Raw genomic sequence first — 56,244 nt, 5'->3', positions numbered from 1 at the left:
AGTCCCAGCAGCGGCAGCGGGAAGTCCCGTCCGCTCATCAGCCGCAGGGCCGACGGGAAGCCCAGCACATGCGGGTAGGTGAGCGGCAGGGCGTCCTCGCCGGTGGCGAAGCCGCACACCCGCTCGTAGGCGGCGAGCCGCGCGAGGTCGACGCGCACGCCCGGCAGGACCAGCCGGCCGCGCGGGAAGTCGGCGTCGGCGCGGGGCCGTTTGAAGGGCGAGCGCAGGGCACCGAGAACGACGGTCATGGCGGCTTCCACCTTGCTTCCCCTCGTGCGGGCTGCTTACTTCGGAGTAAGGTTACCGGAGGTAAGCACGTATGTACGCCCCGAACCGGAGTGACCCTCACGTAACCCCCGAGGATGCACAGCCCCGCCCCCGAGCCCTCCCCGAACCCGCACAGCCCCCACACGTCAGCCCCGTACGATCTCCTTCCTAACCGGCGGTAACCCCTTTCCGCACGCAGGGAGCCGTCCGCGAACGCCGTGCCAGGAGCCGCCCGTGTCCACGCCACTGCCTTCCTTCGCCGCGTCCGCCGCCTTCGACGACGCCCCCGCCCCCACCCTCGTGGAGCCGGAGACACGGCGGCTGGACGGAGTCGTCCGGGAGGCGTACGTACCGCCCTTCGCGCCGCCCGTCTCGCACGGCTCACTGGGTGACCTGCCGTTCGACAACGCCCTCGCGGTGCCGGACAAGGTGCTGCTCAGCCGCAAGACGGGGGACGGCAGTTGGGCCGACGTGACGGCGACGCGGTTCGCCGCGCAGGTGCTCGCCGTGGCCAAGGGGCTGATCGCCGAAGGGCTGATGCCGGGCGACCGGATCGCGGTCATGGCGCGCACGACGTACGAGTGGACACTGCTCGACTTCGCCGCCTGGGCCGCGGGCCTGGTGACCGTGCCCATCTATCCGACCTCCTCCGTCTTCCAGACCCGCTGGATCCTCCAGGACTCCGGCGCCGTCGCCCTGGTCACCGAGACCGTCGCACAGGCCGCCGCCCTCGGCCCCGAGCGCGAACGCCTCCCCGACCTGCAGCACTTGTGGGTGATGGAGAAGGGCCATGTCGAGCGGCTCGCGGAAGCCGGTGCCCCGATACCGGACCAGGAGGTCGAGGTGCGCCGGGGCATGCTCGGCCCGAGCACCCTGGCCACCCTGATCTACACCTCCGGCACCACCGGCCGCCCCAAGGGCTGCGCGCTCACCCACGGCAACTTCTTCGCCGAGGTCGACAACGCCATCGAACTGCTCTACCCCGTCTTCAAGTCCAGATCCACCGAGGACATCTCGGTCCTGCTCTTCCTGCCGATGTCCCATGTCTTCGGCCGCATGGTGGCGGTGGCCTGCGTCCGCGCCCGGGTACGCCTCGGCCACGCGCCGAGCCTCCAGTCCGAGGACCTGCTCGCGGACCTCGCCGCCTTCCGCCCGACCTGCCTGCTCGCCATCCCCTACATGCTGGAGAAGGTCTTCAACTCCGCCCGCGCCAAGGCGGAAGAGGGCGGCCGGCTCACCATGTTCGACCGGGCCGCCGCCGTCGCGGGCCGCTACGGCGAGGCCATGGAGGCCAAGCAGCACGGCACCGGCTCGGGTCCGGGCCGCGCCCTGAGCATGGCCCGCTCCTTCTACGACCCGCTCGTCTACCGCCGGATCCGCAACGCCATGGGCGGCCGGGTCCGCCACGCGATCTGCGGTGGCTCCCCGCTCGGGCGCCGCCTCGCCGCGTTCTACGCCGGTGCGGGCATCGAGATCTACGAGGGCTACGGCCTGACCGAGACGACCGCCGCCGCCACCGTCACCCCGCCCCTCAAGCCCCGCCTCGGCACGGTGGGCTGGCCGCTGCCCGGCACCCGGGTCCGGATCGCCGCCGACGGCGAGATCCTGATCTCCGGCGAGCAAGTGCTGCGCGGCTACTGGGACCCGGCCGCCGGGGGAGTGGTCCCGGCCGCGGTGGACGGCTGGCTCGCCACCGGTGACATCGGCGAACTGGACGACGAGGGCTATCTGACCATCACCGGCCGCAAGAAGGAGCTGCTGATCACGGCCGGCGGCAAGAGCGTGGCCCCGGCACCGCTGGAGAACTGGCTCCGCTCCCACCCGCTCATCTCGCAGGCCATGGTCCTCGGCGACCGCCGCCCCTACGTCACCGCCCTGATCACCCTCGACACCGACGGCGTCAACCACTGGCGCCGGATGAACGGCCGCCACCCGGTACCGGTCGAACTCCTCGTCGACGACCAGGAGTTGCGGGCCGTCGTGCAGCGGGCGGTGAACGAGGCGAACAAGCTGGTCTCGCGCCCCGAGTCGATCCGCCGGTTCGCGATCCTGCCCAGGGACTTCTCGGAGTTCACCGGCCACCTCACCCCGTCGATGAAGCTGCGCCGGGCGGCGGTCATGCGGGACTTCGCGGCCGAGATCGAGGCGCTGTACGAGCGCCCCTGATCATCGCGGGTTCCCTCCGGGGGAGGCGAGGAAGGCGGACCAGGCGGTGGGGGTGAGGGTCAGCCGGGGGCCGGAGGGGTTCTTGGAGTCGCGGAGGTGGATGGTGGAGGGGGTCACGGCGACCTCCAGGCACTGTCCACCTTCGCCGTCGCTGTAGCTCGACTTGAACCAGTTCAACTTCTCTATGGTCATCGCTCTTCCAGCATCTTCTCGATCAGGTCCAGGGACTCGTCCGGGGTGAGAGCCTGAGCCCGGATGATCCCATAACGGGCCGCGAGGATGCGCACCTCTTCTCGGTCGGTAATCAGACGCGGGTATCCCTGGACCTCCATGTACGCCACCTGTTCCCTCCCCTTGGGGATCAGCAGCGTGAACGAGCCTCCCAGGCTGGGGTGTTCGTGTCGGCCTGTCGGCATCACCTGAAGCTGCACGTTCCGCATGTGCCCGATGCGCAGCAACTGCCGAAGCTGCCCGGAGTGCACCGAGGACCCGCCGATCGGCCGTTCCAGCACGGCCTGTTCGATGACGAAGCTGCACTCCGGCGGTGGCCACTTTTCGAAGAGCTGCTGCCTGGAGAGCCGGTCGGCTACCCGCTTCTCGATCGTCTCCTCGTCCAGCGGCGGGTGCCGTTGCGTGAACACGGTCCGCGCGTAGTCCTCCGTCTGAAGCAGCCCCAGGACGCCCATCGTGCTGTAGTCGTACAGCGAGACGGCCTCCGCCTCCAGCCCGGCGTAGTTGCGATACCACTCCGGGTGCCGCGTCCGGACCCTCGACATCGCCTCCCTGACCTCAGGAATGACTTCCTTCAACAAGCCCCCGGCGTCCAGGATTTCGTCGGCCTTCTCCAGAAGATCCGGCTGTGGCGTCCGTACGCCCCGCTCGATCGCCGAGATCGCGTCCGGCCCGTACCCCACCAGCGCCCCGAACTCCTTCTGCGTCAGCCCTTTCCGCTCCCGCAGCAGTCGGAGCATCTTGCCAACGGCCGTGAACAACCCCGTCGTTCCGTCCGCCTCCGCCGGTGTCTCAGGACCCCGTTTGCTCACGTCCGCACCCTCTCTCACGACAACCCGCACACCGCACTCAGCGCAGTCGTACAGATACCCAGCGTCGTCCCGTTCCTCCTGGTCAGGGTAGAGAGAACCCGCCACTCTCGGTGACGTGAACGCCGAAATCACCACCCCCACTGCTGAACTGGCCCAGCGCATCAGCGCCACTCCGCGCGGCGCCCGGCTGGCCCGGCACCTGACCACCCAGCAACTGGCCCTGTGGGGTTACGCCCCGGACGGCGAGGTCAGCGACACCGCGCAGCACCTGGTCGCGGAGCTGGCCGCCAACGCCGTGACGCACGGCCGCGTGCCCGGCCGCGCCTTCGAACTGCGGCTGCTCCTGCTCCCGGAGGGCACTCTCCGTATCGAGGTGAGCGATGCGCGAGGCGACCGGAAACTGCGGTACGTGACGGAGGCCGACGGCGAGGGCGGCCGGGGCCTGATCCTGGTGACGCTGCTGGCGACGGCCTGGGGCGTGGCGGAACGGGACGTGGGAAAGACGGTGTGGGCGGAGATCGGTCCGGGCCCGAAGTAAGGCTCGCCTACTAGGAGTTGGCGTCGTCCGACGCCGGTGCGGGCGGCTCCGCATACAGTATGTCGCGGGCCTGTTCCGCGGCGCGGGCGATGCTCTCGCCGACGAAGTCGACGAAGCGGGCGATGTTCTCCAGGCGGACTGCGGCCGGGGTGTCGGCGCCGAGGATGCCGACACCCTGCCGTGCGGTCTTGGCGAGGTCGAAGCTGGCGCGGGCGCTGGCCATCATGGACTGGAACCAGACGTCGTTGTCGACGACGTAGCGCTCGCGGCGGCGTTCGTCGCGCTCCCGCCGGAGGAGCCCCTGGTTCTCCAGGAACGCCACCGACTTGGAGACGGACGCCGGGCTGACGTCGAGGCGCTGGACGAGTTCGGCGGCGGTGAGACTGCCCGCGTCGGTGGTGAAGAGGCAGGTCAGCACCCGGGACATCATCTTGGGCAGGCCCTGTGCCATGAGGAGGGTGGTGAACGCCTCCTCGTACTCCCGCACCGCCTCGGGATCGCGTCCGTAGGCCGGTGCGGGCGCCTTCGGGTCCCGGGGCGCGGCCTGCTTGCGGCGGTGGGCGCGCTGTTCGGTGGCGCGGTGGGCCAGGTCGGCGCGGTAGCCGGTGGGGCCGCCGTTGCGCATGACCTCGCGGGTGACGGTCGAGGTCGGGCGGTCCAGACGCCGGGCGATCTCCGCGTAGGCGAGGCCGTCGGCCAGTCCCAGCGCGATCTGCTGGCGTTCCTGCTGGGTGAGCCTGCCTCCGGGCATCGCTGTCTCCTTCGTGGGTCCTGATGCGGTCAGCATAGCGTTCATTTCCTAGCCATTGCAACGGTTGGGATGGCGGGTGTTGCGTTAGTTTCAGTTCCGTTGCAACGATTTCAAGTCTGTGGCCTGCTGTTACTGGGTTCATGTGCAACGAACGCGTTGCCAGAATCTCGAACGCAACGTAGCTTTCCATCAACAGAAACGACGGGCGGACGGAACGCCCGCCACCTGAACCAGGAGAGCCACCATGCAGACCTTCACCACCCCCGCCGCCATCACCGCCGTCCTGGACATCCCCGCCGGACGCATCCAGATCATCGCCAGCGACCGCACCGACACCACCGTCGACATCCGCCCCGCCGGCGCCACCAAGAAGCACGACATCAAGGCCGCCGAGCAGGTCCAAGTCGCCTACGAGGACGGCATCCTGCGCATCACCGCCCCCGAAACCACCCACCGGCTCCTGGGCAACACCGGCTCCGTCGAGGTCACCGTCCAGCTCCCGGCCGGCTCCCGCGTCCAGGCCAAGGCCGACGCCGCCGAACTGCGCGGCGTCGGACGCCTCGGAGACGTCGACTTCGACGGCGGCTACCGCTCGGTCAAGCTCGACGAGACCGCCGGCGCCCGCCTCACCGCCCACGACGCCACCATCACCGTCGGCCGCCTCACGGGCCCCGCCGACATCACCACCCAGCGCGGCGACATCCACATCACCGAAGCCACCCACGGCACCGTCACCCTGACCACCCAGCACGGCGACATCGAAGTCGGCGCCGCCCCCGGCGTATCCGCCTCCCTCGACGCGGGCACCGGCTACGGCCGCGTCCACAACTCCCTGAAGAACAGCGAGGGTTCCGCCGCGCCCCTCGCCCTCCACGCCACCACCAGCCACGGCGACATCACCGCCCGCAGCCTCTGAGCCACCGAGCCTTCGAAGGAGCCCTTCTCATGACCAACCTGGCGATCGCGGCGGACGGACTGCGGAAGTCCTACGGCGACAAGACGGTCCTCGACGGGATCGACCTGGCCGTACCGGAAGGCACGGTCTTCGCCCTGCTCGGGCCGAACGGTGCGGGCAAGACCACGGCCGTGAAGATCCTCTCCACCCTGATCTCGGCGGACGGCGGCCGGGCGAGCGTCGCCGGGCACGATCTCGCCACCGAGGCCCAGGCGGTACGGGCCGCCATCGGGGTCACCGGTCAGTTCTCCGCCGTGGACGGGCTGATCACCGGCGAGGAGAACATGCTCCTCATGGCGGACCTGCACCATCTGTCCCGCAGCGAGGGCAGGCGGGTGACGGCCGAACTGCTGGAGCGGTTCGACCTGGTGGAGGCCGCGAAGAAGCCGGCCTCGACCTACTCCGGCGGTATGAAGCGCCGCCTGGACATCGCGATGACGCTGGTCGGCAGCCCGCGGATCATCTTCCTGGACGAGCCGACCACGGGGCTGGACCCCCGTTCACGGCACACCATGTGGCAGATCATCCGGGAGTTGGTCACGGGCGGGGTCACGGTTTTCCTCACCACGCAGTACCTGGAGGAGGCGGACGAACTCGCCGACCGGATCGCGGTGCTGAACGACGGGGGGATCGCGGCGGAGGGAAGCGCCGACGAACTGAAGCGGCTGGTCCCCGGCGGGCACGTACGGCTCCGCTTCACCGACCCGGCCGCCTACCGGGCCGCAGCGTCCGCGCTGCACGAGACGACGCGGGACGACGAGGCGCTGGCGCTGCAGATCGCCAGCGGCGGAAGCCAGCGCGAACTGCGCGCCATCCTCGACTGGCTCGACGCGGCGGACGTGGAGGCCGACGAGCTGACCGTGCACACCCCTGACCTCGACGACGTGTTCTTCGCCCTGACCGGCGGCGCCGCGACCGTCCCCAACCAGCCGAAGGAGAACGTCCGATGAGCTCTGTGTCCCTCGCCGTGCGCGACTGCTCCACGATGCTGCGCCGCAACCTGCTGCACGCCCGGCGCTACCCGTCGATGACCCTGAACCTGCTGCTGACGCCGATCATGCTGTTGCTGCTCTTCGTGTACATCTTCGGCGACACGATGAGCGCGGGCATCGGGGGCGGGGGGCCGGACCGGGCCGCGTACATCGCCTTCGTGGTGCCGGGGCTGGTGCTGATGACCATCGGCAGCACCACGATCGGCACGGCGGTCTCCGTCTCCAACGACATGACCGAGGGCATCATCGCCCGCTTCCGGACCATGGCGATCCACCGGGGGTCGGTGATCATCGGCCATGTGATCGGCAGTGTGCTCCAGGCCGTGGCCAGCGTGGTCCTGGTCGGGTTGGTGGCGGTGGCGATCGGCTTCCGCTCCACCGACGCGACGGTGGTGGAGTGGCTGGCGGCGTTCGGACTCGTCGTCCTGTTCGCCACGGCACTGACCTGGATCGCGGTGGGCATGGGACTGGTCAGCCCGAACGCGGAGGCGGCGAGCAACAACGCCATGCCGCTGATCCTGCTGCCGCTGCTCTCCAGCACGTTCGTCCCGCTGGACGCGATGCCGGGCTGGTTCCAGCCGATCGCCGAGTACCAGCCCTTCACCCCGGCCATCGAAACCCTCCGAGGCCTCCTGCTGGGCACGGAAATCGGCATCAACGGCTGGCTGACCCTGGCCTGGTGCACAGCCCTGACGGCCCTCGGCTACCGCTGGTCCACGGCCCGCTTCAACGCGGACCCGAAGTAAGGGCACCCCATGCCCGCGTAGCTGCGGGCAGTCGTGCCGCTGGGGCGGCACGGGTGGGCGCAGCGGCCCCCCGCCAGCGCGGGGGAGCGTGCCCACCCCCACCTCGACCCCGACCGACGGTCACGGCACCCCCAGCCAGCGCAACCCCGCCGCCACGGCCGCCGCTCCCAGGACCACCACCGCGAACGGGGCCCGGCGCCAAGCCAGTACACCTCCGGCCAGCACCCCCGCCGGACGGGCCCAGCCCGCGAAGTCCCCGCCCTCCGTCAAGGCGCCCGTCGCCATCAGCGCCACCAACAGCACCACCGCCCCGCCCGCCAACAACTCCCGCACCCGCCCCGACAACTCCACCCGCCCATGCAGCACAGGCCCCGCCAGCCGAAACGCGTACGTCCCCACCGCCAGCACCAGGATCAAGCCCACCGTCGCACTCACGCCGAACCGACCTTCCGCCCACGCCCGTACAGTGCCAGCCCCACCAGCGCCAACAGCACCGGCACCCCCGCCGGAACCACCGACGACACCGCCAGAGCCACCCCCGCCCCCACCACCGCACACCGCCGCACCCGCGCATCCCCCCGCAGCACAGGCAGCACCAGAGCCACCAGCACCGCCGGGAACGCCGCGTCCAGCCCGTACACCGCCGTATCCCCGAGCGCCGTACCCGCCACCGCCCCCGCCAGCACCCCCACGTTCCACACCACGAACAACCCCACCCCGGAGACCCAGAAGGCCGCCCGCCGCCGCCCCGGATCCGGCTGCGCCAGCGCGAAGGCCACCGTCTCGTCGGTCACCAGATGCGCCCCGAGGAAGCGGGAGAACCGGCCGCCGCTCGCCAGGACGTCCGCCACCGCCAGACTGAAGGCCGCCGTACGGGTGTTCAGCAGCAACCCCGTCGCCGCCGCCGCGAGCGGCCCACCCCCCGCCAGCAACACCCCCACCGCACTGAACTGCGCGGACCCGGCGTACACCACCACCGACATCACCACCGGCACCCACACCGGAAGCCCGCCCGCCACGGAGATCGCCCCGAAGGACACCCCCACCACCCCACTGGCCACCCACACCAGCGAGGCGTCCCGGACCAACTCACGAGACCCACTCACCGTTCGCCAAACCGTACGCATGTTCACTACGATGGACAGCAGACCCCCCGTCCGTCAAGGCGAACGATCGTACCGATGGAGCGAACGCAGATGGCCGACACCCCGCCCCCACGGCTCCCCCTGGACTGGATCGCCGCCTCCCTGCGCAGGGAACGCACTCGCGCCGGCCTCTCCCTCTCCGAACTCGCCAAGCGCGCCGGCATCGCGAAATCCACGCTCTCCCAGCTGGAGGCGGGCAGCGGAAACCCGAGTGTGGAAACCCTGTGGGCGCTCGGCGTCGCACTCGGCGTGCCGTTCAGCGCCCTGGTGGAACCCCCGGCCCCGTCCGTCCAGGTCATCCGCGCCGGTCAGGGCCCGACCGTCGCCTCGGAGAAGGCCGCGTACGCCGCCACCCTGCTCTCCGCCAGCCCACCCGGCGCCCGCCGCGACATCTACCACCTGCGCGCCGAACCGGGCCCGCCCCGGGAGTCGGAGCCGCACATCCCGGGCTCGGTCGAACACCTGATCGTGAGCACCGGCAGGATGAAGGCGGGCCCCGCGGGCGAGGAGGTCGAACTGGCCCCCGGCGACTACATGTCGTACCGCGGAGACGTCCCCCACTCCTACGAGGCCCTCGCCCCCGGCACTACGTTCGTCCTGGTCATGCAGCACGTGTAGCGGGGCCCCGGAAAAAGGCAGGAGCCCCGACGCCTGACGGCGCGGGGCTCCTTGGGTACTGCTCTCAGGTCCGGATCAGAGGCGGGAATCGCCTCAGACGGGGGTGACGTTCTCCGCCTGCGGGCCCTTCGGGCCCTGGGTCACGTCGAAGGAGACCTGCTGGTTCTCCTCCAGCGAACGGAAGCCGCTCGCATTGATCGCGGAGTAGTGGACGAAGACGTCGGGGCCGCCGCCCTCCTGGGCGATGAAGCCAAAGCCCTTTTCGGCGTTGAACCACTTAACGGTTCCGGTAGCCATAAGCCCTCCTTGGGCCCAAAGGGTTGCCCTGCTCCAGAACCTGCAAGTGTGAGAGCAAATGCCTGCACTGCATACTTCTGAAAACGACTAGAGCCTGCGGTTACATGCTCCGCAGGCTCTGTACTGCAAGGGAAACCAAACTGCAACTTGCGGGCGAGCCTAGCACGCGGGCAGCCGAAAGCAATAGAGGTCAAGATCACGTCACTCGAACGTTTGAAGGGCCGAAAACCGCTTGACGTCGGGGCCGAAGCCTGGAGCGTACCCCGGAGGGTCTAGCCTCGCGATGTGGACAATTCTCGCACCCGGCCGCGCGTCGGCCACATCCAGTTCCTGAACTGCCTGCCCCTGTACTGGGGGCTCGCGAGAACGGGCACGCTCCTCGACTTCGAGCTCACGAAGGACACCCCGGAGAAGCTCAGCGAGCAGCTGGTGCGGGGAGACCTCGACATCGGGCCCATCACCCTGGTCGAGTTCCTCAAGAACGCCGACGACCTGGTCGCCTTCCCCGACATCGCCGTCGGCTGCGACGGACCGGTGATGTCGTGCGTGATCGTCTCGCAGGTCCCGCTGGAGAAGCTGGACGGCGCCCGGGTCGCCCTCGGTTCGACCTCGCGCACCTCGGTCCGGCTCGCGCAACTGCTGCTGGCCGAGCGCTACGGCGTACAGCCCGACTACTACACCTGCCCGCCCGACCTCAGCCTGATGATGCAGGAGGCGGACGCGGCCGTACTGATCGGCGACGCGGCCCTGCGCGCCAACCTGCACGACGGCCCGCGCTTCGGCCTTGAGGTGCACGACCTCGGCGCGCTGTGGAAGGAGTGGACCGGCCTGCCGTTCGTCTTCGCCGTCTGGGCCGCCCGCCGCGACTACCTCGAGCGCGAGCCGCTGATCACCCGCAAGGTCCACGAGGCGTTCCTCGCCTCCCGCAACCTCTCCCTGGAAGAGGTCGGCAAGGTCGCCGAACAGGCGGCCCGCTGGGAGGCCTTCGACGAGCGGATCCTGGAGCGGTACTTCACCACCCTCGACTTCCGCTTCGGCGCCCCTCAGCTGCAGGCGGTCGCCGAGTTCGCCCGCCGCGTCGGCCCGACCACCGGCTTCCCCGCCGACGTGAAGGTGGAACTGCTCCAGCCCTGAGGCCGTAACCTGCTGGGAGCTCTACGGGGGAGGGGGAGGGGGACGCCATGCAGCCGCTCGGAGTCGATGAACCCAGCGTCGTGGGGCCCTACCGGCTGCTCGGCCGGCTCGGCTCCGGCGGGATGGGACGCGTCTACCTGGGGCGCAGCGCGGGCGGCCGGACCGTCGCCGTCAAGATCGTGCACCCGCACTTCGCGCTGGACGAGGAGTTCCGCGCCCGCTTCCGCCGCGAGGTCGAGGCCGCCCGCCGGGTCGGCGGCGCCTGGACGGCCCCCGTCCTGGACGCGGACCCGGAGGCGCCGGTCCCCTGGGTCGCCACGGTGTACGCGGCGGGCCCCTCCCTGACGGCGGCGGTCGCGGACACCGGCGCCCTGCCCACCCACACCGTGCGCGTCCTGGGAGCGGGGCTCGCGGAGGCGCTGGCCACCGTGCACGAGCTGGGCCTGGTGCACCGGGACGTCAAGCCCTCCAACGTCCTGCTCACCGTCGACGGCCCCACCCTGATCGACTTCGGCATCGCCCGCGCCATCGACGGCACCGCCTCCCTCACCTCCACCGGCGTCTCCATCGGCTCCCCCGGCTACATGGCGCCCGAGCAGATCCTCGGCAAGAACGTCACCGGCGCGGCGGACGTCTTCTCCCTGGGCGCGGTGCTGGCGTACGCGGCGACGGGGGCACAGCCCTTCCCCGGCGACTCCTCGGCGGCGCTGCTCTACCGGGTCGTGCACGAGGAGCCCGAACTCGGCTCGCTGGAGGGTGAGTTGCGAGAGGTGGTGGAGGCGTGCCTGGACAAGAACCCCGCGGGCCGTCCCACCCCGGACGAGCTGGCCCGGCGGCTGGCTCCGCAGGGCGCGGCGCGGCTGGTGGCGTCCGGGTGGCTGCCCGGGGTGCTGGTCGAGCGGGTCAGCCGCAGCGCGGTGCAGGTGCTGAACCTGGAGGCGACGGGCGGGGGCGAGAGTGAGGGTGGTGGGGGCGGGGTCTCGGGGCCGGTGGCGTTCAGCAGTCCCGCCGTGGGGGAGATCAGCAGCCCCGGTGTGGGGGCGTTCGGCAGTCCTGCCGTGGGGGAGTTCGGGCCGCCCCCGGTCATGCCTGGTTCTGCGATGCCTGCCTCTGCGATGCCTGCCTCTGTGACGCCTGCCTCTGTGACGCCTGCCGGTTCGACGCCTTCCGTCGCGGTGCCCGAGCCGCGGGACGCCGAGCCCGGCACCACGCCACGGCCCGGCAAGCTGTCGGTCTCCGTCGCGGCGACCTCGGTGCCGGGCGACGGCGGCCGGGGACGCCGTATGAGCTGCACGGTCGCGCTGGCCGTCGCCGGCGCGCTGGCCGCCGTGACGGTCGGGTCGGTGTTCGTGCTCGACCTGCTCCCCGGCAACTCCCCGGACGACTCCGGCGGTTCGGACGCCGGCTCGTCCTACTCCCAGGCACCACCCGGCGCCTCCGGCTCCGCGTCGGCCGCCCCCGACGCCCTGACGGCCTACCTCGGCACCTGGGAGGGCCAGGGCGTCGCCCTCGACGGCAAGCTCCCCCTCGGCGCCTTCCGGCTCACCGTGCACCGGGCCGAGCCGGGCGAGGAACTGGGCGAACTCCGCCAGACGGATGTGCTCGGCGGCGTCTGCAACGACGTACTGACCCTGAAGAGCGTCAGCGCCAAGCGGCTCGTGGCGACCTCCGTGGGCGCCGAGTCCAACCACAAGGGCTGCAACCCGGCGCCGACGACGGTCACCCTCACCCCGGTCGGCGACGACCTCGACTACGCCTCGGACAGCGAGGAATCGGGGAAGCCGACGGCACGGCTGTCGAAGACCGGGTGACCGGCCCTCACCCGGGGATCACCACCGTGCGCAGCTTGCCGTCGCCCAGGTGCAGCATGCCCTTGCCCGGCACCGCGGGCCCGCCGACCATCCCGCGGTTCAGGCGGAAGCCGATCAGATCCCCGCTGGAGGACTCCTGCGGGGAGAGCAGGATGCCGCGCCGGGCCTTCTTGGCGTCGACCTGCCAGCCGGAGAAGCCGCTGCACACGTCCTCCTCGTCACCGGCGATGACGAGCGCCAGCCCGCGCTCGGCACCACGCGAGACGATCTTCTTCATCTGGCTCGCGGCGTCGCAGTCCTCCAGGATCTCGCCGTCGTCGATCAGGACGACCACCGGGTTCTCCACCGACGGCTCCGCGTCGTCGATGAGCTCCTCGAACTCGTCCTCGTCGATGTCGTCACCGGTGAAGACCTTCAGCACGCCCTCCACACCGTCCAGTTGGCGGACCGGCGACTGACGCGGCGCGGCGACCACGAGCCGCGCGCCCTGCTTCAGGAACGACTGCGCGAAGTTCATCAGGACCGTCGAGCGACCGGACTTCGCCGGGCCCGCGATGACGAACGACGGCACGCCCTGCGCGAGATCGGGGCCAAAGCCGACGATCTCGTCGCCGCCGATACCGGCCAGCGCGTACAGCTTGGAGCCCGAGACGTCCGGGTCGCGCAGCTCCCACGCCTCGGGGAAGGAGATCCGGCTCGGCAGGCTGTCCACCCGGAACGGCCGCCGGGCGCGCGGTACTTCGGTGTCGCGGGCGGTCGCCGCCTCGCCGATCGCCGCCAGCGCCGCCGCCTGCCCCTGTCCGGTGGTGTCCTCGGCGAGCAGCGCGAACTGCGTCTCCGTACCGGCCTCGTTCCTGAAGGCGCGGCCCGGCGGGATCTCCTCGGGCACCTTGCGCGCCGGGATGCCGAGCGTGGAGAAGTCGCTGCGGTCGGCCAGCCGCAGACCGTACTTGTCCTCGGTGAGCGTGGCGATACGGCCCACCAGCAGTGTCCGGTCACCGGTGAGGACCAGATGGATGCCGACGCTGGCGCCCTCGCGCATCATCGTCTGCAGGTCGTCGGTCAGCGCCCCGTGATCGACCTCGCCGAGCGTGGGCACCCAGCCCTCCCAGCGGTCCAGCAGCACGACGATGTGCGGCAGCCGCTCGTCCTCCGCCACCGCGGCCCGCTGCTCACCGATGTCGGCGAAGCCCTTGTCCGCCAACACGCCCTGGCGGCGGTCCATTTCGCCCTTGAGCCGGTTGACGAGCCGCACCACCCGCTCGGTCTGGTTACGGCTGACGACCGCCCCGCAGTGCGGCAGCCGGGTCAGCGCGTTCAGCGCGCCGTTGCCGCAGTCGATGCCGTACAGGTGCACATCGGCCACCGAGTGCGTACGGGCAATGGAACCCGCGATGGTCCGCAGCACCTGCGAACGGCCGCTGCGCGGCGCACCGCCGATCATCAGATGCCCGAAGCTCGCGAAGTCCACGGCGACCGGGCGGCGCGCCTGGAGCGCGGGCAGGTCCTCGACGCCGTACACCGCGGGCGGCAGCTTGCCGGCGGCCGGGGTGAAGGCCGGTGCCGGGATCGCGTCCAGCAGCAGCGTCTCGTCGAGGGCGGGCAGCCAGGGGCTGTGCTGCGGAGGGATCCCCAGCGACTGATTGGCCCGGCGGATCTCGTCCACGAGCACCTTGAGGTCGGTGATCTCCTCATCCTCGCGCGACTGGGCCTTCGGCTTGGTCAGCGCCGCCCGCCCCAGGTCCTCCCAGGTCAGCGGCGACACCCACGGCAGGAGGACCGCGGGATCCGCGGCGCCGGGGCGGCGGCCACCCACCCGGCCCGACTGGAACGGCACCAGGGAGGCGTGCCCGAGCCGGACGTACGCCCGGCCCGGCGTGCTTTTGGAGATGTGCCCGGCCTCGGGGGAGTCGATGACGTCGGTCGACTCGCCGCCGTCCGTCACGCGCAGCGCGATACGGAGGTTGGTGTTGGCCCGGATCTCGGGCGACACGACACCCGAGGGCCGCTGCGTGGCGAGGAGGAGGTGGATGCCGAGGGACCGGCCTCGCTGGGCGATGTTGACCAGACCGGTGACGAAGTCCGGCAGGTCGCGCACCATCGAGGCGAACTCGTCGATGACGATGAGGAGTCGGGGCACGGGCTTGTGGGAGGGATCCCTGCGCACCAGATCCTGATAGTCCTCGATGTCCTTGGCATCGGCCTTGGCGAGGATGTGCTCACGCCGGTGCAGCTCGGCACCCAGCGACTCCAGCGCCCGCTCCACGAGATGGGCGTCGAGGTCGGTCACCATGCCGACGGTGTGCGGGAGATGGACACAGTCCTTGAACGCCGCGCCACCCTTGTAGTCGACGAGCACGAAGGTCATGTTCTCGGGCGTGTTCGCCACGGCCAGGGCCGCGACGATGGTCTGCAGCAGCTCCGACTTGCCCGAACCGGTCGTACCGGCGATGAGGCCGTGCGGCCCGTCCTTGCGGATGTCGATGCCGAAGGGACCGTCGTACGACTCACCGATGACGGCGAGCGTCGACTGCCCGCCCATCCGCCACCGCGCCACGATGGCGTCGCTGGTCGGCGGCTCCAGCTGCAGGACGTCGAGCAGCCGGCTGGAACCGGGCAGCGCCGAGTCCTCCGTCTCCCCGCTGATGTCCCGCAGCGAGGACAGGGACCGGGCGAGCCGCAGACACCAGGCGGCGGAGACGAAGTCGGGCCGTACGTCCTTGCGCCGCTCGGCCCCCGCCTCCTCGACCCGCAGCCGCAGCTTGTCGGGCTGCTGGGCGCCGGGCCCGCCGGGCTCGGGGGCGCTTTGATGCCACGCCTGGAAGGACGGGAAACCCCCCGCGGGCTGGGCCGCCTGCTGGACGCCTTCCTGCCGCTGCCGGCCCTCCTCGGCCTTCGGCTCCGCTACGACGAACGCCTGGCACTCGCCGGGCAGGAACCGCTCCTCGGCGTCGAGGCAGAGGGCGTACATGGACACGGACGGCCCCTCGCGCAGCAGCCGTACGACACCCGGCAGCGACCGCAACCGCCGCGACCCGTCCCATACGACGACGATGTCCGGGTCGGTGAACGTGCTGCCCTGGCTCCGGTTCTGCTCGGCGGCCTTCTTGCGCGCGTCGAGGATCTGCGTCAGCTCACCGATCCGGGCGCCGACGGTCTCGGCGTCGGTGCCGATGAGCACGTTGACGTCCTGGCCGCCGGACGGCCTGGAGTGCGGCAGCCAGCGCATCCAGTCCCAGCTGTCCTGGGCGGAGTGCTCGGACAGGACGTAGAACTGCACGTCCATCGGGCTGTGCAGGGCGGCGAACTGGGCGACGGCCCAACGCCCCATCGCCCGCGCGGAGTCGCCGGGCCCGGCCATGCCGATGACCCCGAGGCCGCGCAGGTTCAGCGCCACGGGCGCGTCCTCGATGGTCCAGGTGACCTCGCGCTTGTGGTCGTCCTGCTCCGGGTCGTCGAGCACGACCTCGGACGGCAACTGCCCGGTGCCGACGCGGAGAAGAAGGTGATCGCGGTCGGTGCGCCGCCGCTCCCAGAGCCGGGTGCGGGGCCCGGTCCCCAGCGACAGGACCGTCGCCGGATCGGGAATGGCCTGGCGCCGGTCGTCGCGCTCGGCGACGAGGGCGTCCTGGGCGTCCTGCTCGATCCGCGCCTTCTGCTCCTCGTACTCCTTGACCTGCTTCGCGTGCGACTTCCGGCCGTGCTTCTTGTCGTTGTAGTAGTTCGCGAAGAGGAGGAAGGGGCTGAGCGCCGCCATGATCAGGTAGTACCAGCGCTGGAAGATCAGCACGGCGACGACGGCGCCGACGAGCGGCGTCAGCGCCATGAGCCAGGGCAGCGGCCGGGCTTCGTACTCCCGCGGCGGCGACGGCAGCCGGAACCGGGTCTGCCGCTCCGGGGGCCGCAGGCGCGGGGGCCGGTTGTAGTCGAGGCCGACGCCGTCCTCGGACCACTTCAGGGCGGCGTTGGGAGGGGAGTAACGGGCGAGCTCGATCAGGGAGTTACCGATGGCGATCTGAGAGCCGAGCTGCCATAGGTCGGGGTCGGGGGGAGGAGGAGCGACGGCGGAAGCATCCGCGCCGGTGGGGCGACCCCGCTTCTCCTTTTCCTTCTTCTCCCTCTTCCTTCTCTTCTTCCCCTTCTCGCCGGCCTTGTCGTCCTTGGGGTTGAGGATGTCGTCGATGGGGGTGCCGTCGAGGGAGACGCCGTCGGTCTCGCCGTGGACCTTGAACCGGCAGGTGCCGTCGGTGGCGACGGAGAGGGTGAGGGCGCGGGCGTCGAGTTCGGGGTCGTCGATACGGATGTGACTGGCCGGCCCGCTGCCGATGTCGTACCGCCCGACACCGAGCCGGTGCACGTACCCGGCGACGGGCCCGCCGACGATGCGCAGCTCGACGAGCCCGGTGGGTTCCCCGGGCAGACACCCGGACGGGTCCTGGAGACTGACGACGGCACCTTCGCGCAGGGGCGAGTTGAGGACGGTGGCGGAGGGATCGACGGCGTATCCGTCGACGTAGAGAAGGGGAGCACTGCCGTTGATGGGGTGTTGCTGCCCGATGGGGATGACTTGAGCCCCACTGTGCCCGACCTGCCTGGCCAGTTCCTGGGCGATGTCCCCCATGGTGGACTCAGGATCGGCATCGAGCACGACGTCGGCGGTGCCCCCGCCGAACGGGTCGACGACGGTCAGAGTCAGGCGCACGTCTCTTGTCCTCCCCGGTGCCCCTGTGGCCGCTTCCGCAACGCCGGCCACAGTTGGAAGCGACGATATCCGCTGGGCGCGGAGCGGCGACAGCGGGAGGGGGAGGTCGCCGGTTCCGTCTTCCCGATGGCAACGAAGTGCGGGAGTTGTTGTGACGGGGCCATGACGGCTTGTTCACAAAGCCGGGATGTGACACCTCAGGCCTCACCCGTAAGCTGCTGCCTCAAGAGCGGACGATCACACCGGCTGTCGCACAGGAGTTGGGGCCGGTCGGTCACTGTCGGACCGCAAACAGGGAGCCACGGGGGTTGGCCCTGCGGCGTTGTGGAGAGGGAGCGGCTTCATGGCCAAGGACCTTGATGTCACATATCAGGACATGCGGGATGCTGCCAAGCATGTCGTGAAGGAGAAGGAGCGGCTCCAGGAGAAGCTCGACGGCCTGAAGAAGTACATCAACAACCTGGTCGAGTCGGGCTACGTCACGAAGAGCTCCTCCAAGGCCTTCGACGAGAACTTCACGGAGTTCGTGCAGGGTTCCAAGGACACGCTGGACGGTCTGGACGGCATGGGGGACTACCTGACCATGGCGGCGGACAAGTTCGAGCAGATCGACGACGAGCTGGCTAAGCAGGCTCGGGGTAAGTGAGTTCCTGAACTTTCGGTGCGGTGGGGCGACGGGTTGCCTCGCCGCACCGTTCGTTCAGTGTGCTTGCCGAGTTGCTCGATGCCGCACTGCGGCGCGTGTCCTCCATGCGGTCGCTGATGGAGAAAAAAGGTCTTTCTCAGGTGCTCGAATTTCAGCGTGAAGGACTAATCGGGGATTTGAACTGATGACAGAGCGAGCGGGTATCAGTTCGCGAGCGCAGATCGGGTTCGGTCTGGCCATTGCCATCGGGGCAGGGGCCGCCGCTGTGGCCCTGGTGTTGCTGGTCTTGGGGCTGTGGAAGAGCTTTGCCCGGGCTACCGCACCGACGCTGGTCGACCTGCCCGGGGGATCCTGGATGGCGGGTGGTGTCCTTGGCGTCGTCTCCGTTCTCGGAGCCTTCGGTGGTCTGTGGTGCATTACCGCGGCACCGTCCCGGACGGGCCTGCAGCGAGCCCTGTTGAGCCTGGCGGCAGGCGTCTGCTGCCTGGCCGCCATTGGCCCGCTCTTCTACTTCATCAGCACCCTCCCGGGCAAGAACTGCCACTCCAGTGGCCCGAAATGCGCGTACATCCCCGGAACGGGCAGCGCACTGCTGGCGTACGCCATGAGCGTGGCCTTGGTGGCATGGATCGTGCTCCGCACGCTCAGCGTGCTGGAGGAGGCCCACGCGGCCAGGGAGCGCACCCGCATGCGCAATCTCCGCAAGAGGGGGAGGAAAAGCAGGGCGGCGCGGGAGCGGGCGCGGCGATAGCGGACGTTGCATGGCCCGAAGAGAAGGCCGAGTAGCACCTGATGCCTGGTTTCAGCCCCGAACTCAGACGCGAGGAACTGCTGACGCCGACCTGAAGCACCACGTCCACGCGATCCGCGCAACCTCGGCCGACGACCTCGAGCCGCGAGATCCGCAGGTCCAACGATGTAGTCAACGCAAGAACTTCCCAGGATCGAGATCAGCCCACGGCGAGAACTCGTCCCCGGCGGTTCCGGTCAATGGGCCGCACCAGGAAGCCGGAGCGTCCGCGCGAAGTCGTCCAGCGCCTCCAGTGCCGCGGCGATCACCTCCGGATCGTCGTGGTGCCCGCGGAGCATGACGTCGGGGAGGCCAGGCTGTGTGTGCCAGTGGTACGTCACCGAGGTCATCATGATGGTGCTGTCCGCAGGGTAGGAGCGCGTGACCCGGACCCCGTCCGCGCCCAGATGCGGAGAGTCGAACGAAATGCTGCCGGTCCGCTGCTGCCACTCGGGGATGTCCGGGTGCGGCACCGTGAGCGCGGTGATTCCCTCGCAGGAGGCAGCGTCACGGGCCTCGCAATGGATGCGGGTGGCGTGCACCACCAGCGGCATGTAGGTCAGTGGAACGGGGTGGTAGATGAACGCCTCGTCGGCCTGGAGCTTGTCCCGGAGCGTTACGATCGTCTGCTCGTAGAAGCTTTTGTGGAACCGGCGGAGTTTGCGGGTGAGTTCGACGTCGTGAATAGCGGCCAGACCGGTCAGGTGCAGGTCCAGCCATTCCTTGAAGCTCTTTTTGTCGATCTGGAGGTGTAGATAGCCCCAGAGGTCTGGGTTGGCATCCGTGTCGATGTGGAGCGGGGCGCCGAGGTCGGTGCTCCACAGGGTGCCTTCGGACATGATTGGTCTCTTTCTTTTGGGGGCACGGCAGAAGAGAGCCTTCAGGCGTAGCTCCAGCGGAAGGTGCCCATCACGGCATCGAACAGTTCCACGAGGGCTTCGTAGAAGGCGGGATCCGAGCCGGGCATGATCAGGGCGCTGAAGGAGAAGGTGAGGTACTGGTCGGGGGCGCTGTCCGGGACCGGAACGAAGTACTCGACCCGGCGGTGAGCGACGTCGGCGCCCTTGACCGCGTCGGCGGCTATCTCTCGCTCCGAGCGCAGGGCCGCGGTGTCGTCGAGCTCCCGTGTCTCGGCACCGGGAGTCACGGAGGCGAGCGCCGCTAGGACCGCCTCCGGGCCGCTGTTGGGCCGGACCCGCGGAATCTCGATCGGCTCGGAGGCCACGATCGAGACGGGCAGCGCGATGCCGTGGAGGCGTTCGGTGGGGAGGTAGAGGGTCATTCCTCCCTTGGCACTGGCCCGGCGGACGACCTTCTTCATCTCTTGGATGAGCTTCAGTCGGGCCTTCGGAATGTCGTCCTTGGGGAAACCGACGGGCAGTTGTGCGACGGCCTTGCGGACGATGTGGTCCATCGCTTCCTCGGTGCCCGAGCGCAGCGGAATCACGTCCCAGCCGGGCGGCGGCACCAGGTTGAAACCGTTCGGGGTGCGGCGGTGCTCAGCGGTGGTCATGGCGCCCCCACGTCACTTCCACAGCGTAGGCGACGCCTACGAAGAGCGCCCACGCCGGGGCGGCGATCATGCCCGGCCAGAAACCGAAGAACATCGAGGGCAGGAAGAAGCCGCCGCCCATGGCGAGGTCCCGGGTGAGGTAGGGCGGACGGTCCGCGTACCGGGGGTACTTGGCGAAAACCCAGGCGTAGTGCAGGAGGCATCCGATGATCCCCGCCTCATAGACGTAGAGCACGTCGTTCATCAGGGGCTTAGGAACCAGGATCATGATCCCCAACACCGGCAGAAACAGCGGCATCCCGACGATCAGCGTCAGCCGGAGACGCCGGTTGGGGCCGGTGCCGAGCCCGGTACGGGCGGCTTCGGCCTCGGCAATGCGATGCGCCGAGTTCAGGTCCATGGTCATCCTCACCAGTGGGTGTCGGGGGCGGGCTTCAGGGTGTTGTCCTTCCAGTCCGAGTACGCCGCGTTGTACGGCTTCTCGCCGGTTTCGAAATTCTCCGTGGTCCAGCTTGTCAGGTCGCTCTTGCCCAGTGACTTGTCCATGACGTCCATCCCCATGCCGGTCCAGGCGATGCCGAGGCCCATCTGATAGGACTTGTACGCCTTGTCCGCCGCGGCCCCTGCGGCCTCCGGGAAGACAGCCTTGTTCGCCTGCAGCATCTTCGCCATGCCGGCCATCTCCTTGTCGCCGAGGTGCACCAGCGTCGACAACGGGCTGACCCTCAGCGGCCCCTTGGCGACCAGGCCGACATTCTGGGAGATGGACTTGCGTATCGCGTTACGGGCCGCTCCCAGGGCCTGTCGCCCCGGTCCGTCCGGCAGTTTGGTCATCAACCGCCCTGTGTCGTCCAGAATGCCCTTGACGCCCCTGAGTCCTCGGCTCAGGCCGGCGGTTCGGGCGGCCTGAGCGGCGCCCACGGTGGCTTTGGCGCCGCTGGCGAGCTTGGCGGCAGCTCCGAGTCCGCCCACGACGAGCAGTCCACCCACGACGTCGAAGATGACGTCCGTCCAGCTGGCATCGCCGGACGCCACCAGCACCAGTCTGAGCCCGATCGTGAGTAGCGCGATGCCAAGGACGAGAAGGTTCAAGCCGGGAATGGCGAGCGCCAGGAAGCCTGCCGCCGTTGCGACCCAGCCGAGAACATCGATGAAGGCCTTGATCCCGTCCGCATGATCATGGACCCAGCCCTTGACGTCGTCCCACCACGAGTCCTCGATCACGTCTTCGATCTCGTCGCGGATCTTCCCGGCCCAGTGGCTGGCGCGAGTGCTCCGGTCGCCAGTGAGGGTGTCCAGGCGCGTTCGGTATGGCTGGAGGGGGTCGTCAGCGGGACTGGTGCCGCTGGGGGACGCGTTCGGGACGTCCTTGTCCTCCGAGGCGGACTTCTTGGCCTTGTCGGCCTCGACTTCCTCCTGCTTCTCCTTGGCCTGGCGCAGCAGCTTGTCGGCGTCGCTCTGGAAGTCCTCCAGCTCGTTCGACCACTTGGTCAGATGGCCGTGCACGCGCTCGTACCGTCCGGCCACCTCCCGCATGTGCTTCTCCAGCGTGCCGGACTCCTCACGCAGGCGTTTGACGTACTTGCCCTTGAGCGTGTCCTCGTCGCTGATCGCCTTGAGGTTCTTGGCCTGGTCCCGGAGCTTCTTGGCGACCGAGATCATGTGCTTGACCTCGGCACGGATCTCCTCCGGATCGCCGGGTACGGGGTCGGATTCACACAGCGGCTGCCAGTCCACCGGACGGCGCTTGGATGTCGGTGTCATGGCGTCACTTCTTCTGCTTCTTCTTGTTCACTTTGGCCAGCTCGTCGTCGAGATCCTCGAACGCCTTCTTACTGCCGGCCACGAGCTTCCCGACCGATTCAATGGACTCGATGAGCTTGGTGCGGTAGTCGTCCCAGTTGTCGACGAAGTCCTCCATGGCACCGGCGACGGCACCGGAGCCCCAGTGCTCCTTCATGTCGTCCCGGCGGTTCTCGATGTCCTGGAAGGTCTTCTTGAGCTGGCCGAGGCTGCGCTCGCAGTCTGCGAGGAAGTCGTAGTCGACCGTCAGGTCCGGTTCTGCCACTGATGAGCCCTTCTGTACACGTGGTGTGGCGGATCTATGATCACCGGTTGACGGCCTGGATCTCCTGGACTGCCACAGCCTGGTCGTTGCCGAACGTCCCGTCGGGCAGGTCTCCGCCCGCGCCGCCCGTGCCTTCCCAGGCGATGTCCCACGTGATGGTGGCCTGGAGCTTGAAGGTGCCCTCGCCGGAGGAGCGGAGGTACTTGATGCCGCAGGGTGGGGTTTCATCGGCCTTGCCCTTGGCGTACGGCTCGCCGATGGAGCCGTCGGTGTTGATGACGCACTCGCCCGATGCCGGGTAGGTCTCGGCATCTGCCGTGCCCGGCTGCAGTTTCAGGGCTACCGGCTTGGCCGTGGTCGTGGCCTGGAGGTTGAAGCCGGGGGCGTTGATGGCGGCCGTGGCCTGGACCTCGTCGAAGACCGCCTTGTCGAGCCAGGCCCAGGTCGGCAGGTTCACCTTGGTGACCGCCTCGGGGGCGAGGGTGACCTCGGTGTCCGGCAGCTCCATGTGCTGATACGCGAGGGCCGCGAGGATCTGCGGGGTGATCGCCTGCTCGTACTGGGGCGGCGGGGCCTCGCCGTTCTCGACCCAGAACGGGAGGTCGTTGCAGGAACTGCGCTTGAGCAGGTCGGGCTCGTCCGGGTTCTCCACGGCGGCCCAGAACATGCCCTTGCCGTCGTTCTCGACGTTGTAGTCCTTGTAGCCGGGGGTGTCGGTCCAGCCGTACTCGTCCTCGTAGTGGCGCTGCAACTCGCTGAGCGCGGCGCCGGCGTGGCCGCCCATGCCGGGTGCGTTCAGCTGGCCCTCGATGTCCTTCGACATCTTTTCCTTGAAGGCCTTGGCACCGAGGTAGGGGGCGTACCAGCAGGGCGGGGGCGTCCAGTTGACGTCGGCGGGGGTGACGTTTCCGGGGCCGCCACCCTTGGCGACGGAGCCGGAGTACTGGATGCGGGCGGCTGCGTAGATGCCGTTGCCATCACCGCCGCCCGACTGCTCGGTGTTGGAGCCCTGGGTGTTCCCCGGCTGCTCTCCCGCGTAGGCCGGTTCCGTGACGAAGGCACCCAAGGCCAGTGTCAGCGCGGCCGCGCCGGTGGTGAGGGTCGTACGCCGTGACCTGTTCACTGGCACTGCGCCGCCTTCGTCTCGACGTACACCTTGGACGCCTGCCACAGAGCGTCTCCGGTGGGGAGCTTGACCATGATGATCTTGAAGCGGTCGTAGTCCGAGATGCTGGGCGCACCCTTCAGGACCTTTCCGGTCTTGACCTCTTTCGAGTAGAACTTGGTCGAGTCCACACAGAACGCGACCTCCACCGAGTTGCCGTTGGAGGCGGACCTGGTGGTGGCCTGGTAGTGGCGTCGGGTGCCGGTTGCCGTCCAGCCGCCTTCGAGCCTGACGTCGATCTGCGTCTTCGCGTACCTCAGCCCATCGCCCGTGGCGTAGACGGCCAGGGCGGCGTCGTCGGTCGTACGCTTGTTCACGCCCCGATAGATGGCACGGAAGAAGTTGGCCGTATCCGCCATCGCCGCAGCCTCGTTCTTGTCCCCCGGCGTCTCCCAGTCGAAGACCAGGTTCATATCCTTCGGCAGGGACACATCCACCCCGTCCGGCTTGTCCTCCGCCGGTGCCCCCGAGGGCTGCGCCGACTCCGTCGGCTTCCCCGTGCCCTGCTCGGCTCCAGCGATCTTGTCGTTGGCGCTGGACTTGTCGTCCTCGCTGCCGCACGCTGTCAGCAGCAGAGCCGCCGTCGTGGCGAGCGCGGCAGCAACGGGCAAAGAGCGGCGCTTCACAGTGGACTCCCCGTGGGATACAGATGCAGTTGGGAGCACTGACGGTATCTGTGGGGCTGGTCGGTTCGCCAGGCGGAGCGTGCCCTGTGAGGTGGGCGTTCAGGAAACATCTGGTGCAAATCGTGCGCCGTGTGTGTCCTGAATCGTATCCGGTGGGGAGTGACGTCGGTCTCGGGCAGCGGGGGCGATCCGGGTCGAGTCCGACGTGCCCGCTTCGCGGAAGCTACGGGTTATGGGACGCGCACCGACTCCCGCACCCTTTCGACCAGCCGCCGAACACCCTCGGGTACGACCGTCAGCAGCTCGTCCGCCTCCTCGTACGGCACCCGGGCGCCCCCGCTGGTGGGGAGGTTGAGGATCCGGGTGTGCAAGTCGGCCGGTGACGCGATCGCCGTATCGCGGCACAATCCGCACACGTGCAGCAGCCGACGCTGCCTGCCCTGGGCCGAGACCCGCACGTGGTGGCGCGTCACCGCCGGGCCGTGCAGGGGGTTGACCGCGCAACAGCGGTTGTAGCCCTTGCCCGCCAGAGCGGCGCGGCCCGCCCGGGCCAGCACGATCACCGCCACCAAGGTGGCCGCGGACGTCGCGGAATCCTCGACACGGCCCGCGTCCCCGTCGAGGAGCAGCAGCGCCGCGTCGAGAGTGTCCGCCGGCCGGCGATCCGACGCCGTCACCGCTGCCAAGGCCTCGAAGTCCCGGGTCAGTGCGCGCAGTTCGACCCGTGCCGTGCTTCGCAGGTACGACATCTGCGGCTCGGTCGGCGACACCTTCGGGAGCGAAGCCGTCGGCAACGGCTGCGGCCGGAGGCGCCGCAGCACCCTCCGGACGATCGCCACGACGGCCGCCACCAGACCGAGCACCGCCCCCGCCGCGAGCGTGCCCATGAACAGCCCCGGCGTGAAGTCGGTCCCGAACAGGGGCGGAAGGTCGTCCTCGGTGACGGGGTCCGTGACGGGGTACGGCTCGCCGGAGGTCTCGGGCCGGTCCGTGCGCGGAGCCTTGTCGAGGACCGTCATCAGGGCGTCGAGGCGCTCACCGAGCAGGTGGTCGTCGGCCTCCTCCGCCCTGTCGTCGCCGTAGGTGATGGACGCCGGGAGGTCGAAGAGGAGTTCGAGGCTGTCCAGCCGGAGACCATGGTTGAAGACCTCGATGGAGCCGTACACCGGATCGGCGACGACGTACACGCCGTCCTCGCCCAGCTTGTCGTGGACCGCGGCCGCGAACGCCTCCTCGTCCCCCTCGGACTCGTCCGCAGGCAGCTGCGGCACGACGGACACGTACACCGGGCCGCCGCCCTCGGACTTACGGAACTTCTCGATACGGCTGTGCAGGCGCCCCAGTTGGGCCGCGTCCAGAACTCGAGGGCTCTCGGGATCCGCGTACACCGGGTCCTCGGCCAGGCCGTGCGCGACCCGGTCGATTCGGATGTTGAGGTCCATCGCCCGCGGGCGGGGGGAGGCGCTCGACGTGGTCTGGTCGAAGGCCGGCGTCGCCACCAGGGGGACGGCGGCAGCCGCCGTCAACGCCACCGCCGGGACCAGCCAGCGGCGCCTGGGCTTGCCCTTCCGGCCGCGAAGCCGGCGCACGTACGGGGTCAGCAGGAGGATCAGCAGCGGTACGCCCGTGAGCAGCATCCCGGTCAGGAAGGACTGGTTCTCCCGGTCGGACGGCCCGATGTACATCTCCTCGGGCTCGTCGTCGCCGTACTCCTCCCGGGCCGCCTCCGCCCGGTCCGCGGCCTTTCCGGCGCCGTCGGCGACGACCTCCGCGAACAGCTCGAACTCCCGCAATGGGCCTGCGTCGTAAGGGAGTTCGTAGAGACAGACGGTCAGGGCGTCGTCCACCGGGGCACTGACCCCGAAGGCGGCGGCGTGCGAGACCGTCGACTCGTCGAGGAGGACGTACACCCCGTCCCGGCCCAGCCGGTCGTGCACCGCGCCGAGCAGGCCCTCGCCGTCCCCCGCAAGGCCGGGCAGAACCAGGACGTACGTCGGTACGCCCGTTTCCTTCGCCACCCGCGCGAAGTCGCGGGTCATCGACTTCGGCACCTCGCGGGGGAGTTGGTCCGAGACGTACACCGGGTTCTCGCGGAGACGGTCGGCCAGGTAGGCCGCCTGGGAGTCGGCGCGGGCCGGAGTCGCTGCGGCAAATCCCGCGAACAGGGCGGTCAGGGTGGAGAGTGCGAGCAACATCCGTACGCGCACCACGATTTTCCTCACACCCACCGTCGCCTCCCCCGTACGCGCCCCGCAGTTCACCGCGGCACTCTACTCAGCGCTCCGCTGTAGCCGCCCGTTCACCCACAGGTGTGCACCGACCCCGCCCCGACCCGCACCCACCCGCGTGAGCGAATCGTGCAGGCCTGATGAGTGACACGTGAGGAACCTCCCGGGCGGGGCGGGCCGTCCCGGTCGCAGCCGCTTCGCGTCCGCACAGGGAGGAGCGGGATACGGGGCCTTGCACTACTGGGTGACCAGTGGCTTCCGTTGCGGATGAGTAACAGTCCCGCCACCGTTCCCCACGGGGCCGGACGCGTCTTGAGGGGCTTATGGGCGGCTGATACGGTGCCATGGCTTGACACTCACCCCAGCTGCTGACTATCCGCGCAGACCGCGACGATGAAGCGGGAAGCCGGGTGAAGTGTCCGGAATTGCAGAGAATTTGACAGTCGTGGCAGACAATTTCTTGGGTGTACGGGGAGCGGTTGCGTGAAGATCCAAGAGCGTACGGGGGCGGGCGCTGGACGTTCCGCCGCTCCGGCTCAGCCGTCGGTCGGCGATCGGCTTCCCACCCCTCCTCGCGAGCGCAAACCCGCGCTGGCCGCACTGGCGGTGCTGCTGATCCTGGTCGGCGCGCTCGGCGCGACCATGCTCGTGCTGCAGGCCGGTGACCGGATCGAGGTCGTCAAGGTCACCAAGGAGATCCCGGCCGGCGGATCCGTCACCGACGACAACGTCACCTCCGTGATGGTCGCCGAGGACGAGAGCATCCACTACGTCGAGTGGCACATGCTGGACGGCCTGAAGAAGCTCAAGGCCGTGCACACCATCCCGGCCGGCGTCGTGCCCGTCGGCGAGATGTTCAGCGAGCAGGTCGGAGTCACCGAGGGCAAGGCCACCGTCGGCCTCTCCCTCAAGGCCGGTCAGTACCCCACCGGTCTGAAGGCGGGCGACACCGTCGCCGCCTACCGCGTCGGCACCACCAGCGGCTCCAACTCCAGCTCCGATGAGGAGGGCAGCGGCGCCGCCGCCGGCGGCAACGACACCCTCATCGTCGACCAGGCCACCGTCACCTCCGTGCCGAGCGCCGGCGGCGACGACATCGTCGCCAGCAGCAACCTCGCCGTGACCCTCACCGTCGCCGCCGACAAAGCCGCCCTCCTCGCCCAGGCCGCCTCCAACAACGAAGTGGCCCTCGTGCTCGTCCCCGGCAGCAACTAGAAGGCGGCACACCACCCATGGCGCTCATCGCTCTCGCCGCCGACAAGGGTTCCCCCGGCGTCACCACCGCGGCCGTCGCCCTCTCGGCGGTCTGGCCGCGTCGCGTCCTGCTCGCCGAGACCGACCCGGCGGGCGGCGACCTGGTGTACCGCAGTGCCGCCGCGCACGGCGGGCCGCTCAACCCGAACACCGGCATGCTCTCCATAGCCGCGACCGCGCGACGCGGCCTCGTGCCCGACCAACTCTGGGACCACGTCCAGCCGTTGAGCGGCGGACTCGAGGTCCTCGTCGGACTCGGCATCGCCGAGCAGGCCGCCGGTCTCGCCGGGCTGTGGCCCACCCTCGGGCACGCCTTCTCCGCCCTCGCCGACTCCCCGCACGCGCCCGCCGACGTCATCGCCGACTGCGGCCGGATCAGCGGCGACACCCCGGCCGTGGAACTCTTCCCGCACGCCGCCCTCGTCCTGCTGATCAGCCGTACCGAACCCGAGGCCATCGCCCGGGTCCGGGACCGCGCCGCCGCCCTCGCCACCAAGCTGCACGGCGGCCCGCGCGGCGCCGCGAGCCTCGCCACCCCGCTGATCGGCGTCGTGCTCATCGCCGACCCGGGCGACGCCGCGAAGATCGCGGGCCAGGTCAACGACATGCTCGTGCACGCCCAGACCGGCGCCCGCGTAGTCGGCACCATCGCCGAGGACCCCAGCGGCGCCGACCAGTTGGCCGGCCGCAAGCGCGGACGCCTCGACAAGTCGCTGCTGATCCGCTCGGCCCGCAAGGTCGCCGCCGACATCTACCAGCAGTACGGCGCCGCATGGACCCACCAGGCGCAGCTGAACGGCGGCGCGGCTCGATGAGCGCTGTCGATCACCAGCTGGTCAAGCGGTTCCGGCAGGAGGCCGGCGACCGCATCTCCGAACAGCGCCGCCTGGACCAGGCCAGCGGTGTCACCCCGATGTCCAGCGAGGACGAGCGGCAGTACGCCCGTGCCGTCATCGCCCAGATATTGGAGGAGTACGCCCGCACCGAGATCAACGCCGGGCGCACCCCGCTGGACGCGGAGACCGAGGAGCAATACGCGGCGGCCGTGCATGCGGCGCTGTTCGGGGTGGGGCGCCTCCAGCCGCTCCTGGACAACCCCGAGGTCGAGAACATCGACATCAACGGGTGCGACCAGGTCTTCGTCGGCTACAGCGACGGCCGTGAGGTCAAGGGCGACCCGGTCGCGGAGACCGACGAGGAGCTCATCGAGCTGATCCAGGTGCTCGGTGCCTACTCCGGTCTCTCCTCCCGGCCCTTCGACTCCGCCAACCCTCAGCTCGACCTGCGGCTGCCCGACGGCTCCCGGCTGTCGGCCGTCATGGACGTCGCCCGGCGCCCCGCGCTGTCCATCCGCCGCGCGCGCATGGGCAAGGTCTTCATCTCCGACCTCGTCGGCAACGGCACGCTGACCCCCGAGGTCGGCCACTTCCTCGCCTGCGCGGTCCGCGCCCGCAAGAACATCATGATCGCGGGCGCCACCAACGCCGGAAAGACCACGCTGCTGCGGGCCCTCGCCAACGAGATCCCGGGCCATGAGCGCCTGATCACCGTCGAGCGCGCCCTGGAGCTGGGGCTCGACACCTTCCCCGAACTCCACCCGAACGTCGTGGCGTTCGAGGAGCGGCTGCCCAACTCCGAGGGGCAGGGGGCCATCACCATGGCCGAGCTGGTCCGCCGCAGCCTCCGGATGAACCCCTCCCGGGTCATCGTCGGTGAGGTCCTCGGCGACGAGATCGTGACCATGCTCAACGCGATGTCGCAGGGCAACGACGGCTCGCTGTCGACGATCCACGCGAACAGCTCCAGCGAGGTCTTCAACCGTATTTCCACCTATGCGCTGCAGGCGACCGAGCGACTGCCCATCGAGGCCAGCCAGATGCTGATCGCGGGCGCGGTGAACTTCGTCGTCTTCATCCAGCGGCGCAACGACTACCAGAGCGGCGGCCGACTCCAGCGCATGGTCACCTCCATCCGCGAGGTCAACGGCGTCGACGGCCGCGTGCTGTCCAGCGAGGTCTTCGCCGAGGCGCCCGACGGCCGCGTCGTACCGCACGCACCGCTCGCCTGCCTGGAGGACCTGATGGCGCACGGATACCGGCCCGCCGGAACGTGGGGGTGAGCACATGAGTGAACTCGGCTCCATGGGCGGCCTGTTCTCCACGACCGTCCTGTACGCGCTCGTCTGCGGTGTCGCCGTCGGCGGCGGACTCGCGCTGCTCCTCATCGCCGTACGCGGACTGCCCGCCAAGCCCGAGCACGAGAAGCAGCGGGCGAGCGAGCGCGCCAACGAACTGATCCGGTTCGCCGGTCAGCGCGGGTCGCTCGCCGCGGGCGTAGGACTGGTCGTCCTGCTGCTCACCCGGTGGGCGGTGCTCGGCATCGCGGCCGGGATCCTCGTCTTCTTCTGGGACCGGCTCTTCGGCGGGGCCGCCGAGGAGCGGGCCGCCATGAAGCGGGTGGAGGCGCTCGCCTCCTGGACGGAGTCGCTGCGCGACACCATCGCCGGCGCGGTCGGCCTGGAGCAGGCCATCCCGGCGTCCGCGCGGGCCGCGGCCCCGGTGCTGCGGCCGCACCTGGACGCGCTCGTCGACCGGCTGCGCTCGCGCACCCCGCTGCCCGACGCGCTCCAGCAGCTCGCCGACGAGATCGACGACGCCTCCGCCGACATCATCGTCGCCGCGCTCATCCTCAACGCCCGGCTGCGCGGCCCCGGTCTGCGGCAGGTGCTCGGCGCGCTCGCCAAGTCCGCCCGCGAGGAGGTCGACATGCGTCAGCGCGTGATGGCCCAACGGGCGTCCACCCGGCGCTCGGTGCAGATCGTCGTCGCGGTGTCCGTGGCCTTCGTACTCGGCCTGTCCGTCTTCAACCGCGAGTTCGTCGAGCCCTACGGCGACCCGATCGGCCAGCTCGTCCTCGCCTGCGTCTGCGGCCTGTTCGCGCTCGGCTTCCTGTGGCTGCGCAAGCTGTCGACGATCGAGACACCGGAGCGCTTCCTGGTCCGCGACGAGGCGTCGGTGCAGTTCGTGCGGCCGCGGACACCCTCCGGTGCCGCCCAGCCGTCGCCGTTCCAGCCGGAGGAGGGGGCACGCCAGTGAGCGATGTGACGATGCCGATCGTCGTCGGCGCGATCTTCGGACTGGGCGTGTACACCCTCGTCCGCGCCCTGATGCCGACCAAACGCAGCGCCGTCGCCCAGGTCGCGCGGATCGACGCGATGCGGGCGCGGGGTGCGGCGTACGGATCGGCGCGCACCACGCAGGACACGGGCCGCTTCTCCTCGACCCGGACCGAAGTCGGCCGCCGGGTCGCCGAGTTCTACCTGCAGCAGGGCTGGGAGCAGCGCTCGCTGCGGGCGGACCTCGCGGTGCTGGAGCGCAGTTGGGAGAAGTTCCTGGCGACCAAGGTGCTGCTGGGGGTGGCGGGCCTGTTCTTCGGCCCGTTCCTGTTCGCGGTCGTCTGGACCCTCGGCTTCGGCAGCAGCCCGGTCATCCCGGTCTGGCTGGCCCTGCTCTTCGCGGTCCTCTTCTTCTTCCTCCCCGATGTGGAGGTACGGCGGGACGCCGCCGACAAGCGGCGCGACCTGCGGCGGGTGATCGGCGCCTATCTGGACCTGGTGTCGATGAGCCTGGCCGGCGGACGCGGTCTGCCGGAGGCGCTGATGGCGGCGGCCGAGATCTCGGACGGCTGGGCCAACCAGCGCATCCGCAACGCCCTCGCCGACGCCCGGATCACCGGCACCAGCCAGTGGCAGGCGCTGGGTGCGCTCGGCGAGGAGCTGGGCGTGGAGGAACTGAAGGACCTGTCGGCGTCGTTGGCCCTGGTCGCCGATGACGGCGCGAAGGTCCGGGAGTCCCTCGCCTCCCGCGCCGAGACCATGCGGCACCGCGAACTCGCCGAGATCGAGGGCAGCGCGGGCGAGAAGTCCCAGTCGATGCTCGTGGCGCAGCTGCTGCTGTGCGCCGGCTTCCTGGTGTTCCTGATCTATCCGGCCGCCATGCGCGTGTTCCAGGTCTGACGCCGACCAACCCTCTGAAAGGACAACTGACCATGACCGAACGGAACTTCCGTACCGGGATCCCGGCGGTGGACTTCCTCGTCACCTTCCTGCAGAGCCGTGTGCAGCGCGCCCGCTCCGGCGAACTGGACCGCGGCGCCTCGGCCGTGGAGTGGGTCATCATCTCCGCGGTCGTCGTGGCGATCGTCGGCGTGGTCGCCGCGATCATCAACCGCGCGCTGGAATCCGGCGCGGAGAACGTGGAGGACTGCATCGAGGGCGCCAGCGCGGCCGGCACCTGCTGAACATGGTGACGGGGGTGCAGCGACGTATGCGGGCCTGGGTACGCCGTAGACGGGAGGAAGCCGCCACGCGCGGCGACTCCGGCATGTCCGCGATCGAGTTCGTGCTGCTGACCCCCGTCCTGTTCTTCATGATCTTCGCGACCGTGCAGTTCGCGCTGTACTTCTTCGCCGATCACGTGGCCCAGGCGGCGGCCCAGGCCGGTGCCCGCAAGGCCCGTGCCACGGCGGACGCCCAGCCGGGGGGCTGGCGCGGCGAGGCCCGTACGGTCGTCGACAGCTACATCGAGCAGCTCGGCCCGACGCTGGTGCTCTCGCCGGACGTGACGATGCTCCAGCCGGAGCAGAACACGGTGGGCGTGGAGATCACGGCGCGGGTGCCGTCGGTCTTCCCGGGCCTGGACCTGACGGTGCACGCGCAGTCGGCGGGGCCGGTGGAGCGGTTCGTGCCGGAGGGGGAGAACTGATGCGGTCCCTGGGGGAGGACCGGGGCCTGTCCACCATCGAGGTCGTGATCCTCGCCCCGGTGATGATGCTGTTCATCCTGGTGCTGGTCGCCTTCGGGCAACTCGTCGACGGGCGGGGCGCCTTGGACGGTGCCGCCCGGGACGCGGCCCGCGCCGGGTCCATCCAGAAGGACCACGGCACGGCGATGGCCGAGGCCCGCAAGGCGGCTGCCGCGAACCTGGCGGACGTGTGCTCGGGCCCGGTGACGGTGACGCAGACGAGCGCGGGCTTCGACCCGGAGGTGGACCCCCTCTTCTCGGTCCAGGTCAGCTGCAGGGTCAGGGGCCTGGCGGTGCTCGGCCTGGACATCGACCCGACGATGGACGCGACCTTCAGCTCGCCGCTGGACCCCTTCCGGAGGTCGGCGTGAGACGGTGGTTCTCGCAGGTCCGCGCGGGGATGGATGACCGCGGTTCGGGCGCCGGCGCGGTGATCATCTTCGCGCTGCTGTTCCTGTCCCTCGCGGCGTTCGTCATCGACGGAGGCATGTCCATCAGCAAGCGCGAGCGCGCGGCCGACATCGCGGAACAGGCCGCCCGTTACGCCGCCCAGGACATCGACCGCGAGGCCCTCTACGACAACGAGGGCGGGCCCGCGCCGATCAACTACGAGAACTGCGACGCCCGTGTGAAGGCCTTCGCCCGCGAGATGGACATGACCGGTCCGGACATCGCGGCGACGCACTGCGTGGCGGCGGACGTGGACCAGGTGCAGGTCCAGGTCCAGCTCACGTACTCCCCGGTCTTCACCGGCATGTTCTACGGCGGTGACGTGATCGTCCGCGGGGAGGCCGTGGCGGAGAACGAGGTGGGCTGACGGGGCGCGGCCCAAGTCCCGGGCTCAGCCCTTGTCCTTCTTCGGCCGCTTGTCCTCGGTTTTCATCGCGTCGTTGACCTGCTTGGCGAGCTCGTCGTCGAGCTTCTTGAACTCGCGGACCACGGCGTCGGACATGCCGGCGAGGGCGTCGAGCTGCTGGCCGATGTCCTCGCGGCCGTCCTCCCAGTTGGACTCGAAGTCCCCGAGAGCGCTGTTGACGGTGCCGTCGCCGATGTCGTCCGCGTAGGCCTCGAACATCTTCTTGGTGTGGTTCATCCGGGTCTTGATGGACCGCAGCCGCCGCCCGTAGTCCTCCAGCTCGGTCAGCGGCAGCGACAGGTCGCTCTTGCCCTTGCCCATGTATGCGTCCCCCGACTGGTACTCGTAGGCTGATCGGCACCGTACATCGGATGAAGGGGGAAGGTCGACGTCATGGCCCGCTACATGGAGGCGCTCACGATCGAGCGCGGTGGCTTCCGGATCAAGGTGCCGGAGTCGTGGTGGGAGTTCGACGTCCGCCCGGAGTCCCGCGACGACTCGATCCGCCGCATGGTGAACGAGCGCGTAGCCGGCCACCCGGAGCTGTCCAAGTACCGCGACGTGTACGTGGAGTTCCTCCGCAAGGCAGCCGCCGACGCCTGGAAGTCGGGTGCGCTGTACTGCGGTTGCATGGCGGAGAGTTTCGGCGGCGACACCCCGATCACGGGCTCGGTGACGGTGTCCCTGGTGGGCGGCCGCTCGCAGTCGGGCGAGCCCCTGCCGACGGACCCGTCGGTCATGGCGAGCCAACTCGCGGTCAAGGAGGCCAAGAAGGAGGGCGACTCCTGGCGCAAGGTGACCACCGTCGACATCCCGGGCGTGGGCCCGGCGGCCCGGACGTACGGCATCGAGGACATCGCGGTCCCCGACGACGCCCTGAAGCGCACGATCCGCGCGGTGCTGATGCAGACCTTCATCCCGGTGCCGGGCCAGGAGGGAAAGGTGGCGCTGGTGGCGGGGAGCAGCCAGGTGCTGGATCTGGCGGACTCGTTCTTCGACATCTTCGATGCGATTACTTCTACGTTCCGCTTCGCGGAGTAGGTCGCGAGGAGAGATCCATGGAGAAGCCGGGCGCGGATGCCGTGCTCTCCCACCTCAAGGATCTTTGTCCCCCGCCACCCCGCCCCGTGGTCCAGCTGGTACCTCGGCCCGGACCAGGAGAACCCGGCCTGACCGTTCCCGCGAGCCACCGTGCATTGACCAGCACCTACGGGGCGGGCTGTTTCGACGAATTTTTGTGGATCTTCGCGCAGAGTGCGTCCAACGGGTATCTCGACATCGCCGAGCAGACCGGGCGGATGCGCGCACTCCTCCAGGACAGGCCGCTGCCCGTCCTGGATGCCTACCGGGCCGAACCCGGGGATCTCGTGCAGTGGGGTGTCACCGACAACGCCGATCTGCTCGCATGGATCCCCGAGGGTGACCCCGAACACTGGCCGACCGTGATCATCCAGGCCGGCCGGCTCGGTGCGGTCGTGAGTGCCCGCAGTTCGGCCGACCTCGTCCTCGCACTCCTCAGCGGGGCCCTGCGCGTCCCCTTCTTTCCCGACGACTTTCCCAGCGAGCGGCCCTCGTTCTCTCCGGACCCGTATCACTGAGTCCGCGGATCCACCGGTCACCCTTCGCATCGAACGTCTGACCCTTGTATGTTCCCGTGTGCATACGGTTGTTGGTGGTGCGTACGTGACGGGGGTTGCGGTATGGCGGGGCATCGGCCCACGGATTGGCATGTCCTGGATCTGGACGGTGATCCGGTGCCGGGGGATCCGCAGCAGGTGCGGCAGCTGGCGAAGAAGCTGCATGACTTCGCGGATGACGTGTCGGATGCGTTGCGTCTGGTGAAGGGGATGGCGGGGGAGGGCACGCTCGCGGAGTGGGCGGGTAAGTCGGCTGATGTCTTCAAGGAGGACTTCGCCGATGTGCCGAAGAATCTGAAGAAGCTGAAGTCGTCGTACGAGTTGTGCGGTGATGCGCTGGCGGATTACTGGCCGAAGCTGGAGCGGGCGCAGGCGTTGGCGGATCGGGCGCTGGCGCGGGGGCGGGAGGCTCGGTCGGATCTGGCGTCGGCCAAGTCGCGGCTGTCGACGGCTGATTCGTGGGTGACGCGGGCGGGGAAGGAGGCCGACAAGTACAAGGACGACCCGACGGGCAGTAAGGCGGCCGATAAGCCGGACGAGGCGAAGGTCCGCGCCGCCACCCGGGATGTGCAGCAGGCGGAGAGCGCGCAAGCGACCGCCCGCGGCGATGTCGCGGATGCGCAGGGTGCGTTGGATGCGGCGAAGAAGATGGCCGAGGACGCGCGCAAGATGCGTGAGGAGGCGGCCAGGACCGCGAAGACGAAGATCGATGAGGCGTCGGACGCGGGGATTCAGAACCGGTCGTGGTGGGAGGACATCGGGGACTGGTTCGTCGACAACTGGGACACGATCGTCGCGGTGTGCAAGGTCGTCGTGGCGGTGGTGGGTGTGATCGCGCTGATCATCGGGGGGCCGATCCTCGGCGCAATTCTGCTGGTGGCCGCGCTCGTGGTGCTTGCGGATACGCTCTACAAATATTCGCAGGGCCGGGCATCGCTCTGGGACGTGGCCTTCGCCGCACTGGGTTGTATACCCGCGTTCAAGGGCCTGACGACACTGGGCGGACTTGCCAGGGGCCTCAAGGGCGGTATGGCCGCCGTGAAGGGGATCCAGGGCGGCCTGAAGGGCATGGGGTTGGCCATACGAGGTCTGGGCAAGAACGCCCGCACCATGGTCACCGACGGCGCCAAGGGCGCCTACAACCGCGCCAAGAACCTGGTCAAGTCCAAGGGCAGTGACCCCGTCGACATGGCTTCCGGCGCCATGTACTTGCCGCAGACCGACGTCGAGCTGCCGGGCCTGCTGCCCCTGGCGTTCACTCGCCGCGTCGCCTCCGACTACCGCTGCGGATGGTGGTTCGGTCCCACGTGGGCCTCCACCATCGACCAACGCCTCGAAGTCGATGACACCGGCATCGTCTTCGTCACTGAGGACGGTCTGCTCCTCATTTATCCCCACCCCTCGAGCCCGCACATGTCGGTCCTGCCCGAGTCAGGCCCTCGACGACCTTTGACCCGTCTCGACGACGGCGGCTACCGCATCGACGACCCGCTCACCGGCCGCACCCATCACTTCACCCACCCCACCGCCGACGGCATAGCCCTGCCGGCGGGCATCAGCGACCGCAACCAGCACACGATCACCTTCGACCACGACGAGCACGGCACACCGCTCGCGATCCGCCACTCCGGTGGATATCAGCTCAAACTCACCACCGACGGAGGCCGCGTCACCGCCCTGAGCCTGGCTGGGGCAGCCGACGACGGCACTGACGTTCTCATCAAGCGGTACGGATACACCGACGGCAACCTCAGCGAAGTCGTCAACTCCTCCGGTCTGCCGCTCCGGTTTACCTACGATGAGCGACTGCGCGTGACCTCGTGGGAGGACACGAACCGAAGGCGATACCTCTACGCCTATGACGACCAGGACCGCTGCCTCGCCGAGGGCGGCGAGGCCGGACACATTGCAATCAGCCTCACGTACGACGGTACAGATCCCGCCTGGCCCGACTGCCGCGTCACCACCCTCACCACCGCCGACGGCACCGTCTCGCGCTTCGTCGTCGACGACCGGTGCCTGGTGGTCGCCGAAGTCGATCCGCTGGGGGGCACGGTCACTACGACCTATGACGCGCATCAGCACGTCATCGCGAGTACGGATCAACTCGGGCGGCGCACGACCTTCGTGCACAACCAAGTGGGGCAACCGCTGGAGGTGATCCGGCCCGATGGTTCCGCGGTACGTGCCGAGTACGACGAACGGGATGTCGTCTCGGCCATCACGTTGCCGGACGGCTCGGTCTGGCGGTACACCAACGACGAGCGCGGAAACGTCACCGCCATCACGGACCCCGTCGGCGCGACCACGCACTTCCTCCGGGGGGCGGACGGCAGTCTCGTTGAGGCCCGGGACGCGTCGGGCCGTGCTTCCGCCTACACCAACAATGCTGCTGGCCTCCCGCTCACGGTCACCGATGGCCTCGGCAATACCACGCGCTACGCGTACAACGCCTTCGGACTGACCACCGGGGTGACCGACGCGCTCGGTCACGAAACCCGCCTGGAGTGGACCGTCGAGGGCCTGCCCGCTCGACGAGTCGAACCGGATGGGACGTACGAGACCTGGGAGTACGACGGCGAGGGCAACTGCGTCCGTCATGTGGACGCGGTGGGTCAGGTGAGCACGTTCGAGTACACCCACTTCGACCGGCTCAGCGCACGCACCGGTCCAGGAGGCGAGCGTTTCACCTTCACCCACGACGCCGCTCTCCGCCTCACCACGGTGACCAACCCACAAGGCCTGAGCTGGGATTACACCTACGACGCGGCCGGGCGACTCCTGGCCGAGTCCGACTTCGACGGTCGCACCACCCGCTACGCCTACGACGCAGCGGGCCAGCTCGTGACCCGGACCAACGCCCTTGGACACAGCGTCCTCTACGAGCGGGACCCGCTGGGCCGGATCACCGCCAAGGACGCCGACGGAACCACCACTGTCTACACGTACGCGGTGAACGGTTCACTGATCGGTGCTGTCGGGCCTGACAGCAGCCTGCGAGTGGAACTCGACCCGCTGGGCCGTCGTATCCGGGAGTCCGTCGACGGCCGGACCGTGAGTTTCGCCTACGACGCCGCCGGTAATCGGACGTCGCGCATCACCCCATCGGGCGCGCGCAGCACCTGGGAGTATGACGCCGCCGGCCGCACCGCGCGGCTGGCCACAGCGGGTCACACCATCGACTTCGGGCACGACGCGGCGGATCGGGAGATCGTTCGCCGCGTGGACGGCGCACTCACCCTCACTCGCGGTTATGACAGCCTCGATCGGCTGATCACGCAGGTGAGTACGGCGCCTGGTGACCGCCTGATATCCGAGCGCACCTACACCTACCGCCCCGACGGCTACCTCATAGGTACCCAGGACTCCCGCACGGGCAATCGAGGCTTCGACCTCGACGTCCAGGGGCGGGTCACGGCGGTGCACGCCGAGGGCTGGAGCGAGCGCTATGCCTACGACTCCGCCGGCAATCAGACGGAGGCCGAGTGGCCCGCGCGGCATCCCGGGCATGAAGCCGCCGGGTCGCGCGCGTACACGGGCACACGGCTCACGCGGGCCGGTGGCGTGCACTACGAGTACGACGCCCAGGGACGCGTTGTCGTACGACGTAAGACGCGGCTATCCCGCAAGCCCGACATCTGGCGCTACGAGTGGGATTGCGAGGACCGGCTCGCGGCTGTCATCACGCCGGACGGCAGTCGCTGGCGATACACATACGACCCACTGGGCCGACGGACCGCGAAGCTCAGACTCGACGCCGACGGGGTGACCGTCCTGGAGCGCACCGTCTTCACCTGGGACGGAAACACGCTCTGCGAACAGACCACCGAGCACGGCGGCACGGGTGGCAACACCACGCTCACCTGGGATCACGACGGTCTGTCTCCTCTCAGCCAGGCCGAACGCATCTGGGCGGCGGAGGCACCGCAGGAAACCATCGACGAGCGCTTCTTCGCCATCGTCACCGATCTCGTGGGCACTCCGACCGAGCTGGTCTCCCCGAACGGGGAAGTCGCCTGGTACACGAGGTCAACACTCTGGGGGACCACTGCCTGGAACAGCGGTGCGCGTGCATACACCCCGCTGCGCTTCCCGGGCCAGTATCACGACCCGGAGACCGGTCTCCATTACAACCACCACCGGCACTACGACCCTGAGACCGCGCGCTACACCAGCCCCGACCCCCTCGGCCTGCTGCCGGCGCCGAACCCCGTCACCTACGTCCACAACCCCCACAGCTGGTCGGATCCGCTGGGTCTGGCACCTCGGTGCCACCAGCACGGTGGCGACACCGGCAGCCCCGACGGCCCCGGGCTGCTCCCCGGCCCCGCGCCACAAAGGGCTGTGGACATGCTGAACAAGGTCAATGCCCGGCCCGGAAGTATCGGGAAGGTCGACGGCTACCATGGCAACGCGAACTGGGGTAACAACAAGGCCCAGCTGCCAGGCGGCAAGTACAAGGAGTGGGACGTCAACGCCAAGGTCGACCTCCCGCAGTGCAGCGCACCCGGTTGCGGCAAGGAGATCAGGGGCACTGAACGTCTTCTGACCCCGAAAGACGGCCCCGGTCCCGCTTACTACACACCGGACCACTACGGAACCTTCTACTACGTTGGTGAATTCACAGGGTGATCCAGAAATGACTGGTTTCGACATCACAGGGACTTCGGAGCCCTGGGTCGTCTTCGTTCCCGAAACGGACGTCGAAGTGCCACGGCAGCTGTCGGGCCTGGAGTCGAAAGGCGGACAGGTCTACCACCTCGACTCCCGCGAGCTGATGACGGAACAGGGAATCTACGGCGCATTCGCCCAAGCTCTGCAGTTTCCCGGCTACTTCGGCAGGAACTGGGACGCGATGGTGGACTGCCTGGACGACCTGTGCGGCGCGGTGACTCGGGGAGTGGGAATCGCCGTCGTCGTCGACGAAGCGGACCGGCTGCTGGATACGGAGCATTTCCCCCTGTTCGTATCGGTCCTCTGTCAGGGAGCCGATCGCGCGAATTCGGCGGTGGACCTGGACGGATTCCCTCAGGACCGGCCGGCCGTCGCCGAGCACTTCGTTTTTCGGTTCCGTGATTTCGATTCCGAGAGGATTGCACTCCGGGTGGGCCAACCGGACCTCACTCTCACCAAGGAGGACGGGTTCGTCGGGGCTGCGCTCAACCCCGATGAGTGGCATTGAGGGCGTCAGTTGCGGAAGGCCTGATCGCGCGCGCGGTGTTCGGGCCGCTCGGCGGGGTGGTGGAAGTCGGTGCGGTGAACTCCACCGGCACCTGGCGGCTCACCGAGGTCTCCATGGGCGACTATCTGGCGCGTCACCGGTCCGACGTCGAGCGCCTGATGGAGGGCATCCGGTCCGTCTGCCGGTTCGGTGACGACGCGATGGCGATCGTCGACGAGTTGGGCAGATTCCGCGACCATGACGTGCCCGCGGCCTTCCTGCTGCTCTGGTCAGGGGGCATCACGGGTGTGCCGCAGCCGCTGGAGCGACTTGAGGAGCCGCCGGTGGTGCGGCGGATGTGCCGTATGGCGGCGGACCTGCAACTCACCCTCTTCCTGCAGGCCCTGATCAATGCCGCGATTGCCGCTGGGACGGAACCCGGACGAGGGGCGCCCGAAATCGCCGAAATTCTGGCTGGCGCCTCCGACTTGGCCGATGCCACGGGCCGAAGCACCCCGGCGGACATCTTCAGGATGTGGCGGGTCGCTCATCTCCCGGCCATCCTCCGCCCTGAGTCGGACGCTCCGGAGAGCGGCAAGGCCGGCTTCCGGGCATACGACCGGCTGCTGGAGGAACTGCTCGCAGCAGCCTGACGGTACGACAAGGGGGGTGCCCCACCGTGACGCGCGGATGGGACTGGAAGACCGGCGAAGGTGTGTCGCGTATCGATGACCCCGCCGAGGTCGACGCCGCCTTCGAGCGGGGTGAATGGCCGCTCGGTTCGGCGGTGATCGGATTGGCCTTCAACTGCTCGTTGTCCGAGGCCTCACCACGGATCATCAGGGCGATGCGGTTGACGGACCCGCATCAGCGAGGCTTCGCGTTCACGGCGGCGGGTACGGCGGCGCGGCTCAACAATGAGCTGACGCCGGAGCTGTACGAGGTGCTGCGCGCCGAGGGCCGCGGCGGTTTCGCCGAGAACGCCATCAGGGACACGCTGACATTTGTGCCGTTTCGCAAGCTCACGCCGTGGTTCAAGTGGCAGAAGATGCGGACAAACGTGGTGGACAAGCTGGACGCCTGGCGCCTGACCGCCACGGACGCGGCCGAGGACGCCTGGAAGGCCCTGCGTCGGCGGCGTCGCTCGTGAAACTGCAGCAGCACGAGCAGCGATAGTCCGCGGAGACCGACCGGGTGCTCCGCGGAGCCGGCTGGTACCCGGGCCGCTCGGTGTGCACGGCTGAGTGGGAGAACACGCTCCGCGAGCACGGCGGCTTCGAGATCCACGAGGCGGCCCGGCGCTTTCTCACCGAGTTCGGCGGGCTGGAGAGCAGTGAACGAGGGCCTGGGAGGACGATGGCCCGCATGGGGTTCACTTTCGACCCGTCCGTGGCCGCATGGGACGACGAGATCTTCGACGTCCTCAGCGAGGGGGCCGGGGTCGACCTCTACCCGATCGGGGCGGCCGATCGCCGCAACACCTATGTGGGGATCGCTCCGAACGGCGCGGTATACGTCGGCATGGACAGCGTCACGTTGCTGGCGGAAGCGGCGGACGAGGCACTGGAGAAGCTGGTCGAGGGCATCCGATAGAGGGTGAGGTCGCTCATGAGCGAGGCCAGTGGGTGGGACGTCGTCTTCGTCGCCCGAGGGACGGCCGAGGTGCACCGGCGGCTACAGGAGTTGGAGGAGGCCGGGGGCCGTGTCCTTCGTCTCGACTCCCGTGACCTGATGACCGAGCAGGGGATCTACGACACGTTCGCCGAAGCTCTGCTGTTTCCCGCCTACTTCGGCAGGAACTGGGACGCGATGGTGGACTGTCTGGACGATCTGTGCGGTGCGGTGACCGGCGGGGTTGGGGTTGCCGCTGTCATCGGCGAAGCGGATCGACTCCTGGAAGCGGACCACTTTTCCCTGTTCGAGTTCGACGAGTTGAACGAGTTCGACCGGGAGAGGATCGCCCGCAGGGTGGCGCACCCCGACCTGACGATCACGGTCGGGGAGGGATTCGTCGCGGCCGCTCTGAACCCGTAGGTGTGGCACCAGCGGAGAGCCCCCTGAGCCTGCCGTCGGCGATTGTGTGGGGAATGTGAGGAGTCACCCGGTCCCGGGCGCCCGTGCCCACCTGGCCTTCGACGACCCCGCGGCGAGTCCATAAGATCTCTGTAGGCTCAGCAACCCATCACACCTCACCCCGCACGCCGAACCTCGCACCTCGCCACACACGACCACACACCCCAGGACACCTCCCATGCCGCGACGCTCCAGCTCGACGGGAAGCCCGACGGGAAGCCCGACCACCCCGCGGAACCGGACCCCGCAGCCCGTGCGGGTGCACCGGCGTTCGGTCGGGGACTTCGTCAAGGCGTTCCTCGCGTTCGTCGCGCTGCTCGTGCTGGTCGTCGGGGTGCCCGGGGCGCTGGCGACGCAGTTGGGGTGGCCGCTGCCCAGTACCTGGGCCCCGCAGAGGTGGCTGAGCGACGAGCTCAGCGTCGGCACCTTCCTCGACATCCTCACCTTCTTCGTCTGGGTCGCCTGGGCCCAGTTCACCGCCTGCGTGATCGTCGAGATGAAGGCCGCGCTGTCGGGCGTCGGCGTCCCCGGGCGCGTACCCGGCGCCGGGCCCAGCCAGTTGCTCGCCCGCCAGCTCGTCGCCGCGCTGCTCCTCGTCGGCGCCACCGCCGCCAGCCTCACGCCGGGGCTCTCCCAGCTCGGCCAGAGCCTGGACACCGACCAGCGCGGTACCGTAGCCGCCGCCCAGCAGGCGCCCGGCGGCGGTCTCTTCGCCCAGCAGCAGGAGCAGGCCGCGGCCTCGGCCGCCGCCCTCGCCGAGCAGGCGTCCCACGCCGAGGCGGCAGCGCCCAGCAGCGCCAAGGACGGCGCCACGAAGTACTACCGGATCCAGCCGCCCGAGGGCCGCCACCACGACTCCCTGTGGGAGATCGCCGAACGGCACCTCGGCGACGGCCGCCGGTACAAGGAGATCTACCAGCTCAACAAGGACCGGGTGCAGCCCGACGGCAGCAAGCTGTCCGAGGCCAGCCTCATCCGGCCCGGCTGGATCATGGAGATGCCGGGCGACGCCCGCGGCGGCGAACTCGTCGAGATGCCCGACGAGTCCCCCGACGTCTCGCCGGAAGTCGAGCAGCAGATCCACGACTACGCCAAGACCGGCGGCGACCACGCCCAAGGGGGCGGCGGCGCGGGGGCCGCCCACGTCTCCCTCCCCGAGCAGCGCCCCGCCCCCGACCGGCACACCGGGCACCAGCAGCCGGCCCCCCAGGCCACCCCGGCCCAGGAGTCCGACTCGTCCTTCGGCCTCCCCGAAGCCCTCCTCACCGCCCCCCTCCTCGCCGCCGGCCTCCTCGGCGCCCTCGGCCGCCGGCGCCGCCAGGCCATGTGGCAGTCGGCGCTCGGTTCCGTCGGCGGGCGGCGCGGCATGGAACCGCCCACGCCCACCGGCGACGCCGCCGACGCCCAGGACGCCCTCCTGGTCGGCGCCGACCCGGAAGGCGTACGACTGCTGGACCGTTCCCTGCGCGGGCTCGCCGCGTCCCTCGCGGCGGAGTCCCGCGCCCTGCCCACCGTCTACGCAGCCTGGCTCAGCAACGGCGATCTGCATCTCCAGCTCGCCCAGCCCGCCGGGAAGCCCCCCGCGCCCTGGCAGCTCGGCCAGGACCAGACCTTCTGGATGCTGGCCCGCAGCGACGCCGAACGGTACGAGGACGCGGACACCGCCGCGCCCTACCCCGGCCTCGTCAGCCTCGGCACCATGGACGACTCCCGGCTGCTGCTGAACCTGGAGTCCGTCCCGGGCATCGTGTCGCTGAGCGGACGCGAGGCCGACCGGGCCGCCGTATTCGCCTCCGTCGCCGCCGAGTTGGCCACCAACGGCTGGTCCGACCGCATGACCATCACCCTCGTCGGGTTCGGCCAGGACCTCACCCCGCTCGCCCCCAACCGGCTGCGCCACCTCGACGGCATCGACGACCTCATCGAGACCATGGAGGCGGAGACCCGGCAGCGCCGCGGCGCGCTGGGGGCCACCGGACACGACTCCGTGCTCACCGGCCGTACCGGGCCGGCCCAGCACACCCGTTGGGCCCCGCACCTCGTCCTGCTCGCCGCGCAGCCCTCCGCCGAGGACGCCGTCAAGCTCGCCGAACTCGCCTCCGACGCAAGCCGGCTCGGCATCGGCTACCTCGTCGGCACCGAGACCGGCGATCTGCCGGGCGCCGCCTGGGAGATGGAGATCACCGGCGAGGGCAAGCTGCTCGCCCCGCTGCTCGGCCTCGAACTCGAGGCGCAGCTCCTGCCCGCCGCCCAACAGCGGGCCGTCGTCGAGCTGTTCGTCCAGGCGGACCCCGACCACGGCCCCGAGGGCGGCCCCGCCAATACGCCGCCGTTCCTCGTCGACATCAGCGAGCAGGGACGGCCCGCGGTCTACGCCCGGCTCGTCGGCCCGTACGAGATCATCGGCCTCGACACCCCGGACGGCGAGCGCAGCGCCCTGCTCCACGAGGCGCTCGCGCTGCTGCTGCTGCACCGCGAGGGCGTGCACCCGCGCGTGCTGTCCTCCGCGCTGTGGCCGCGCGGAGTCACCGAGGACGTGCGCGACGCGCTGCTGGAGCGGCTGCACGCGTGGCTCGGCACCGACCCGGACGGCAGCCCCCGGCTGCGCACCGACGCCACCGGGCGGCTCACGCTCGCCAAGTCCGTCGTCTCCGACCTCGACGTGCTGCGCTCGCTCTACCACGAGGCCACCCAGGGCCGGGGCGTCAACAGCCGACAGGTCCGGGGGCGGCTGCTCACCGACGCGCTCGTGCTGGTGCGCGGACCGCTGCTCGCCGACCGGCCCGAGGGCCGCTACCGCTGGCTCACCCACGAGATCATCGACGCCCAGCTCCCGCTGCTGGTCGCGGACATCGGGCTCGCGCTGTCGGCGTTCCACCTGGAGAAGGACCGCGCGGAGAAGGCCATCGAGGCACTCACCGCCGCCCTGAACTCCGCGCCCGCCGACGAGCGCCTGTGGCACGAGCTGCTGCGCGCCACCCACGCCACCGGCGACACCGCCCGCCTCCAGGCCCTGGCCGCCGACCTGATCACCCGCAGCGGGGCGCGCGGGCTGCCGCCGCGCACGGAGGCGCTGCTCGACGAGCTGCTGCCGGCCTGGCGCTCCGGCGCCGTCGCCGCGGGATGACCGAGGTGATCGCCGCCGCCCTGTGGGGTGCGGCGGCGGGCGCGTTCCTGCCCCGGGCCGTGTACCGCTTCTCGGCCCCGGCCGGGGAGCCCTGGCGGGACGGCTGCCCGGACGGACATCCGGTACGCGGCTGGCTCGGGCGCGCGCACTGCACGACCTGCGCACGGTCCTACGGTCCCGGCGCCGCCCCCCTCTCCCTGGCCACCGCCCTCGTCTGCGCCGCCCTCGCCGCGGCCACCGGCACCCGCCCCGAGCTGGGCGTATGGCTGCTGCTCGCCCCCCTCGGCGTGCTGCTCGCGGTCGTCGACTTCCGGGTGCAGCGGCTGCCGGACCCGCTGACCCTGCCGTTCGCGGCGGCCGCCCTCGCCCTGCTCGGCGTGGCCGCATTCGTCCCCGAGCACACGGGGGAGTGGCTCACCTCTCTCTACGGCGCCCTCGCCCTCGGCGGCGGCTACCTCGTCCTCTTCCTCATCAACCCCTCCGGCATGGGCTTCGGCGACGTCAAGCTCGCCCTCGGCATGGGCGCGGTCCTCGGCTGGTACGGCTGGTCCACGCTCATGCTCGGCACCTTCGCCGGCTTCCTGCTCGGGGCGCTGTACGGCGGCGCCCTCGTCGTCGCCCGGCGGGCGGGGCGCAAGACGGCGATCCCGTTCGGCCCGTTCCTGATCACCGGGGCTTTTCTGGGCCTGCTGGCCGGGGCCTACGCAGCCTGACGTCGGACGCCGATTAGGCCTGGCGTACGCTGGATCAGTCCGTCCACAACCCTTGACGAAAGGGACGCCGCCGGTGACCGAGAAGGCCGACCTTCAGTCCGTCCTCGACCGTGCCGCCGCGGGCGGGCGCATCACGCCCGAGGAGGCGCTCGACCTCTACCGCGACGCCCCGCTGCACGCGCTCGGCGCCGCCGCCGACGCCGTGCGCCGCCGCAGGTACGCGGGCACCGAGCACATCGCGACGTACATCATCGAGCGCAACATCAACTACACGAACGTCTGCGTGACGGCGTGCAAGTTCTGCGCCTTCTACGCCGCCCCCAAGGACACGGCCAAGGGCTGGACCCGCGACCTCGACGACATCCTGCGCCGGTGCGCGGAGACCGTCGAGCTCGGCGGCACCCAGATCATGTTCCAGGGCGGCCACCACCCGGACTTCGGCGTCGAGTACTACGAGCACCACTTCGCCGCCATCAAGAAGGAATTCCCCCAGCTGGTCATCCACTCGCTGGGCGCCTCCGAGGTCGAGCACATGGCCCGCATCTCCCAGGTGTCCGTGGAGGAGGCGATCCGGCGGATCCACGCCGCCGGCCTCGACTCCTTCGCCGGTGCCGGCGCCGAGCTGCTGCCCGCCCGCCCCCGCAAGGCCATCGCGCCGCTGAAGGAGTCCGGCGAGCGCTGGCTGGAGATCATGGAGATCGCCCACGGGCTGGGCGTCGAGTCCACCTCCACCATGCTGATGGGCACCGGCGAGACCAACGCCGAGCGCATCGAGCACCTGCGGATGATCCGCGACGTACAGGACCGCACGGGCGGCTTCCGCGCCTTCATCCCGTACACCTACCAGCCCGAGAACAACCACCTGAAGGGCCGCACCCAGGCCACGCTCTTCGAGTACCTGCGAATGATCGCCATCGCCCGGCTCTTCATGGACAACGTCGCCCACATCCAGGGCTCCTGGCTCACCACCGGCAAGGAGATCGGCCAACTCTCCCTGCACTACGGCGCGGACGACCTCGGCTCGATCATGCTGGAGGAGAACGTCGTCTCCAGCGCGGGTGCCAAGCACCGCTCCAACCGGCTGGAGATCATCGACCTGATCCGCAAGGCGGGGCGGGTTCCCGCCCAGCGGACGACGACGTACGAGCACATCGTCGTGCACGACGACCCGGCGGACGACCCCGTCGACGAGAGGGTCATGTCGCACATCTCGTCCACGGCGATCGAGGGCGGTACGGCGCACCCCGAGCTGAAGCTGCTGGCCTCCAACTAGGCCCGCCGTGCTGACGATCCACGCGGCGCCGCTCGTCCTGCCGGTCGGCGCCGCGCCGGTGCCCGACGGGGCGGTCGTCGTCGACGGCGACCGCGTCGCGGCCATCGGGCCGTACGGCGAGCTGGCCGCGTCCTTCGGGAGCGCGCGCACCCGCCGCTGGCCGGGAGTGCTGACCCCGGGGCTGCGGCAGTGGCACGGGCGGTGGCTGCTGACCCGGGTCTACCACCCCGACCCCCGCGAGGCGGACGAACTCGGCACCGAGCCCGTCACGGGTGCCGCCCTCGACGAACTCGCCCCGGACGCGGGCCGGATGGCGGGCAGCGTCCGCCGCGGGCTGCAGCGGATGCTCGCGCACGGGACGACCCACCTCGGCGGCCCCTTCCCGCACGCCGTACGGCAGTCCGTGGTGCGCGCGGGACTGCGCGAGGTGCCCGAGCCGTGGCGCTCGGCCCCGCCGGTGTGGGACGGGCCGGACCTGGATCCCTTCGCCGAGGGCTCCGGCCTCCCTGATACCGTCCACGGCCCGCTCACCGTCGGCGGCGCGGCCGATCTCGCGGTCTTCGACGTGCCGGACGAGGCGGCACTGCTCGCCGAGGGGGCGCGGACCTGCGTGGCCACGGTGCTCGGCGGCCGGCTGGTGTACCGGCGGCGCTGACCCCTCAGCCGGCGAACGCCTCCCCGAACGCGCCTGAACTCTGCTTCACCCCACTGCACTTGGTCAGTGAGTCCGCCCCCTCCGCACACTCCTGGTCCCGAAGCGTCGACCACATCGACACCCAGGCGATCTCCTTCCGCTCCGCGAACCGCCGTACCTGCGCCGCGTCCTGGAGCGTGAAGGTCTCGCCGTCGACATCGTTCACGCCGATCATCGAGGTCAGCGCCATGCCCCGCCAGGCGGCGGCGGAGGACGTGCCGAAGACGTCCCGGAGCTGGGCGTGCGCCGCCTTCGCCGCGGTGAGGGCGTAGTCGCCCATGTCACCGCCGTAGGACTCGCCGTAGTTCATCGTCATGAGGTTGACGGTGGAGACCTGGACGGCGTGGTCGTTGGCCGAGCGGAGGAGGGCGACGCCGGCGTCGTCGAGGCCGGCCGGCATCACCGGGAGCGTGAAGGAGACCGTGAGACCGGTGCGCTCCCGCTGGAGCAGGGCTATCGCCTCCGCGCGCAGGTCCACCGAGTCGGAGTCGGTCAGTTCGTCGCCCTCGATGTCGAAGTCGGCCTGGGTGGAGCCGGCCGCGTCGAGTGCGTCGCCGTACGCCTTCGCCAGCGCCTCGGCGCTGTCGCAGTGCTGGGCGAGCTCGTCCCCGGAGGCGCCGCCGAAGGAGACCCGGACCGTGGCACCGGACTCCTTCAGCTCGGCGACCCGGGACGCCACCCGGGCGGCGTCCACGTCGTACACCCCGCTCCAACTCGGCGTGCAGTCACTGCCGTCCGCGATCACGAAGGCCAGGTTGTACGTCGCCGGGGAGCCGGCCGTGTCGGTGGCGGAGGCGGTGAGGGCGCTGACGTAGGGGGCGTAGGGCGTGGTGCTCTCGGTGCTTGCCGTGCTTCCGGATTCCGCCGAGCATCCACTCGTTGCCAGGGCAAACATCAGGGTGAGTCCGGCCGTCGCCTTCAGAAATCTCCGCATCCACCGAATGTCCCACATCGCCCCCGGAAGTCAGCCGCAGCGGCCGAACTCTCAGCGAACGGACAGCTCAGGGAGTTTTTCATGGGCGTCTCACATGAATACCGGCGCCTCGGACACATAAAGCTTCCCTACTGTCCGGGGAATGCATTCCGAGCCTGCCATCGAAAGCCGCGCCGCGATCCGCGGTCGCCGCCGCAAACGCGGCAACGGGTCCGTCGAAGGGCCCGTGTTCGTTGACAACTCCGGACGCCGGTCGCGGATGCTGCGCCGTATCGGCATCGTCGTGGGCGTGGGCTGCGTCGGGTACGCGGTCGTCCTGGGGATGGCCTTCATGGGCATCGGCACCTCGATCACCCCGGCCGAGCTGCTGCCGTTCGGCACCAGTGCCCAGGGCGCCGGGCCGGGCGGTGTCCCGGGCGAGCAGCCGCAGGGCGGCATGGGAGGCCAGGTCCCGCCCAGCGGCGCCCCGTCGGCCCCGCCGGCCGGCACACCCGCGCCCACCGCTCCCGCGTCCACCTCCGCCGCTCCCGCGTCCACCTCCGCCGCCTCCGCGTCCACCTCCGCCGTGGCGGACTCCGCCAACTGACCCTGGACCGCAGCCACTCCATGACTACGACGCCACCCTCACGCGGCCGTCGGCGCGCCCCCACCCGGATGAAACGGGTGGCCGGCAAGGCCGCGGCGCTGCAGAAACCGCGTGTCATCCTCGCCCTGCTGCTCCTGCTCGCGCTGACCAGCGTCATGCTGCTGGACGGCTACCTGCGCGCCGAGGTCGGCGGCGACCAGCGCGTGCGCAGCGGGGCCAGCTCCAGCGACGTGCCCGACGACATCCTCGACGGCGGCCCGATCCTCACCTTCCGGGGCGGCCGGGCCGGCACGGTCTCGGTCCCGGACAAGACCATCGCCCTCACCTTCGACGACGGCCCGAACCCCACCTGGACGCCCCAGGTCCTGGAGATCCTGGAGGAGTACGACGTCCCGGCCACCTTCTTCGTGGTGGGCTCGATGGTCTCCCGCTACCCGGACATCGTGAAGGACCTGGTCGACCAGGGCAACGAGGTCGGCATCCACACCTTCACCCACGTCGACCTGTCGTACCAGAGCGACGCCCGGGTCACCCGGGAGATGACCCAGACCCAGCTCGCCCTCGCGGGCGCGGCCGGCATCACGACCACGCTGTTCCGGGCGCCGTACTCCTCGGAGACGGACGCCATCGACAACTACAGCTGGCCCGTGTACCAGGAGCTCGGCGAGGACGGGTACACCAGCGTCTTCATCGACACCGACAGCGACGACTGGAAGCGGCCGGGTGTCTCGAAGATCGTCAAGTGGGCCACTCCGGCGGAGGATCAGGGCGCGTCCGTGCTCTTCCACGACGCCGGCGGCGAGCGGTCCCAGACGATCAAGGCGCTGCCCCGCTACATCGAGAAGATGCGGGCGAAGGGATACACCTTCACCACGATCAGCGGGGTCATGCAGGAACAGGGACCCGCTGCCGCTCCCGGCGGCTCCGGCCTCCAGGCCGCCCACCGCGAGGCCACCGGCGCCCCCCTGTACGAGGGCAAGGCCCTCGTCGCCGCCGTCGCCGTCGCCGAGTGGACCGTACCGGCGCTCTCGGTCGGCCTGATGGTCGTCGGGGTGGCGGTGCTGGGCCGGTTCGGGATGATGCTGCTCCTCGCCCGCCGCCACTACCGGCAGCGCAACAGACGCCGGTTCAGCTGGGGTCCGCCGGTCACCGCGCCGGTCAGCGTGATCGTCCCGGCGTACAACGAGAAGGAGTGCATCGCCAACACCCTTGAATCGCTGGCGAGGAGCACCCATCCGATCGAGATCATCGTCGTCGACGACGGCTCCACCGACGGCACCTCCGAGATCGCCCGGGCCGTGGCCGACTCACTGGGCATGCGCAATGTCCGCGTCGTCCGCCAGGAGAACGCGGGCAAGCCCGCCGCGCTGAACAACGGCGTCCGCAGCGCCAGTCACGACATCGTCGTGATGATGGATGGCGACACCGTCTTCGAGCCGGACACCGTACGGCAGCTCGTGCAGCCCTTCGCCGACCCGGAGGTCGGCGCCGTCGCGGGCAACGCCAAGGTCGGCAACCGCGACACCGTCATCGGCGCCTGGCAGCACATCGAGTACGTGATGGGCTTCAACCTCGACCGGCGCATGTACGACCTGCTGCGCTGCATGCCCACCATCCCGGGCGCGATCGGCGCGTTCCGCCGGGAAGCGGTGCTGGAGGTCGGCGGGATGAGCGAGGACACCCTCGCCGAGGACACCGACATCACCATCGCCATGCACCGCGCGGGGTGGCGGGTCGTCTATCAGGAGCACGCGCGCGCGTGGACCGAGGCGCCGGGCTCGCTCAGGCAGCTGTGGTCGCAGCGCTACCGGTGGTCGTACGGCACCATGCAGGCGCTGTGGAAGCACCGCAAGTCCCTGACCGACAAGGGGCCTTCGGGCCGCTTCGGGCGGGTCGGCATGCCGCTCGTGGTCGTCTTCCAGATCGTCACGCCGGTCTTCGCCCCGCTGATCGACGTCTTCACCGCCTACTCGATGATCTTCATCGACTTCGGGGCGGCCCTGCTGGCCTGGCTCGCGGTGCTGGCCGTCCAGCTGGTGTGCGCGGCGTACGCCTTCCGCCTCGACCGCGAGAAGTACCGCTATCTGCTGATGATGCCGCTCCAGCAGCTGGCCTACCGGCAGATGATGTACCTCGTCCTGATCCACTCCTGCATCACGGCCCTGACCGGCGGCCGGCTGCGCTGGCAGAAGCTGAAGCGCACCGGTGAGGTCGGGACACCGGCGGGGGCGGGCTGAGTGGGCGCGCACCGGCGCGGGGGGACGGTCACCGCCGTAGCGGCCCACCCCGTTCGTGACCGCTACTTCGACACCCTCCGCGCGGTCGCCCTGATCCGGGTCGTGACCTACCACACCTTCGGCTGGGCCTTGGCCGGACTCGTCTTCCCCTCCATGGGCGTCATGTTCGGCCTGGCCGGCACCCTGATGGCCAAGTCCCTGGAGCGGTCCGCGCCGAAGGTGGTGCGCGGACGTCTGCGTCGTCTCCTGCCGCCCTTCTGGTTCTGGGCCTTCTTCGTGGTCCTCGCCATGCTGATCCACGGCTGGATGCCGGGCCCGGCGATCGTCTACTGGGTCCTCCCGCTCGGCGACCCGCCCGGCAGCGCGTGGGGCGTCCAGGCGTACGAGATCCTCTGGTACCTGCGGACCTACCTCTGGCTCGTGCTCCTGTCTCCCCTGCTGCTGAGGCTGTTCCGGCTCGCGCCCCTGGCCGTCCTGCCGGCCTCGCTCGCCCCGGTCCTGGTGCTGCACTTCCTCTGGACACCCCCGGACGACCGGCTCGGCAGCGCCCTGTGGGACCTGTCGACGTACCTCTTCTGCTGGATCCTCGGCTTCGCGCACCGCGACGGCGTGCTCCAGCGGACGAGACCGGCGGCGGTGGTCCTGCTGTCGCTCGCCGCGCTCGGCTACGGCGGCTGGTACGCCTTCGCCCACCAGGGCGCGTACGGCACCTACGACCTGGACGAGATCCCGCTCGCGCAGGCCTTCTGGTCGGCGGGGTTCGTGACGCTGCTGATGTGGGCCAAGGCGCGGTTCCGCATCGACTTCGCGGGGCTGGCCCGGTTCCGTCGGCTGGACCGGCTGGTGACGGTCTTCAACGCGCGTGCCGTGACGATCTACCTCTGGCACGAGATCGCCCTGATCCTCGCAGTCCCGCTGATCGACCGGTTCTGGGAGGTGCCCGCCTTCGCGGCGTATCTGCCGCTGGAGAGCCAGTGGTTCCTGTTCGGCGTCGGCTGGGTGCTGATCGCGGGGTTGGTCCTGCTGTGCGGGTGGGTGGAGGACGTGGCGGCGAAGCAGCGGCCGAGGCTTCTGCCGGGACGGGGTGCTGCAAGAATGGGCGCGTGACCCGCGCTTCCCTGAACAAGCAGCCGCACGAAGTCGCCTCGATGTTCGACGACGTCGCGGAACGGTACGACCTGACGAACGACGTGCTCTCGCTCGGCCAGGACCGGGTGTGGCGCAAGGAGGTCGCCAGAGCGGTCGACGCCCGCCCCGCGCAGAAGGTCCTGGACCTGGCCGCCGGTACGGCGACCTCCTCCCTGCCCTTCGCCCGCACCGGTGCCTATGTCGTCCCCTGCGACTTCTCGCTCGGCATGCTCCAGGTCGGCAAGCGCAAGCACCCCTGGCTGCCGCTGACGGCGGGCGACGCGACGAGGCTGCCCTTCAAGGACGACGCCTTCGACGCCGTCACGATCTCCTTCGGCCTGCGCAACGTCCAGGACTTCGACGCCGCCCTGCGCGAGATGTACCGGGTGACCAGGCCCGGCGGCCGGGTCGTCATCTGCGAGTTCTCGCACCCGACCTGGGCGCCCTTCCGGACCGTCTACACCGAGTACCTGATGCGCGCCCTGCCGCCGGTCGCCCGCGCGGTCTCCTCCAACCCCGAGGCGTACGTGTACCTCGCGGAGTCCATCCGCGCCTGGCCCGACCAGCCCGCCCTCGCCGAGCGGCTGCGGAAGGCCGGCTGGTCGAAGGTGGCCTGGCGGAACCTGACCGGCGGGGTCGTCGCCCTGCACCGGGGCTTCAAGGAGAGCTGAGGCGCCGGGCGCTTCGAGGCGAACTGAGACACGCCGTCGCTCAGGCGAACCCGGACGCCGGGGCGTAGGAGTGACCGGTCGGCTCGTCCAGCTCCCGCTGCGTCCCACCGCCCGGCGGACGCGGCGCTCTCGGCTCGCGCACCCCGGAACCTCCGCCGCCCTCGCCCTCGGCGAACTCGAACCAGACGGTGACCACGGCCCCGCGCGGCACCTCGACGCCGGGCGCCGGGTACTGCCGTACGACGTAGTCCACGACGGCGAGCCGGAGGTCGGGGCGGTCGGGGGAGGCGATCAGCACGCCGCGTGCCTCGGCCGACCTGCGCGCGTCCACGGCCATCAGACCGACGAGGCGCGGTACGCGCACTTCGGTTGTCCTGGGCGGTATGTACACAGACGTCACCCCCTGCGGTACCGGCAGAGTAACCCCCGCCGGGTACCACCCGGAAGCGTTAAGTGTCTTTCTGTGACAGTCAGTTACTCTGAGTAACGCAACTGCGTCAAGCCGCTCCGCTTGTCAGGTCCAAGCGGTAGCAGTGCCCCTGCCGATCGCTCGTCGGCGTGCGGAACACCTCGGCGAGCCGCATGCCCAGCCGCCGGGTCACCGCGATCGAGCGCTCGTTGCGGGCGTCCACCATCGCCACCACGCTCGGCACGCCCGCCGTCCGCACCCGCTCCAGCGTCAGCCGCGCGGCCGAGGTGACGTACCCCTTGCCCCAGTGCTCCCGCGCCAGCCGCCAGCCGATCTCGATCTCGCCCGTGGGCCCCCACTCGCGCTCCCAGGGCTGGGCGCCGGTGAAGCCGATGACCCGGCCGGACTCGTCCAGCACGGACCACAGACAGAACCCGCGCTCGGCGTCGTGCCGCCGCTGGCGGGCGGTGAGCTCCTCGTACACCGACAGTCCGGCGGACCTGCCGCCGTGGAACTCCATGACGTCCGGGTCGTCGAAGAGCCGGTGCCAGACGACCGCGTCCTCGTCGGTGGGGACGCGCAGCCGTACTGCGGGGAGAGCTCGGTTCACGGGGGGCAACCCTTCAGCCGGGTGATCGCTGCTGCTGAATAGACTGCCCGTGTCCTGTGCCGGTCGGCACGCAGATTTCGAACTTGGGGAGATCCCGCCGTGACCGAGCCCCTCCTCTCCGACAACACCGCTGATGTGATCGTCGTGGGCGCGGGGCCAGCCGGCTCCACGACCGCGTACCACCTGGCCAAGGCCGGACTCGATGTGCTGCTGCTGGAGAAGACCGAGTTCCCGCGGGAGAAGGTCTGCGGTGACGGCCTGACCCCGCGCGCGGTCAAGCAACTCGTGGCGATGGGCATCGACATCTCCGAGGAGGCCGGCTGGCTGCGCAACCAGGGCCTCAGGATCATCGGCGGTGGTGTCCGGCTCCAGCTCGACTGGCCCGAACTCGCCTCCTTCCCCGACTACGGACTGGTCCGCAAGCGCGACGACTTCGACGAGCAGCTCGCCCGCCAGGCCCAGAAGGCCGGCGCCCGGCTGTACGAGCGCTGCAACGTCGGCGCCCCGATCGTCGACGACCGCACCGGCCGGATCACCGGCGTGCACGCCAAGCTCGGCGAGGAGAAGCACGAGGTCGCCTTCCACGCGCCGCTCGTGGTCGCCGCCGACGGCAACTCCACCCGCCTGTCCCTGGCGATGGGCCTGCACCGCCGCGAGGACCGCCCGATGGGCGTCGCGGTCCGGACGTACTTCGAGTCCCCGCGCCACGACGACGACTACCTGGAGTCCTGGCTCGAACTGTGGGACCGGCGCGGCCCGGGCGAGGACCGGCTGCTGCCCGGCTACGGCTGGATCTTCGGCATGGGCGACGGCACCTCCAACGTCGGCCTGGGCGTGCTCAACACCTCCGACTCCTTCAAGGAGCTGGACTGGCGCGAGGTGCTGAAGGCCTGGTGCGCGTCGATGCCGGAGGAGTGGGGCTACACCCCGGAGCACATGACCGGCCCGATCCGCGGCGCCGCGCTCCCGATGGCCTTCAACCGCCAGCCCCACTACACCAAGGGCCTGCTGCTGGTCGGCGACGCCGGCGGCCTGGTGAACCCCTTCAACGGCGAAGGCATCGCCTACGCCATGGAGTCCGGCCAGATCGCCGCCGACGTCATCGTCCAGGCCCACGCCCGCCAGACCCCCGCGGGCCGCGAGATGGCCCTCCAGCGCTACCCGCGCGTGCTCAAGGACACCTACGGCGGCTACTACACGCTGGGCCGCGCCTTCGTGAAGCTCATCGGCAACCCGAAGGTCATGAAGATCGCCGCCCAGCGCGGCCTGACGCACCCGCTGCTGATGAAGTTCACCCTGAAGATGCTCGCCAACCTCACCGACCCGACGGGCGGAGACGCGATGGACCGCATCATCAACGGCCTGAGCAAGGTGGCCCCGAAGGCCTGAACGGCCGCTGAGCGCCCGAACGTCGACGGCCGGGGCGGAGGGTCCTTCCTCCGCCCCGGCCGTCCCACACCGCCGACCTCGGCCGACAGCGATGCCGGACGGGGCCGCTGCCCCCGAGCGGCTGCGGCCCCGTCCGTACTGTTGTGCCCCTTTTCGGGCTGTGCGTCAGAGTACGCGCACCGCGCCCGAGGCGGGATAGCCGGAAAGGTCCTGAATGACCACGCCCTTGGAGGGGTTGGCCGCGTCCAGGTACTGGCCGTCGCCGATGTAGACGCCCACGTGGTACGCCGAACCCTTGCCGCCCCAGTAGAGGATGTCGCCGACCTGGAGGCTGGACAGGGAGACGTCCGTGCCGACCATCGACTGGTCCTGGGAGATCCGGGGGAGGTCCACGCCGACCTGCTTGAAGGCGGCCTGCACCAGCGAGGAGCAGTCCCACGCGTTCGGGCCGGTGGCGCCCATGACGTAGGCGTCGCCCAGCTGTGCCTT

56 protein-coding genes and 1 pseudogene (2 of these 57 cut by a window edge) are annotated in these 56,244 nt (G+C 69.9%); 36 read left to right on the top strand and 21 right to left on the bottom strand.

From position 1 onward, the window contains the following. Positions 1-248: the start of a MaoC family dehydratase gene (locus ACFYW5_RS05280; RefSeq protein WP_389415540.1), read on the bottom strand. 541 nt of this gene lie to the left of the window's left edge; only the first 248 of its 789 coding nucleotides appear in the window; the start codon lies at positions 246-248; its stop codon lies off the left edge, out of view. A 253-nt stretch (positions 249-501) separates the two neighbouring features. On the opposite strand from ACFYW5_RS05280, the gene ACFYW5_RS05275 reads away from it, so the two are divergent. Beyond that, on the top strand, positions 502-2,433 hold the full coding sequence (locus tag ACFYW5_RS05275) for an AMP-dependent synthetase/ligase (RefSeq protein ID WP_389415539.1): 1,932 nt from the start codon (positions 502-504) through the stop codon (positions 2,431-2,433). Here ACFYW5_RS05275 and ACFYW5_RS05270 read toward each other — a convergent pair whose 3' ends face one another. Both ACFYW5_RS05270 and ACFYW5_RS05265 read right to left on the bottom strand, forming a co-directional pair. Continuing rightward, on the bottom strand, positions 2,434-2,625 hold the full coding sequence (locus ACFYW5_RS05270; RefSeq protein WP_389415538.1) for a DUF397 domain-containing protein: 192 nt from the start codon (positions 2,623-2,625) through the stop codon (positions 2,434-2,436). Further along, positions 2,622-3,476: a helix-turn-helix domain-containing protein gene (locus tag ACFYW5_RS05265; protein WP_389415651.1), complete on the bottom strand. Its 855-nt coding sequence runs from the start codon at positions 3,474-3,476 to the stop codon at positions 2,622-2,624. Before ACFYW5_RS05265 ends, ACFYW5_RS05270 begins: the two co-directional genes overlap by 4 nt. A 115-nt stretch (positions 3,477-3,591) precedes the next feature. Here ACFYW5_RS05265 and ACFYW5_RS05260 point away from each other — a divergent pair, with 115 nt between their 5' ends. After that, positions 3,592-4,014, top strand: a complete 423-nt coding sequence (locus tag ACFYW5_RS05260; protein WP_389415537.1) for an ATP-binding protein — start codon at positions 3,592-3,594, stop codon at positions 4,012-4,014. Positions 4,015-4,024: 10 nt separating this feature from the next. Here the strand turns inward: ACFYW5_RS05260 and ACFYW5_RS05255 are convergent, their stop codons facing one another. Continuing rightward, positions 4,025-4,765, bottom strand: coding sequence for a helix-turn-helix domain-containing protein (locus tag ACFYW5_RS05255; protein WP_389415536.1), 741 nt, complete (start codon positions 4,763-4,765; stop codon positions 4,025-4,027). A 244-nt stretch (positions 4,766-5,009) separates the two neighbouring features. Here ACFYW5_RS05255 and ACFYW5_RS05250 point away from each other — a divergent pair, with 244 nt between their 5' ends. The 3 genes from ACFYW5_RS05250 to ACFYW5_RS05240 are packed head-to-tail and all read left to right on the top strand — an operon-like array spanning position 5,010 to position 7,458. Then, positions 5,010-5,681: a DUF4097 family beta strand repeat-containing protein gene (locus tag ACFYW5_RS05250; RefSeq protein ID WP_389415535.1), complete on the top strand. Its 672-nt coding sequence runs from the start codon at positions 5,010-5,012 to the stop codon at positions 5,679-5,681. A 29-nt stretch (positions 5,682-5,710) separates the two neighbouring features. After that, positions 5,711-6,670, top strand: a complete 960-nt coding sequence (locus tag ACFYW5_RS05245; RefSeq protein WP_389415534.1) for an ATP-binding cassette domain-containing protein — start codon at positions 5,711-5,713, stop codon at positions 6,668-6,670. After that, entirely contained in the window at positions 6,667-7,458 is a 792-nt protein-coding gene (locus ACFYW5_RS05240) for an ABC transporter permease (protein ID WP_389415533.1), read from the top strand. The genes ACFYW5_RS05245 and ACFYW5_RS05240 overlap by 4 nt, the downstream gene beginning before the upstream one ends. A gap of 120 nt (positions 7,459-7,578) precedes the next feature. On the opposite strand, the gene ACFYW5_RS05235 is transcribed toward ACFYW5_RS05240, so the two are convergent. Both ACFYW5_RS05235 and ACFYW5_RS05230 read right to left on the bottom strand, forming a co-directional pair. Then, positions 7,579-7,893: an AzlD domain-containing protein gene (locus ACFYW5_RS05235; RefSeq protein WP_389415532.1), complete on the bottom strand. Its 315-nt coding sequence runs from the start codon at positions 7,891-7,893 to the stop codon at positions 7,579-7,581. Next, positions 7,890-8,585 carry an AzlC family ABC transporter permease gene (locus tag ACFYW5_RS05230; RefSeq protein ID WP_389415531.1) on the bottom strand — a complete coding sequence of 232 codons (696 nt, stop codon included), beginning with the start codon at positions 8,583-8,585 and terminating at the stop codon, positions 7,890-7,892. The genes ACFYW5_RS05235 and ACFYW5_RS05230 overlap by 4 nt, the downstream gene beginning before the upstream one ends. A gap of 69 nt (positions 8,586-8,654) precedes the next feature. Here ACFYW5_RS05230 and ACFYW5_RS05225 point away from each other — a divergent pair, with 69 nt between their 5' ends. Further along, positions 8,655-9,221 carry a helix-turn-helix domain-containing protein gene (locus ACFYW5_RS05225; RefSeq protein WP_389415650.1) on the top strand — a complete coding sequence of 189 codons (567 nt, stop codon included), beginning with the start codon at positions 8,655-8,657 and terminating at the stop codon, positions 9,219-9,221. A gap of 93 nt (positions 9,222-9,314) precedes the next feature. Here ACFYW5_RS05225 and ACFYW5_RS05220 read toward each other — a convergent pair whose 3' ends face one another. Further along, positions 9,315-9,518, bottom strand: coding sequence for a cold-shock protein (locus ACFYW5_RS05220; RefSeq protein WP_003992177.1), 204 nt, complete (start codon positions 9,516-9,518; stop codon positions 9,315-9,317). 285 nt (positions 9,519-9,803) lie between these two features. Here ACFYW5_RS05220 and ACFYW5_RS05215 point away from each other — a divergent pair, with 285 nt between their 5' ends. Together ACFYW5_RS05215 and ACFYW5_RS05210 are read left to right on the top strand one after the other, a co-directional pair. Continuing rightward, complete coding sequence (locus tag ACFYW5_RS05215; RefSeq protein ID WP_389415530.1) at positions 9,804-10,652, top strand: menaquinone biosynthetic enzyme MqnA/MqnD family protein; 849 nt, start codon at positions 9,804-9,806, stop codon at positions 10,650-10,652. A 47-nt stretch (positions 10,653-10,699) separates the two neighbouring features. Next, the gene (locus ACFYW5_RS05210) at positions 10,700-12,463 is read left to right on the top strand and encodes a protein kinase (protein ID WP_389415529.1); all 1,764 of its coding nucleotides are present in this window, start codon (positions 10,700-10,702) and stop codon (positions 12,461-12,463) included. Positions 12,464-12,470: 7 nt separating this feature from the next. Here the strand turns inward: ACFYW5_RS05210 and ACFYW5_RS05205 are convergent, their stop codons facing one another. Further along, entirely contained in the window at positions 12,471-17,165 is a 4,695-nt protein-coding gene (locus ACFYW5_RS05205) for an FtsK/SpoIIIE domain-containing protein (protein WP_389415528.1), read from the bottom strand. Positions 17,166-17,508: 343 nt separating this feature from the next. On the opposite strand from ACFYW5_RS05205, the gene ACFYW5_RS05200 reads away from it, so the two are divergent. After that, entirely contained in the window at positions 17,509-17,811 is a 303-nt protein-coding gene (locus ACFYW5_RS05200) for a WXG100 family type VII secretion target (protein ID WP_186287136.1), read from the top strand. A gap of 184 nt (positions 17,812-17,995) precedes the next feature. Continuing rightward, on the top strand, positions 17,996-18,562 hold the full coding sequence (locus ACFYW5_RS05195; protein ID WP_389415527.1) for a hypothetical protein: 567 nt from the start codon (positions 17,996-17,998) through the stop codon (positions 18,560-18,562). A gap of 236 nt (positions 18,563-18,798) precedes the next feature. On the opposite strand, the gene ACFYW5_RS05190 is transcribed toward ACFYW5_RS05195, so the two are convergent. The 8 genes from ACFYW5_RS05190 to ACFYW5_RS05155 all read right to left on the bottom strand — a co-directional run bounded on the left by ACFYW5_RS05190 (position 18,799) and on the right by ACFYW5_RS05155 (position 26,201). Continuing rightward, the gene (locus ACFYW5_RS05190; RefSeq protein ID WP_389415526.1) at positions 18,799-19,440 is read right to left on the bottom strand and encodes a hypothetical protein; all 642 of its coding nucleotides are present in this window, start codon (positions 19,438-19,440) and stop codon (positions 18,799-18,801) included. Between the two features lie 41 nt (positions 19,441-19,481). After that, positions 19,482-20,114, bottom strand: a complete 633-nt coding sequence (locus ACFYW5_RS05185) for a hypothetical protein (protein ID WP_389415525.1) — start codon at positions 20,112-20,114, stop codon at positions 19,482-19,484. Continuing rightward, complete coding sequence (locus ACFYW5_RS05180) at positions 20,101-20,520, bottom strand: hypothetical protein (RefSeq protein ID WP_389415524.1); 420 nt, start codon at positions 20,518-20,520, stop codon at positions 20,101-20,103. Before ACFYW5_RS05180 ends, ACFYW5_RS05185 begins: the two co-directional genes overlap by 14 nt. Before the next feature lie 2 nt (positions 20,521-20,522). Next, entirely contained in the window at positions 20,523-21,878 is a 1,356-nt protein-coding gene (locus tag ACFYW5_RS05175; protein WP_389415523.1) for a hypothetical protein, read from the bottom strand. Positions 21,879-21,882: 4 nt separating this feature from the next. Continuing rightward, positions 21,883-22,182, bottom strand: coding sequence for a hypothetical protein (locus ACFYW5_RS05170; RefSeq protein ID WP_389415522.1), 300 nt, complete (start codon positions 22,180-22,182; stop codon positions 21,883-21,885). Between the two features lie 40 nt (positions 22,183-22,222). Then, entirely contained in the window at positions 22,223-23,311 is a 1,089-nt protein-coding gene (locus tag ACFYW5_RS05165; protein ID WP_389415521.1) for a hypothetical protein, read from the bottom strand. Then, positions 23,302-23,973 carry a hypothetical protein gene (locus ACFYW5_RS05160; protein WP_389415520.1) on the bottom strand — a complete coding sequence of 224 codons (672 nt, stop codon included), beginning with the start codon at positions 23,971-23,973 and terminating at the stop codon, positions 23,302-23,304. The genes ACFYW5_RS05165 and ACFYW5_RS05160 overlap by 10 nt, the downstream gene beginning before the upstream one ends. Positions 23,974-24,203: 230 nt before the next feature. Then, on the bottom strand, positions 24,204-26,201 hold the full coding sequence (locus ACFYW5_RS05155; protein ID WP_389415519.1) for a hypothetical protein: 1,998 nt from the start codon (positions 26,199-26,201) through the stop codon (positions 24,204-24,206). Between the two features lie 483 nt (positions 26,202-26,684). Between ACFYW5_RS05155 and ACFYW5_RS05150 the strand changes: the two genes are divergently transcribed. Genes ACFYW5_RS05150 through ACFYW5_RS05110 form a run of 9 tightly spaced genes read left to right on the top strand, consistent with a single transcriptional unit; the run spans position 26,685 to position 33,074 of the window. Continuing rightward, positions 26,685-27,416: a hypothetical protein gene (locus ACFYW5_RS05150; RefSeq protein WP_389415518.1), complete on the top strand. Its 732-nt coding sequence runs from the start codon at positions 26,685-26,687 to the stop codon at positions 27,414-27,416. A gap of 17 nt (positions 27,417-27,433) precedes the next feature. Further along, the gene (locus ACFYW5_RS05145) at positions 27,434-28,270 is read left to right on the top strand and encodes a hypothetical protein (protein ID WP_389415517.1); all 837 of its coding nucleotides are present in this window, start codon (positions 27,434-27,436) and stop codon (positions 28,268-28,270) included. Next, positions 28,267-29,574, top strand: a complete 1,308-nt coding sequence (locus ACFYW5_RS05140) for a CpaF family protein (RefSeq protein WP_389415516.1) — start codon at positions 28,267-28,269, stop codon at positions 29,572-29,574. The genes ACFYW5_RS05145 and ACFYW5_RS05140 overlap by 4 nt, the downstream gene beginning before the upstream one ends. A 4-nt stretch (positions 29,575-29,578) precedes the next feature. Further along, the gene (locus ACFYW5_RS05135) at positions 29,579-30,550 is read left to right on the top strand and encodes a type II secretion system F family protein (RefSeq protein WP_389415515.1); all 972 of its coding nucleotides are present in this window, start codon (positions 29,579-29,581) and stop codon (positions 30,548-30,550) included. A gap of 11 nt (positions 30,551-30,561) precedes the next feature. Continuing rightward, positions 30,562-31,470 carry a type II secretion system F family protein gene (locus ACFYW5_RS05130; RefSeq protein WP_389415649.1) on the top strand — a complete coding sequence of 303 codons (909 nt, stop codon included), beginning with the start codon at positions 30,562-30,564 and terminating at the stop codon, positions 31,468-31,470. A gap of 32 nt (positions 31,471-31,502) precedes the next feature. Further along, positions 31,503-31,754 carry a hypothetical protein gene (locus ACFYW5_RS05125; RefSeq protein ID WP_389415514.1) on the top strand — a complete coding sequence of 84 codons (252 nt, stop codon included), beginning with the start codon at positions 31,503-31,505 and terminating at the stop codon, positions 31,752-31,754. Between the two features lie 26 nt (positions 31,755-31,780). Then, positions 31,781-32,218 carry a TadE family protein gene (locus tag ACFYW5_RS05120; protein ID WP_389415648.1) on the top strand — a complete coding sequence of 146 codons (438 nt, stop codon included), beginning with the start codon at positions 31,781-31,783 and terminating at the stop codon, positions 32,216-32,218. After that, positions 32,218-32,628: a TadE/TadG family type IV pilus assembly protein gene (locus tag ACFYW5_RS05115; protein WP_389415513.1), complete on the top strand. Its 411-nt coding sequence runs from the start codon at positions 32,218-32,220 to the stop codon at positions 32,626-32,628. Before ACFYW5_RS05120 ends, ACFYW5_RS05115 begins: the two co-directional genes overlap by 1 nt. A 29-nt stretch (positions 32,629-32,657) precedes the next feature. Beyond that, positions 32,658-33,074, top strand: coding sequence for a Tad domain-containing protein (locus tag ACFYW5_RS05110; protein ID WP_389415647.1), 417 nt, complete (start codon positions 32,658-32,660; stop codon positions 33,072-33,074). Positions 33,075-33,098: 24 nt separating this feature from the next. On the opposite strand, the gene ACFYW5_RS05105 is transcribed toward ACFYW5_RS05110, so the two are convergent. Beyond that, the gene (locus tag ACFYW5_RS05105; protein ID WP_389415512.1) at positions 33,099-33,434 is read right to left on the bottom strand and encodes a hypothetical protein; all 336 of its coding nucleotides are present in this window, start codon (positions 33,432-33,434) and stop codon (positions 33,099-33,101) included. Between the two features lie 72 nt (positions 33,435-33,506). Between ACFYW5_RS05105 and ACFYW5_RS05100 the strand changes: the two genes are divergently transcribed. The 12 genes and pseudogenes from ACFYW5_RS05100 to ACFYW5_RS05045 all read left to right on the top strand — a co-directional run bounded on the left by ACFYW5_RS05100 (position 33,507) and on the right by ACFYW5_RS05045 (position 47,752). Beyond that, positions 33,507-34,154, top strand: a complete 648-nt coding sequence (locus ACFYW5_RS05100; protein ID WP_389415511.1) for a hypothetical protein — start codon at positions 33,507-33,509, stop codon at positions 34,152-34,154. Positions 34,155-34,309: 155 nt separating this feature from the next. Beyond that, positions 34,310-34,711 carry a hypothetical protein gene (locus tag ACFYW5_RS05095; RefSeq protein WP_389415510.1) on the top strand — a complete coding sequence of 134 codons (402 nt, stop codon included), beginning with the start codon at positions 34,310-34,312 and terminating at the stop codon, positions 34,709-34,711. A gap of 102 nt (positions 34,712-34,813) precedes the next feature. Continuing rightward, complete coding sequence (locus ACFYW5_RS05090; protein ID WP_389415509.1) at positions 34,814-39,382, top strand: RHS repeat-associated core domain-containing protein; 4,569 nt, start codon at positions 34,814-34,816, stop codon at positions 39,380-39,382. Positions 39,383-39,389: 7 nt separating this feature from the next. Then, the gene (locus ACFYW5_RS05085; RefSeq protein WP_389415508.1) at positions 39,390-39,932 is read left to right on the top strand and encodes a barstar family protein; all 543 of its coding nucleotides are present in this window, start codon (positions 39,390-39,392) and stop codon (positions 39,930-39,932) included. After that, a complete protein-coding gene (locus tag ACFYW5_RS05080; RefSeq protein ID WP_389415507.1) occupies positions 39,923-40,564 on the top strand; it encodes a hypothetical protein in 642 nt (213 codons plus the stop codon). Before ACFYW5_RS05085 ends, ACFYW5_RS05080 begins: the two co-directional genes overlap by 10 nt. Positions 40,565-40,590: 26 nt before the next feature. Next, a complete protein-coding gene (locus ACFYW5_RS05075) occupies positions 40,591-41,061 on the top strand; it encodes a hypothetical protein (protein WP_389415506.1) in 471 nt (156 codons plus the stop codon). Positions 41,062-41,102: 41 nt separating this feature from the next. Then, a pseudogene (locus ACFYW5_RS05070) lies at positions 41,103-41,504 on the top strand (SUKH-3 domain-containing protein); the annotation flags it as partial. A 15-nt stretch (positions 41,505-41,519) separates the two neighbouring features. Beyond that, positions 41,520-41,945: a barstar family protein gene (locus ACFYW5_RS05065; RefSeq protein ID WP_389415504.1), complete on the top strand. Its 426-nt coding sequence runs from the start codon at positions 41,520-41,522 to the stop codon at positions 41,943-41,945. Positions 41,946-42,162: 217 nt separating this feature from the next. Further along, the gene (locus ACFYW5_RS05060; RefSeq protein ID WP_389415503.1) at positions 42,163-45,111 is read left to right on the top strand and encodes a BTAD domain-containing putative transcriptional regulator; all 2,949 of its coding nucleotides are present in this window, start codon (positions 42,163-42,165) and stop codon (positions 45,109-45,111) included. Continuing rightward, the gene (locus tag ACFYW5_RS05055) at positions 45,108-45,824 is read left to right on the top strand and encodes a prepilin peptidase (protein ID WP_389415502.1); all 717 of its coding nucleotides are present in this window, start codon (positions 45,108-45,110) and stop codon (positions 45,822-45,824) included. Before ACFYW5_RS05060 ends, ACFYW5_RS05055 begins: the two co-directional genes overlap by 4 nt. A 73-nt stretch (positions 45,825-45,897) precedes the next feature. Further along, the gene (gene mqnC, locus ACFYW5_RS05050) at positions 45,898-47,097 is read left to right on the top strand and encodes a cyclic dehypoxanthinyl futalosine synthase (RefSeq protein WP_389415501.1); all 1,200 of its coding nucleotides are present in this window, start codon (positions 45,898-45,900) and stop codon (positions 47,095-47,097) included. Between the two features lie 7 nt (positions 47,098-47,104). Continuing rightward, complete coding sequence (locus tag ACFYW5_RS05045; protein ID WP_389415500.1) at positions 47,105-47,752, top strand: hypothetical protein; 648 nt, start codon at positions 47,105-47,107, stop codon at positions 47,750-47,752. Between the two features lie 4 nt (positions 47,753-47,756). On the opposite strand, the gene ACFYW5_RS05040 is transcribed toward ACFYW5_RS05045, so the two are convergent. Beyond that, positions 47,757-48,725 carry a chitinase gene (locus tag ACFYW5_RS05040; RefSeq protein ID WP_389415499.1) on the bottom strand — a complete coding sequence of 323 codons (969 nt, stop codon included), beginning with the start codon at positions 48,723-48,725 and terminating at the stop codon, positions 47,757-47,759. Positions 48,726-48,867: 142 nt separating this feature from the next. Between ACFYW5_RS05040 and ACFYW5_RS05035 the strand changes: the two genes are divergently transcribed. Genes ACFYW5_RS05035 through ACFYW5_RS05020 form a run of 4 tightly spaced genes read left to right on the top strand, consistent with a single transcriptional unit; the run spans position 48,868 to position 53,347 of the window. Continuing rightward, a complete protein-coding gene (locus ACFYW5_RS05035; RefSeq protein WP_389415498.1) occupies positions 48,868-49,311 on the top strand; it encodes a hypothetical protein in 444 nt (147 codons plus the stop codon). Between the two features lie 20 nt (positions 49,312-49,331). Next, a complete protein-coding gene (locus tag ACFYW5_RS05030; protein WP_389415497.1) occupies positions 49,332-51,548 on the top strand; it encodes a bifunctional polysaccharide deacetylase/glycosyltransferase family 2 protein in 2,217 nt (738 codons plus the stop codon). Next, positions 51,549-52,655: an acyltransferase gene (locus tag ACFYW5_RS05025; RefSeq protein WP_389415496.1), complete on the top strand. Its 1,107-nt coding sequence runs from the start codon at positions 51,549-51,551 to the stop codon at positions 52,653-52,655. Beyond that, positions 52,652-53,347: a demethylmenaquinone methyltransferase gene (locus ACFYW5_RS05020; protein WP_389415495.1), complete on the top strand. Its 696-nt coding sequence runs from the start codon at positions 52,652-52,654 to the stop codon at positions 53,345-53,347. Before ACFYW5_RS05025 ends, ACFYW5_RS05020 begins: the two co-directional genes overlap by 4 nt. Before the next feature lie 40 nt (positions 53,348-53,387). On the opposite strand, the gene ACFYW5_RS05015 is transcribed toward ACFYW5_RS05020, so the two are convergent. Continuing rightward, on the bottom strand, positions 53,388-53,711 hold the full coding sequence (locus tag ACFYW5_RS05015; protein ID WP_389415494.1) for a PASTA domain-containing protein: 324 nt from the start codon (positions 53,709-53,711) through the stop codon (positions 53,388-53,390). A 133-nt stretch (positions 53,712-53,844) separates the two neighbouring features. Further along, a complete protein-coding gene (locus tag ACFYW5_RS05010) occupies positions 53,845-54,366 on the bottom strand; it encodes a GNAT family N-acetyltransferase (RefSeq protein WP_389415493.1) in 522 nt (173 codons plus the stop codon). Positions 54,367-54,465: 99 nt separating this feature from the next. Between ACFYW5_RS05010 and ACFYW5_RS05005 the strand changes: the two genes are divergently transcribed. Beyond that, on the top strand, positions 54,466-55,755 hold the full coding sequence (locus tag ACFYW5_RS05005) for a geranylgeranyl reductase family protein (protein WP_389415492.1): 1,290 nt from the start codon (positions 54,466-54,468) through the stop codon (positions 55,753-55,755). Between the two features lie 165 nt (positions 55,756-55,920). Here ACFYW5_RS05005 and ACFYW5_RS05000 read toward each other — a convergent pair whose 3' ends face one another. Then, positions 55,921-56,244, bottom strand: partial view of a C40 family peptidase gene (locus ACFYW5_RS05000; protein WP_389415491.1) — the end only. Its footprint extends 522 nt past the window's final position; the window shows 324 of its 846 coding nt (coding positions 523-846); its start codon lies beyond the right edge, outside the window; it ends in the stop codon at positions 55,921-55,923.

The organism is Streptomyces sp. NPDC002779 (assembly GCF_042888685.1).
Taxonomy (GTDB): domain Bacteria; phylum Actinomycetota; class Actinomycetes; order Streptomycetales; family Streptomycetaceae; genus Streptomyces.
Note: the sequence above shows the minus strand (reverse complement) of the source record. Positions and strands in the feature narration are given on the sequence as shown.

Excerpts from the sequence above, each read along its gene's own strand:
- ACFYW5_RS05230 (WP_389415531.1), bottom strand. The coding sequence starts at position 8,585 with ATGCGTACGGTTTGGCGAACGGTGAGTGGGTCTCGTGAGTTGGTCCGG.
- ACFYW5_RS05250 (WP_389415535.1), top strand. The coding sequence starts at position 5,010 with ATGCAGACCTTCACCACCCCCGCCGCCATCACCGCCGTCCTGGACATC.
- ACFYW5_RS05135 (WP_389415515.1), top strand. The coding sequence starts at position 29,579 with ATGAGTGAACTCGGCTCCATGGGCGGCCTGTTCTCCACGACCGTCCTG.
- ACFYW5_RS05105 (WP_389415512.1), bottom strand. The coding sequence starts at position 33,434 with ATGGGCAAGGGCAAGAGCGACCTGTCGCTGCCGCTGACCGAGCTGGAG.
- ACFYW5_RS05125 (WP_389415514.1), top strand. The coding sequence starts at position 31,503 with ATGACCGAACGGAACTTCCGTACCGGGATCCCGGCGGTGGACTTCCTC.
- ACFYW5_RS05175 (WP_389415523.1), bottom strand. The coding sequence starts at position 21,878 with ATGACACCGACATCCAAGCGCCGTCCGGTGGACTGGCAGCCGCTGTGT.
- ACFYW5_RS05140 (WP_389415516.1), top strand. The coding sequence starts at position 28,267 with ATGAGCGCTGTCGATCACCAGCTGGTCAAGCGGTTCCGGCAGGAGGCC.
- ACFYW5_RS05245 (WP_389415534.1), top strand. The coding sequence starts at position 5,711 with ATGACCAACCTGGCGATCGCGGCGGACGGACTGCGGAAGTCCTACGGC.
- ACFYW5_RS05255 (WP_389415536.1), bottom strand. The coding sequence starts at position 4,765 with ATGCCCGGAGGCAGGCTCACCCAGCAGGAACGCCAGCAGATCGCGCTG.
- ACFYW5_RS05200 (WP_186287136.1), top strand. The coding sequence starts at position 17,509 with ATGGCCAAGGACCTTGATGTCACATATCAGGACATGCGGGATGCTGCC.
- ACFYW5_RS05030 (WP_389415497.1), top strand. The coding sequence starts at position 49,332 with ATGACTACGACGCCACCCTCACGCGGCCGTCGGCGCGCCCCCACCCGG.
- ACFYW5_RS05040 (WP_389415499.1), bottom strand. The coding sequence starts at position 48,725 with ATGCGGAGATTTCTGAAGGCGACGGCCGGACTCACCCTGATGTTTGCC.
- ACFYW5_RS05210 (WP_389415529.1), top strand. The coding sequence starts at position 10,700 with ATGCAGCCGCTCGGAGTCGATGAACCCAGCGTCGTGGGGCCCTACCGG.
- ACFYW5_RS05100 (WP_389415511.1), top strand. The coding sequence starts at position 33,507 with ATGGCCCGCTACATGGAGGCGCTCACGATCGAGCGCGGTGGCTTCCGG.
- ACFYW5_RS05195 (WP_389415527.1), top strand. The coding sequence starts at position 17,996 with ATGACAGAGCGAGCGGGTATCAGTTCGCGAGCGCAGATCGGGTTCGGT.
- ACFYW5_RS05115 (WP_389415513.1), top strand. The coding sequence starts at position 32,218 with ATGCGGTCCCTGGGGGAGGACCGGGGCCTGTCCACCATCGAGGTCGTG.
- ACFYW5_RS05090 (WP_389415509.1), top strand. The coding sequence starts at position 34,814 with ATGGCGGGGCATCGGCCCACGGATTGGCATGTCCTGGATCTGGACGGT.
- ACFYW5_RS05270 (WP_389415538.1), bottom strand. The coding sequence starts at position 2,625 with ATGACCATAGAGAAGTTGAACTGGTTCAAGTCGAGCTACAGCGACGGC.
- ACFYW5_RS05240 (WP_389415533.1), top strand. The coding sequence starts at position 6,667 with ATGAGCTCTGTGTCCCTCGCCGTGCGCGACTGCTCCACGATGCTGCGC.
- ACFYW5_RS05180 (WP_389415524.1), bottom strand. The coding sequence starts at position 20,520 with ATGACCATGGACCTGAACTCGGCGCATCGCATTGCCGAGGCCGAAGCC.
- ACFYW5_RS05035 (WP_389415498.1), top strand. The coding sequence starts at position 48,868 with ATGCATTCCGAGCCTGCCATCGAAAGCCGCGCCGCGATCCGCGGTCGC.
- ACFYW5_RS05220 (WP_003992177.1), bottom strand. The coding sequence starts at position 9,518 with ATGGCTACCGGAACCGTTAAGTGGTTCAACGCCGAAAAGGGCTTTGGC.
- ACFYW5_RS05060 (WP_389415503.1), top strand. The coding sequence starts at position 42,163 with ATGCCGCGACGCTCCAGCTCGACGGGAAGCCCGACGGGAAGCCCGACC.
- ACFYW5_RS05065 (WP_389415504.1), top strand. The coding sequence starts at position 41,520 with ATGAGCGAGGCCAGTGGGTGGGACGTCGTCTTCGTCGCCCGAGGGACG.
- ACFYW5_RS05130 (WP_389415649.1), top strand. The coding sequence starts at position 30,562 with ATGCCGATCGTCGTCGGCGCGATCTTCGGACTGGGCGTGTACACCCTC.
- ACFYW5_RS05120 (WP_389415648.1), top strand. The coding sequence starts at position 31,781 with ATGCGGGCCTGGGTACGCCGTAGACGGGAGGAAGCCGCCACGCGCGGC.
- ACFYW5_RS05110 (WP_389415647.1), top strand. The coding sequence starts at position 32,658 with ATGGATGACCGCGGTTCGGGCGCCGGCGCGGTGATCATCTTCGCGCTG.
- ACFYW5_RS05225 (WP_389415650.1), top strand. The coding sequence starts at position 8,655 with ATGGCCGACACCCCGCCCCCACGGCTCCCCCTGGACTGGATCGCCGCC.
- ACFYW5_RS05145 (WP_389415517.1), top strand. The coding sequence starts at position 27,434 with ATGGCGCTCATCGCTCTCGCCGCCGACAAGGGTTCCCCCGGCGTCACC.
- ACFYW5_RS05190 (WP_389415526.1), bottom strand. The coding sequence starts at position 19,440 with ATGTCCGAAGGCACCCTGTGGAGCACCGACCTCGGCGCCCCGCTCCAC.
- ACFYW5_RS05085 (WP_389415508.1), top strand. The coding sequence starts at position 39,390 with ATGACTGGTTTCGACATCACAGGGACTTCGGAGCCCTGGGTCGTCTTC.
- ACFYW5_RS05055 (WP_389415502.1), top strand. The coding sequence starts at position 45,108 with ATGACCGAGGTGATCGCCGCCGCCCTGTGGGGTGCGGCGGCGGGCGCG.
- ACFYW5_RS05185 (WP_389415525.1), bottom strand. The coding sequence starts at position 20,114 with ATGACCACCGCTGAGCACCGCCGCACCCCGAACGGTTTCAACCTGGTG.